Annotated in this window: 55 protein-coding genes; 34 read left to right on the top strand and 21 right to left on the bottom strand. The window is 68.9% G+C overall.

Annotation, left to right across the window (positions count from 1 at the left end; all coding sequences use genetic code 11):
• Window positions 1-37: 37 nt before the first annotated feature.
• Window positions 38-790: a maleylpyruvate isomerase family mycothiol-dependent enzyme gene (locus ACIRG5_RS15235; protein WP_402905033.1), complete on the bottom strand. Its 753-nt coding sequence runs from the start codon at window positions 788-790 to the stop codon at window positions 38-40.
• 224 nt (window positions 791-1014) lie between these two features.
• Here ACIRG5_RS15235 and uvrA point away from each other — a divergent pair, with 224 nt between their 5' ends.
• The 3 genes from uvrA to ACIRG5_RS15220 all read left to right on the top strand — a co-directional run bounded on the left by uvrA (window position 1015) and on the right by ACIRG5_RS15220 (window position 4684).
• Window positions 1015-3894, top strand: coding sequence for an excinuclease ABC subunit UvrA (uvrA, locus tag ACIRG5_RS15230; protein WP_402905031.1), 2880 nt, complete (start codon window positions 1015-1017; stop codon window positions 3892-3894).
• Complete coding sequence (locus tag ACIRG5_RS15225) at window positions 3894-4076, top strand: hypothetical protein (RefSeq protein WP_402905029.1); 183 nt, start codon at window positions 3894-3896, stop codon at window positions 4074-4076. The genes uvrA and ACIRG5_RS15225 overlap by 1 nt, the downstream gene beginning before the upstream one ends.
• A 143-nt stretch (window positions 4077-4219) precedes the next feature.
• Window positions 4220-4684: an SRPBCC family protein gene (locus ACIRG5_RS15220; protein ID WP_402905027.1), complete on the top strand. Its 465-nt coding sequence runs from the start codon at window positions 4220-4222 to the stop codon at window positions 4682-4684.
• Here ACIRG5_RS15220 and ACIRG5_RS15215 read toward each other — a convergent pair.
• From ACIRG5_RS15215 to ACIRG5_RS15200, 4 genes are read right to left on the bottom strand one after another with little or no spacing between them, the layout of a single operon-like run.
• Complete coding sequence (locus ACIRG5_RS15215; protein WP_402905025.1) at window positions 4681-5868, bottom strand: hypothetical protein; 1188 nt, start codon at window positions 5866-5868, stop codon at window positions 4681-4683. The genes ACIRG5_RS15220 and ACIRG5_RS15215 overlap by 4 nt on opposite strands.
• Window positions 5869-5877: 9 nt before the next feature.
• The gene (locus ACIRG5_RS15210) at window positions 5878-7068 is read right to left on the bottom strand and encodes a hypothetical protein (protein WP_402905023.1); all 1191 of its coding nucleotides are present in this window, start codon (window positions 7066-7068) and stop codon (window positions 5878-5880) included.
• Window positions 7065-8315, bottom strand: a complete 1251-nt coding sequence (locus tag ACIRG5_RS15205) for a VWA domain-containing protein (protein ID WP_402905021.1) — start codon at window positions 8313-8315, stop codon at window positions 7065-7067. The genes ACIRG5_RS15210 and ACIRG5_RS15205 overlap by 4 nt, the downstream gene beginning before the upstream one ends.
• Window positions 8316-8349: 34 nt before the next feature.
• Window positions 8350-8946: a TetR/AcrR family transcriptional regulator gene (locus ACIRG5_RS15200; RefSeq protein WP_402905019.1), complete on the bottom strand. Its 597-nt coding sequence runs from the start codon at window positions 8944-8946 to the stop codon at window positions 8350-8352.
• 75 nt (window positions 8947-9021) lie between these two features.
• Here ACIRG5_RS15200 and ACIRG5_RS15195 point away from each other — a divergent pair, with 75 nt between their 5' ends.
• Both ACIRG5_RS15195 and ACIRG5_RS15190 read left to right on the top strand, forming a co-directional pair.
• Window positions 9022-10182 (top strand): FAD-dependent oxidoreductase, encoded by a 1161-nt coding sequence (locus ACIRG5_RS15195; RefSeq protein ID WP_402905017.1) that lies wholly within the window; start codon window positions 9022-9024, stop codon window positions 10180-10182.
• Between the two features lie 69 nt (window positions 10183-10251).
• Window positions 10252-11418, top strand: a complete 1167-nt coding sequence (locus ACIRG5_RS15190) for a hypothetical protein (protein WP_402905015.1) — start codon at window positions 10252-10254, stop codon at window positions 11416-11418.
• Window positions 11419-11466: 48 nt separating this feature from the next.
• On the opposite strand, the gene ACIRG5_RS15185 is transcribed toward ACIRG5_RS15190, so the two are convergent.
• From ACIRG5_RS15185 to ACIRG5_RS15165, 5 genes are all read right to left on the bottom strand, one after another.
• Window positions 11467-13557 (bottom strand): alpha-galactosidase, encoded by a 2091-nt coding sequence (locus tag ACIRG5_RS15185; protein WP_402905013.1) that lies wholly within the window; start codon window positions 13555-13557, stop codon window positions 11467-11469.
• A gap of 181 nt (window positions 13558-13738) precedes the next feature.
• On the bottom strand, window positions 13739-14062 hold the full coding sequence (locus tag ACIRG5_RS15180; protein WP_402905011.1) for a hypothetical protein: 324 nt from the start codon (window positions 14060-14062) through the stop codon (window positions 13739-13741).
• Between the two features lie 4 nt (window positions 14063-14066).
• On the bottom strand, window positions 14067-15470 hold the full coding sequence (locus ACIRG5_RS15175) for a GntP family permease (protein WP_402905010.1): 1404 nt from the start codon (window positions 15468-15470) through the stop codon (window positions 14067-14069).
• Complete coding sequence (locus ACIRG5_RS15170; RefSeq protein WP_402905008.1) at window positions 15467-17065, bottom strand: amidohydrolase family protein; 1599 nt, start codon at window positions 17063-17065, stop codon at window positions 15467-15469. Before ACIRG5_RS15170 ends, ACIRG5_RS15175 begins: the two co-directional genes overlap by 4 nt.
• An 11-nt stretch (window positions 17066-17076) precedes the next feature.
• On the bottom strand, window positions 17077-18357 hold the full coding sequence (locus tag ACIRG5_RS15165; protein ID WP_402905006.1) for an amino acid deaminase: 1281 nt from the start codon (window positions 18355-18357) through the stop codon (window positions 17077-17079).
• 97 nt (window positions 18358-18454) lie between these two features.
• Here ACIRG5_RS15165 and ACIRG5_RS15160 point away from each other — a divergent pair, with 97 nt between their 5' ends.
• The 7 genes from ACIRG5_RS15160 (at window position 18455) to ACIRG5_RS15130 (ending at window position 22755) form a co-directional block, all read left to right on the top strand.
• Window positions 18455-19420: a sugar kinase gene (locus ACIRG5_RS15160; RefSeq protein ID WP_402905004.1), complete on the top strand. Its 966-nt coding sequence runs from the start codon at window positions 18455-18457 to the stop codon at window positions 19418-19420.
• Complete coding sequence (locus ACIRG5_RS15155) at window positions 19421-20167, top strand: IclR family transcriptional regulator (RefSeq protein ID WP_402905002.1); 747 nt, start codon at window positions 19421-19423, stop codon at window positions 20165-20167.
• A gap of 11 nt (window positions 20168-20178) precedes the next feature.
• Entirely contained in the window at window positions 20179-20559 is a 381-nt protein-coding gene (locus tag ACIRG5_RS15150; RefSeq protein WP_402905000.1) for a RidA family protein, read from the top strand.
• Window positions 20560-20625: 66 nt separating this feature from the next.
• On the top strand, window positions 20626-21039 hold the full coding sequence (locus tag ACIRG5_RS15145; RefSeq protein ID WP_402904998.1) for a hypothetical protein: 414 nt from the start codon (window positions 20626-20628) through the stop codon (window positions 21037-21039).
• 68 nt (window positions 21040-21107) lie between these two features.
• Window positions 21108-21698 (top strand): hypothetical protein, encoded by a 591-nt coding sequence (locus tag ACIRG5_RS15140; RefSeq protein ID WP_402904996.1) that lies wholly within the window; start codon window positions 21108-21110, stop codon window positions 21696-21698.
• Window positions 21695-22351 carry a hypothetical protein gene (locus ACIRG5_RS15135; protein WP_402904994.1) on the top strand — a complete coding sequence of 219 codons (657 nt, stop codon included), beginning with the start codon at window positions 21695-21697 and terminating at the stop codon, window positions 22349-22351. Before ACIRG5_RS15140 ends, ACIRG5_RS15135 begins: the two co-directional genes overlap by 4 nt.
• Complete coding sequence (locus ACIRG5_RS15130; protein WP_402904992.1) at window positions 22348-22755, top strand: hypothetical protein; 408 nt, start codon at window positions 22348-22350, stop codon at window positions 22753-22755. The genes ACIRG5_RS15135 and ACIRG5_RS15130 overlap by 4 nt, the downstream gene beginning before the upstream one ends.
• Here the strand turns inward: ACIRG5_RS15130 and ACIRG5_RS15125 are convergent.
• On the bottom strand, window positions 22736-23077 hold the full coding sequence (locus tag ACIRG5_RS15125) for a DUF1844 domain-containing protein (protein WP_093596535.1): 342 nt from the start codon (window positions 23075-23077) through the stop codon (window positions 22736-22738). The two genes, ACIRG5_RS15130 and ACIRG5_RS15125, sit on opposite strands and share 20 nt — an antisense overlap.
• 298 nt (window positions 23078-23375) lie before the next feature.
• On the opposite strand from ACIRG5_RS15125, the gene infC reads away from it, so the two are divergent.
• The 4 genes from infC to ACIRG5_RS15105 all read left to right on the top strand — a co-directional run bounded on the left by infC (window position 23376) and on the right by ACIRG5_RS15105 (window position 25539).
• Entirely contained in the window at window positions 23376-23987 is a 612-nt protein-coding gene (gene infC, locus ACIRG5_RS15120; protein WP_093596532.1) for a translation initiation factor IF-3, read from the top strand.
• Window positions 23988-24036: 49 nt separating this feature from the next.
• On the top strand, window positions 24037-24231 hold the full coding sequence (gene rpmI / locus ACIRG5_RS15115; protein WP_258948200.1) for a 50S ribosomal protein L35: 195 nt from the start codon (window positions 24037-24039) through the stop codon (window positions 24229-24231).
• Between the two features lie 79 nt (window positions 24232-24310).
• Entirely contained in the window at window positions 24311-24700 is a 390-nt protein-coding gene (gene rplT / locus ACIRG5_RS15110; protein ID WP_319976984.1) for a 50S ribosomal protein L20, read from the top strand.
• Window positions 24697-25539: a TrmH family RNA methyltransferase gene (locus ACIRG5_RS15105; RefSeq protein WP_402906164.1), complete on the top strand. Its 843-nt coding sequence runs from the start codon at window positions 24697-24699 to the stop codon at window positions 25537-25539. Before rplT ends, ACIRG5_RS15105 begins: the two co-directional genes overlap by 4 nt.
• Here ACIRG5_RS15105 and ACIRG5_RS15100 read toward each other — a convergent pair.
• The gene (locus tag ACIRG5_RS15100; RefSeq protein ID WP_402904988.1) at window positions 25527-26687 is read right to left on the bottom strand and encodes a cytochrome P450; all 1161 of its coding nucleotides are present in this window, start codon (window positions 26685-26687) and stop codon (window positions 25527-25529) included. The genes ACIRG5_RS15105 and ACIRG5_RS15100 overlap by 13 nt on opposite strands.
• 57 nt (window positions 26688-26744) lie before the next feature.
• Between ACIRG5_RS15100 and ACIRG5_RS15095 the strand changes: the two genes are divergently transcribed.
• On the top strand, window positions 26745-27632 hold the full coding sequence (locus ACIRG5_RS15095) for a S41 family peptidase (protein ID WP_402904986.1): 888 nt from the start codon (window positions 26745-26747) through the stop codon (window positions 27630-27632).
• On the opposite strand, the gene ACIRG5_RS15090 is transcribed toward ACIRG5_RS15095, so the two are convergent.
• On the bottom strand, window positions 27629-30331 hold the full coding sequence (locus ACIRG5_RS15090) for a hypothetical protein (protein WP_402904984.1): 2703 nt from the start codon (window positions 30329-30331) through the stop codon (window positions 27629-27631). The two genes, ACIRG5_RS15095 and ACIRG5_RS15090, sit on opposite strands and share 4 nt — an antisense overlap.
• 2 nt (window positions 30332-30333) lie before the next feature.
• The gene (locus ACIRG5_RS15085; RefSeq protein WP_402904982.1) at window positions 30334-32091 is read right to left on the bottom strand and encodes an HSP90 family protein; all 1758 of its coding nucleotides are present in this window, start codon (window positions 32089-32091) and stop codon (window positions 30334-30336) included.
• A 145-nt stretch (window positions 32092-32236) separates the two neighbouring features.
• Between ACIRG5_RS15085 and pheS the strand changes: the two genes are divergently transcribed.
• The 3 genes from pheS to ACIRG5_RS15070 all read left to right on the top strand — a co-directional run bounded on the left by pheS (window position 32237) and on the right by ACIRG5_RS15070 (window position 36653).
• The gene (gene pheS / locus ACIRG5_RS15080) at window positions 32237-33304 is read left to right on the top strand and encodes a phenylalanine--tRNA ligase subunit alpha (RefSeq protein ID WP_402904981.1); all 1068 of its coding nucleotides are present in this window, start codon (window positions 32237-32239) and stop codon (window positions 33302-33304) included.
• 4 nt (window positions 33305-33308) lie between these two features.
• Entirely contained in the window at window positions 33309-35786 is a 2478-nt protein-coding gene (pheT, locus tag ACIRG5_RS15075) for a phenylalanine--tRNA ligase subunit beta (protein ID WP_402904979.1), read from the top strand.
• Window positions 35787-36155: 369 nt separating this feature from the next.
• Window positions 36156-36653, top strand: a complete 498-nt coding sequence (locus ACIRG5_RS15070) for a hypothetical protein (RefSeq protein ID WP_402904977.1) — start codon at window positions 36156-36158, stop codon at window positions 36651-36653.
• A gap of 243 nt (window positions 36654-36896) precedes the next feature.
• On the opposite strand, the gene ACIRG5_RS15065 is transcribed toward ACIRG5_RS15070, so the two are convergent.
• Window positions 36897-37565, bottom strand: a complete 669-nt coding sequence (locus tag ACIRG5_RS15065) for a DNA alkylation repair protein (RefSeq protein ID WP_402904975.1) — start codon at window positions 37563-37565, stop codon at window positions 36897-36899.
• 146 nt (window positions 37566-37711) lie between these two features.
• Here ACIRG5_RS15065 and ACIRG5_RS15060 point away from each other — a divergent pair, with 146 nt between their 5' ends.
• Window positions 37712-38707, top strand: a complete 996-nt coding sequence (locus tag ACIRG5_RS15060) for a hypothetical protein (protein ID WP_402904973.1) — start codon at window positions 37712-37714, stop codon at window positions 38705-38707.
• Here the strand turns inward: ACIRG5_RS15060 and ACIRG5_RS15055 are convergent.
• A complete protein-coding gene (locus tag ACIRG5_RS15055; RefSeq protein WP_402904971.1) occupies window positions 38682-39710 on the bottom strand; it encodes a 2-oxoglutarate and iron-dependent oxygenase domain-containing protein in 1029 nt (342 codons plus the stop codon). The genes ACIRG5_RS15060 and ACIRG5_RS15055 overlap by 26 nt on opposite strands.
• Before the next feature lie 83 nt (window positions 39711-39793).
• Between ACIRG5_RS15055 and sthA the strand changes: the two genes are divergently transcribed.
• Entirely contained in the window at window positions 39794-41209 is a 1416-nt protein-coding gene (sthA, locus tag ACIRG5_RS15050) for a Si-specific NAD(P)(+) transhydrogenase (protein WP_401032769.1), read from the top strand.
• Here sthA and ACIRG5_RS15045 read toward each other — a convergent pair whose 3' ends face one another.
• The 3 genes from ACIRG5_RS15045 to ACIRG5_RS15035 are packed head-to-tail and all read right to left on the bottom strand — an operon-like array spanning window position 41210 to window position 44827.
• Window positions 41210-41851, bottom strand: coding sequence for a response regulator (locus ACIRG5_RS15045; RefSeq protein ID WP_402904969.1), 642 nt, complete (start codon window positions 41849-41851; stop codon window positions 41210-41212).
• 10 nt (window positions 41852-41861) lie between these two features.
• On the bottom strand, window positions 41862-43334 hold the full coding sequence (locus tag ACIRG5_RS15040; protein ID WP_402904967.1) for a sensor histidine kinase: 1473 nt from the start codon (window positions 43332-43334) through the stop codon (window positions 41862-41864).
• Entirely contained in the window at window positions 43331-44827 is a 1497-nt protein-coding gene (locus tag ACIRG5_RS15035) for a sensor histidine kinase (protein WP_402904965.1), read from the bottom strand. The genes ACIRG5_RS15040 and ACIRG5_RS15035 overlap by 4 nt, the downstream gene beginning before the upstream one ends.
• Before the next feature lie 117 nt (window positions 44828-44944).
• Here ACIRG5_RS15035 and argC point away from each other — a divergent pair, with 117 nt between their 5' ends.
• Genes argC through ACIRG5_RS14990 form a run of 9 tightly spaced genes read left to right on the top strand, consistent with a single transcriptional unit; the run spans window position 44945 to window position 52813 of the window.
• Window positions 44945-45958, top strand: coding sequence for an N-acetyl-gamma-glutamyl-phosphate reductase (gene argC, locus ACIRG5_RS15030; RefSeq protein WP_402904963.1), 1014 nt, complete (start codon window positions 44945-44947; stop codon window positions 45956-45958).
• A complete protein-coding gene (argJ, locus tag ACIRG5_RS15025) occupies window positions 45955-47127 on the top strand; it encodes a bifunctional glutamate N-acetyltransferase/amino-acid acetyltransferase ArgJ (RefSeq protein ID WP_402904961.1) in 1173 nt (390 codons plus the stop codon). The genes argC and argJ overlap by 4 nt, the downstream gene beginning before the upstream one ends.
• Window positions 47124-47993, top strand: a complete 870-nt coding sequence (gene argB / locus ACIRG5_RS15020) for an acetylglutamate kinase (RefSeq protein WP_402904960.1) — start codon at window positions 47124-47126, stop codon at window positions 47991-47993. Before argJ ends, argB begins: the two co-directional genes overlap by 4 nt.
• A 20-nt stretch (window positions 47994-48013) precedes the next feature.
• Window positions 48014-49147 carry an acetylornithine transaminase gene (locus ACIRG5_RS15015; RefSeq protein WP_402906162.1) on the top strand — a complete coding sequence of 378 codons (1134 nt, stop codon included), beginning with the start codon at window positions 48014-48016 and terminating at the stop codon, window positions 49145-49147.
• On the top strand, window positions 49144-50076 hold the full coding sequence (argF, locus tag ACIRG5_RS15010) for an ornithine carbamoyltransferase (RefSeq protein ID WP_402904958.1): 933 nt from the start codon (window positions 49144-49146) through the stop codon (window positions 50074-50076). The genes ACIRG5_RS15015 and argF overlap by 4 nt, the downstream gene beginning before the upstream one ends.
• Window positions 50073-50558 (top strand): arginine repressor, encoded by a 486-nt coding sequence (locus ACIRG5_RS15005; protein WP_319976965.1) that lies wholly within the window; start codon window positions 50073-50075, stop codon window positions 50556-50558. The genes argF and ACIRG5_RS15005 overlap by 4 nt, the downstream gene beginning before the upstream one ends.
• Window positions 50551-50817, top strand: a complete 267-nt coding sequence (locus ACIRG5_RS15000) for an argininosuccinate synthase (RefSeq protein ID WP_402904957.1) — start codon at window positions 50551-50553, stop codon at window positions 50815-50817. Before ACIRG5_RS15005 ends, ACIRG5_RS15000 begins: the two co-directional genes overlap by 8 nt.
• A 12-nt stretch (window positions 50818-50829) precedes the next feature.
• Window positions 50830-52221: an argininosuccinate lyase gene (gene argH, locus ACIRG5_RS14995; RefSeq protein WP_402904955.1), complete on the top strand. Its 1392-nt coding sequence runs from the start codon at window positions 50830-50832 to the stop codon at window positions 52219-52221.
• A complete protein-coding gene (locus ACIRG5_RS14990) occupies window positions 52211-52813 on the top strand; it encodes a DNA-3-methyladenine glycosylase (RefSeq protein ID WP_319976963.1) in 603 nt (200 codons plus the stop codon). Before argH ends, ACIRG5_RS14990 begins: the two co-directional genes overlap by 11 nt.
• Here the strand turns inward: ACIRG5_RS14990 and ACIRG5_RS14985 are convergent.
• Window positions 52805-53848, bottom strand: coding sequence for a toll/interleukin-1 receptor domain-containing protein (locus tag ACIRG5_RS14985; protein WP_402904953.1), 1044 nt, complete (start codon window positions 53846-53848; stop codon window positions 52805-52807). The genes ACIRG5_RS14990 and ACIRG5_RS14985 overlap by 9 nt on opposite strands.
• Before the next feature lie 42 nt (window positions 53849-53890).
• Between ACIRG5_RS14985 and ACIRG5_RS14980 the strand changes: the two genes are divergently transcribed.
• On the top strand, window positions 53891-54022 hold the full coding sequence (locus ACIRG5_RS14980; RefSeq protein WP_402904951.1) for a hypothetical protein: 132 nt from the start codon (window positions 53891-53893) through the stop codon (window positions 54020-54022).
• Here ACIRG5_RS14980 and ACIRG5_RS14975 read toward each other — a convergent pair.
• Window positions 54006-54449 carry a hypothetical protein gene (locus ACIRG5_RS14975; RefSeq protein ID WP_402904950.1) on the bottom strand — a complete coding sequence of 148 codons (444 nt, stop codon included), beginning with the start codon at window positions 54447-54449 and terminating at the stop codon, window positions 54006-54008. The genes ACIRG5_RS14980 and ACIRG5_RS14975 overlap by 17 nt on opposite strands.
• Before the next feature lie 82 nt (window positions 54450-54531).
• Between ACIRG5_RS14975 and ACIRG5_RS14970 the strand changes: the two genes are divergently transcribed.
• The gene (locus tag ACIRG5_RS14970; protein ID WP_402904948.1) at window positions 54532-54828 is read left to right on the top strand and encodes a hypothetical protein; all 297 of its coding nucleotides are present in this window, start codon (window positions 54532-54534) and stop codon (window positions 54826-54828) included.
• 15 nt (window positions 54829-54843) lie between these two features.
• Window positions 54844-56118, top strand: coding sequence for a tyrosine--tRNA ligase (gene tyrS / locus ACIRG5_RS14965; RefSeq protein ID WP_402904946.1), 1275 nt, complete (start codon window positions 54844-54846; stop codon window positions 56116-56118).
• Window positions 56119-56709: the final 591 nt, after the last annotated feature.

Raw genomic sequence — 56709 nt, 5'->3', positions numbered from 1 at the left:
CGAAGTTCGTCGAACGCCCCGCCTACAAGCTGCTCACTCAGATCCAGTCGGGCAGTTCCGGCAGCTCACCGCGCAGGTCGGTGCCGTCGGTCCTGCCGGTCAGCCACCCCAGGACGGCGCTCGCCGACCCGCTCACCGAGTTGCGGCTCGCCGGGCCGTTGACCGCCCAGTTGCGTTGACTCCCGTCAGGCAGGGTCACCTCTACGGCGAACGAGTCGACCCTGCCTTCGAACTGCCGCACGGCGTCGTCGAGGAACTCCTCGACGAAGTCGGCGGGCAGGTCGTCGAACCCGACGCCCGCGTCGAGGTCGATGAGGTGGATCCAGATCTCCCGCAGCCGGAACAACGGCACCGCGGACGCCGGGATCGCCTGCCCCTTGGGGGCGGTGACCTCCGAACGCCACGCGTGAGCGGGGAACTCGCGGCACGCGGCCTCGAACCGCTGGCACGCGGAGTCGAGATCGGCCTTGATCACCTGGAGGATGCGGCGCGAACCCTCTTCGATGTCCGCGTCACGGTCCGTGCGCGACGCGTAGGCCTGGTGCTCGACCCCCGTCTTGGCCCACGTGAGCAGATTCACCAGCGCGTCGGCGTTGCGCGCGAGGTGGGTGATGACGTGTCCGCGGGTCCATCCTGGAAGCAGGCTCTGGCCGCGCACGGCGGTCTCGTCCAGCTCCTCGACGACCTCGTACAGCACGTCCGTCGCCTCGCGCACGGCGGTGATGTGCCGGTCTGGCACCCCTCGCGGCGCAGGTACGGACGTGTGCTGCGTGGACGGCGTGTAGGTCATGTGCTGCCTCTCCCCGACGTTGAGGCTCTGATCGAAGTGACCAGCCTATGAGTAAAGCCTGCTCAGGGGAATGCGACAGCGGGCAGAACCGTTTTTGTCAGGGGTGCGACCTAGCATGGTCGGCGGGTCGGTCGCAGCCTCCGAAACGATGCTAGTACTCTTCGAACGCTTGTTCGGGAGAGTGTGGCGTGAGTGACCCGCCAATCGCAGCCGAAGGGACCCCAGTGGCAGACCGTCTTGTTGTTCGCGGCGCCCGCGAGCACAACCTGCGCGGCGTGGATATCGACCTGCCGCGGGACAGCCTGATCGTCTTCACGGGGCTGTCCGGCTCCGGCAAGTCGAGCCTGGCTTTCGACACGATCTTCGCCGAGGGCCAGCGCCGTTACGTCGAGTCGCTCTCGGCGTACGCGCGCCAGTTCCTCGGGCAGATGGACAAGCCCGACGTCGACTTCATCGAGGGCCTCTCGCCCGCGGTCTCGATCGACCAGAAGTCCACGAGCCGCAACCCGCGCTCGACCGTCGGCACGATCACCGAGGTCTACGACTACCTGCGCCTGCTCTACGCCCGCGCCGGCAAGCCGCACTGCCCGCAGTGCGGCGAGCCGATCGGCAAGCAGACGCCGCAGGAGATCGTCGACCAGGTGCTCGCGATGGAGCAGGGCACCAAGTTCCAGGTGCTCGCGCCGGTCATCCGCGGCCGCAAGGGCGAGTACGTCGACCTGTTCCAGAACCTGCAGACGCAGGGCTACTCGCGCGCGAAGGTCGACGGTGTCGTCTACGCGCTCGCCGAGGTGCCCAAGCTCAAGAAGCAGGAGAAGCACCACATCGCGGTCGTCATCGACCGCCTCAGCGTCAAGGCCTCGTCCAAGCAGCGCCTCACCGACTCGGTGGAGACGGCGCTGCGGCTCGCCGACGGCCTGGTCGAGCTGGAGTTCGTCGACCTCCCGGAGACCGATCCGAAGCGGATCAGGGGCTTCTCCGAGAACCTGGCCTGCCCCAACGGCCACCCGCTCGCGATCGAGGACCTGGAGCCGCGGTCGTTCTCCTTCAACTCGCCGTACGGCGCGTGCACGGTCTGCACGGGCATCGGCGTGCGCAAGGAGGTCGACCCGGAGCTCGTGGTCCCGGACGACGAGCTGAGCCTGGAAGACGGTGCCATCGCGCCGTGGGCAGGCGGGCAGACCGCGGAGTACTTCATCCGGCTGCTGCAGTCGCTCGGCGAGACCATCGGCTTCCGGATGGACCAGCAGTGGCGGCTGCTGCCCGCCAAGGCGCAGAAGGCGATCCTGCACGGCATCGACGAGCAGGTGCACGTCCGCTACAAGAACCGCTACGGCCGTGAGCGTTCCTACTACGCCAACTACGAGGGCGTCATCCCGTTCCTCGAACGGCGCCAGGAGCAGACCGAGTCCGACTACATGCGGGAGAAGTACGAGGGCTACATGCGCGAGGTCCCGTGCCCCGCGTGTGCCGGCACCCGGCTGAAGCCCGAGATCCTCGCCGTCACGCTGCACCACGGCAAAAAGGGCGACAGGTCCATCGCCGAGGTCTGCGCGATGAGCGTCTCGGAGTGCTCCGACTTCCTCGACGGCCTCAAGCTCGGCAAGCGCGAGTCGATGATCGCGGGCGCGGTGCTCAAGGAGATCCAGGCCCGCCTGCACTTCCTGCTCGACGTCGGCCTCGACTACCTCTCGCTCGACCGCGCGTCCGGCACCCTGTCCGGCGGCGAGGCGCAGCGCATCCGGCTCGCCACGCAGATCGGGTCCGGCCTGGTCGGCGTGCTGTACGTGCTGGACGAGCCGTCGATCGGCCTGCACCAGCGCGACAACCACCGGCTGATCGAGACGCTGACGAGGCTGCGCAACCTCGGCAACACGCTGATCGTCGTCGAGCACGACGAGGACACCATCCGTTCTTCCGACTGGGTGGTCGACATCGGCCCCGGCGCCGGCGAGCACGGCGGCAAGGTCGTGCACAGCGGCCCGTACAAGAAGCTGCTCACGAACAAGGAGTCGATCACCGGCGCCTACCTGTCGGGCCGCAAGTCGATCCCGATGCCCGCCAAGCGCCGCAAGATCGACAAGAAGCGCCAGCTCACGGTCGTCGGCGCGCGCGAGCACAACCTGCGCGGCATCGACGTGTCGTTCCCGCTCGGCACGCTCACCGCGGTCACGGGCGTGTCCGGTTCGGGCAAGTCGACGCTGGTCAACGACATCCTGGCCACGGTGCTCGCGAACAAGCTCAACGGCGCCCGCCAGGTGCCCGGCCGGCACACCAGGATCAACGGCCTGAACGAGGTCGACAAGCTGGTGCGCGTCGACCAGTCGCCGATCGGCCGCACCCCGCGGTCGAACCCGGCCACCTACACCGGCGTGTTCGACCACGTCCGCAAGCTGTTCGCGGCGACCACGGAGGCGAAGGTCCGCGGCTACCAGCCGGGCCGCTTCTCGTTCAACGTCAAGGGCGGCCGCTGCGAGGCGTGCGCGGGCGACGGCACCATCAAGATCGAGATGAACTTCCTCCCGGACGTCTACGTGCCCTGCGAGGTCTGCAAGGGCGCGCGGTACAACCGCGAGACGCTGGAAGTGCACTACAAGGGCAAGACGATCTCCGAAGTCCTCGACATGCCGATCGAGGAGGCCGCGACGTTCTTCGAGCCGATCAACGCCATCCACCGCCACCTGAAGACGCTGGTCGAGGTGGGTCTGGGCTACGTGCGGCTGGGCCAGCCGGCGCCGACGCTGTCCGGTGGTGAGGCGCAGCGCGTGAAGCTCGCGTCGGAGCTGCAGAAGCGCTCGACGGGCAAGACGGTCTACATCCTCGACGAGCCCACGACGGGCCTGCACTTCGAGGACATCCGCAAGCTGCTGGGCGTGATCAACGGCCTGGTGGACAAGGGGAACAGCGTCATCGTCATCGAGCACAACCTCGACGTCATCAAGACGTCCGACTGGATCGTCGACATGGGTCCCGAAGGGGGCTCCGGCGGCGGTATGGTCGTAGCAGAGGGCACACCCGAGCAGGTCTCGCAGGTCGAGAAGAGCTACACGGGGCAGTTCTTGCTGCAGGTGCTCGAGAACGAGGAGGTGTCAGCAGCAGGGTGATGATTCCACTCGATGCGCTGGCCCACCGCGAGCGCGCTCTTCAGGCGTCGCGCGGGGAGCCCTTGGCGTACCCCTTCAGCCTCGTAGAGGCGCTCGACTCGTCGGAGCAGGCACTCCGGCGCGTCGCGGCTGTCAGCTGGTTGCGGACCCTGGAACGGCTTCCTCATCTAGTCGACAAGTGAACCCGGCCGGCCTGGTGGGGCGCTCAAGTCTCACTAGAGCCGTATGCCACGCCGCAGGGAATTCACGCGGGGGGATTCTCGGTGCGGTGTGAGTTTCGCCGAGGATCTGTCACTCGGACGTGGTATCCGGGATGATGGCGGCCGTGTCACTCAACCGCTATCGCTTCCGCAGCGTGTGGCACGTCGACGCGCCCCCGGATGTCGTGTACGAGGTGCTGTCCGACATCGCGAACTACCCGCTGTGGTGGGCCGAGATCCGGAAAGCCACGAAGATCGACGACGAGACCGGCGAACTCAGGTGCCGTTCGTTCCTGCCGTTCGACCTCGTCGTGCAGGTCAGGCACAGCATCCGGAACCAGCAGGCCGGGCTTCTCCGTGCCACGTTGTCCGGTGATCTCGAAGGCTATGCGAGTTGGGAGATCACCGGTCGGGACGGCGGCACCGATCTCATGTTCGACCAGGAAGTGGTGGTCAACAAGCCACTGCTGCGGCGCCTGGTGCTCATCGCGAAGCCGTTCTTCCGCGGCAACCACGACCTGATGATGCGCGGCGGCTTCAAGGGCCTGAAGCAGGTCCTCGAAGCCAAGGCCGCCAGCCGCGACTCCTAACCGGCGCCGATCTCGACCTGCGCGCCGTTGTCCGTGCGAGTGCACTGCAGTGGAGGACCGAGAACCTGCCGTGAGCAGGCCCACTCGCCGGAGATCCAGCCCAGGTTCTCCCCGTCCGTCTGACCGGCGTCGACCGCGGCCTGATAGCGGTCGGCCACCTCGATGGCGGCGGCGCAGCCCACCCTCCCCGACACGTCGGCCACCCTCGCCTGGCCTTCGCGGCAGACGACCGGGTCGGGCACGCAGCCCGCACCCCACTGCTTCCACACCTCCAGGGGCACGTCGCCGCAGGACATCTCGTAGTCGGCGTCCACGAAGTGCCACGCCTGGTCCCGGAACTCGAACAGGACGGGAAACGAGATCCCGGGGATTGCTGGGGCGATCTTCGCCTGAGCGAGCACGTAGCGGTCCTGCCGGCAGTCGAACTCGATCAGGAGCGCGGGCCGTTGCTGATCGTCCTTCACCGGGTGCAGCGGCTGGAGCACCTCCAGGGTCACCGTCTCGCAGGCCTTGAGCGTCTTCACCTCCTGCGCCACCAGGTCCGCGGGGACCGAGATCTCCTTCATCGTGGTGACCAGTTCGCCGGAGGTCTTGGTGAGGCGCGGGCTCTGCGCGTCGGACGCGGCGGCGATCTCGTTGAGGACCTTGACCTGTTCCGGGGTGAGGCGGTGGCCGACGAACCGGAAGTCGATCTTCACGCCGGCCTTGTCCGTGTGCTGCTTGATGATCGTGCGGACCTCGTCGGCGTTCTTGCCGCAGGCGTCGGCGCCACCGCGGGCGATGACCACGACGCGGTTGGTGGCAGAGCCGCGGAACGGGTAGGTGCGCGCGAAGTCGTCGATCGCGGCGAGGATGCCGCTCAGCAGAGTCGCTTTGCCGCCGGGTGTGATGGCGCGGGCCGAATCACCGATCTTGGCGGCCTGTCCGGTGGCCGGCGTGACCAGTTCGGCGGTGTCGGGGGAGTCGCAGGTGCCGCCGAAGCGGCGCAGTGCCAGCGAGTCGTCGGCGGACATGTTGGACGCGGCGGCTCCGACGGCGTTCGCCACTTCGCCGAAGTCAGGTGACTCGGACGCGTCGACGAGGAACGTGGTGCGGTGGTCCGGCGTCAGCAGCACGACGATGCCGCCGAAGGTCAGCCCCAGCACCGCCACGACCGCGATCCCGGCCAGCAGCCAGCGTTTCATCTCGTCACCTCACCGCTGGTAGTCGCCGATCTGCACGGTCTTCTTGTCCGTCGTCCGCGCGCACTTCAACGGCATCTGGGCGTGCGAGTAGCCGTCCTCGTAGGGCCAGGAGCAGGACCACTCGCCGGAATCCCAGAACAGGCCTTGACCCTGTGCCTGCTGTGCACTGATCGCGACCCGGTAGCGGTCCGCGATGTCGATGGCCGCGGGACACCCGACCCCGTCGAGGTCCGTCACCTTCTGTTCGCCGTCACGGCAGACGACGGGCTCGAACTCGCACGGCATCTCCCACTGCTTCCAGACCTCCTGCGGAACCGAGCCACAGGGCAGCGACGTGCCCGAGCTCTGGTACTTCCACGTTTCGCCTTGAAGCTCGAAGAGCACCAGGAGGTCGTCGACCACGGCGGCGGTGGTGTTCGCCTTCGCGAGAACGAACTTGTCCTGCTGGCACTTGGCGTCGAAGTAGCGCACGTCGGCTCCCAGCGGGTGCGCTGCCGCGAGCGTTTCAGGGGTCACGCCGTCGCACGGCGCTGTCTTCACCTCTTTGGCGACGAGGTCCGCGGGGACCGAGATCTCCTTCATCGTGGTGACGAGCTCGTCGGAAGTCTTGGTGAGAAGGGGTTTCCGCGCATCGGTGGCGGCCGCGATCTCGTTCAGGACCTTGACCTGGTCGGCGGTGAGCCGGTGGCCGACGAACCGGAAGTCGATCTTCACGCCCGCCCGTGCGGTGTGCTCGCCGATGATCGTGCGGACCTCGTCGGCGCTCTTGCCGCAGGCGTCGGCGCCGCCACGCGCGATGACGACGACCCGGTTGGTGACGGAGCCGCGGAACGGATAGGTGCGCGCGAAGTCGTCGATCGCCGCGAGCACGCCGCTCAGCAGGGTCGCGCTGCCGCTGGGCTTGATCGCGCGCGCCGCGCCGGCGATCTCGGTGGCCTGCCCGGTGCCGGGCGTGACCAGTTCCGAGGTGTCCGGAGAAGCGCAGGTGCCGCCGAAACGGCGCAGTGCCAGCGAATCGTCGGCGGACATGTTGGACGCGGCGGCTCCGACGGCGTCCGCCACCTCGCCGAAGTCCGGCGACTCGGACGCGTCGACGAGGAACGTGGTGCGATGGTCGGGAGTCAGGGTCATCCACGCCCCGCCGGTCACCAGCCCCAGCACCAGGACCACGGCACCTGCCGCCAGCGGCCAGCGTTTCATCCCGTTCCCCCTGGGCCCTTCGCGCGCAGCGAAGTGAGCTCGTCCGTCATGTTCCCCGCCTCGGCGTTGTACGCGTCGGCAGCCTTGGAGTAGACGGCGAGCGGTTCCGTCAGGTTCCGTCCCGAACGAGCCGAGCCGAGCAACTGCTCCGCGGCCTCGATCACCGAGGCTTGCAACGTGCGCAGCCTTACCGCCATGTCCCGCAACCGCACCGCTTCCGCCGAGCTGGTGCGGCCGTCGAGGTCCTTGATCTCGAAGTCGACGACGGCGTCCCTGGCCTCGGTCATCGCGGCGTCCGCGAGGTCGAACCGGCCGCTCTTGATCGCCTCGGTCGCCGAGTTGAGCTTGTCCACGGTCGGGTTCAGCACGTTGACGACCGACTGCGACGACCGCAGCACCGGCTCGATGGTGGTGAACCACGAGAGCACGCGCTTCAGCTCCTCCGGCGAGTCCGTGAACGCCGGCTCCTGCTGTTTGAGCTGTGCGGCCAGCTTCGTCAGCTCGTCGCCGCTGTCGCTGACCTGGTAGCCGATGAACCGGAACTCGATCGACAGACCGGCCGCGGCGACCCGGTCCCGGATCTGGGACTGGACGAACTCGTCGTCGGGATCGCACGCGTCCTTGCCGTGCCTGGTCACGACGATGATCCGGTTGATCTGCTTGGCGTTCAGCGAGAACGGGGTGGTGAAGTCGCTGACCGCCTCGACGATTCCGCGCTGCAGCGTGGCTTTCGTGCCCTGCCGCACCGACTGCGCGGCCTGGGCGATCTCCTGGCGGTTGCCGGTGCCGAACCCGACGAGCTGCGTGGTGTTCTCGTCCGAACCGCACTCGCCGCCGAAGCTGCGCAACGACTGGGAGTCGCGTTCGCCCGAGTTGCCGATCACGGTCGTCAGCGCACCGGTGACGCTCGCCAGATCACCCTCGGCGGCGTCGATCAGGAACGTGGTCTTGTAGACGGGCGCGAACATCGGCACGACCCACCGCACCACCGCGAACGAGCTGCCCGCGATCAGCAGGCCGGCGAGCAGGACGATCAGCAGCCGCCGCACGGTCTTCGGCAGTTCCCAGAACGTGTTCCACTGCCGCGCGTTGTCGCCGACGATGATGCCCTTGGCCTTGCCCAGGTGCACCGTGTACTTGGGATCCGCGTCCGGCTCGTCGAGCTCCTCGTGGGCCTTCTGGATCGCCTCGGAGGCCGTCTTCGACAACTCGTTCGTCGCGTCGACGGACAGCCTGATCTCGTCCATGGAAAAACGGTAGCGAGTTCGGGCGCGAAAGAAGTCAGGTTCGGCCGGACAGGTGCCGCACCAGCGCGGCGAGCTGCTGCGCGTACTTCGCGGCGAACTCGGGCGTGGCCGGGTCCTCGCCGGTGATCTGGCCCGCGCTCTGCCGCAGGGTCAGCGGCGCGGAGGCGGCCGCCATCAGGGCCAGCAGCAGGAACGCGGGGTCGACGTCCGCGGGCAGTTCGCCGGCGGCCTGGCGTTCCCGCATCCCTTCCACCTGACCGCGGAAGAACTCCTCGTCGGTCGGTGGGCTGTCGCCTGCCAGGTTCGCCCACGCCCACATGCGGCCGTGGTCGGTGAGCGTGGTCATCACGAAGCCCGCCACCACCTCGTCCAGCGCCTGGCTCCGGCCGGCCAGTTCGGCGGCGGAGCCGTGCCAGCTCGTGGCGAGCTCCTTGTAGATGCCTTCCTTGCCGCCGAAGTAGTACGAGATCAGCTGCTTGTTCACGCCCGCCCGCGCCGCGATGTCCGTGGTGCGCGTGGCCGCGTAGCCCTTCGCGCCGAACTCCGCCGCGGCCGCTTCCAGGAGCAGGGCCCGCGTGCGTTCCGGGTCGCGTTTGCGCTCCGAGGCGCTGGGAGAGCGGCGTTGATCCACGACGACACGGTAGCCGACTGCCCAGTTTCAACCAATGAGTTGACTTAATCAACCAAGCGGTTGAAACTCGGTGGCATGAGAATCGCAGTGATCGGTGGGGGAATCGGCGGGCTGTGCCTGGCGCACGGGTTGCGCAAGGCCGGGATGGACGTGGCGGTGTACGAGCGCGATCTCTCGCGCACGGACCGCCTGCAGGGGTACCGGGTGCACATCAACCCGGACGGTGCCGCCGCGCTGCGGGAGTGCTTACCCGCGGCGAACTGGGAGCGGTTCGAACGGAGTGCGGGCGCTAGCGAGAACGGGTTCGGCTTCCTGACCGAACAGCTCAAGCCGCTGCTCGTGCTCGACCCGGACGAGGAGAAGCACTACTCGGCCAGCCGGATCACGCTCCGGCAGGTGCTGCTCGACGGCCTGGACGTGCGGTTCGGCAAGCGGTTCGAGCGCTACGAACAGGGTGACGACATCACGCTGCGCTTCGAGGACGGCACGACCGCGAGCTGTGACGTGCTGGTCGGCGCGGACGGCATCCGGTCACGGGTGCGCGAGCAGTGCCTGCCGCACGCGGGCACGGAGAAGATCGGGATCACGGCCATCGCGGGGAAGCTGTACCTCGACGACAACGACTGGGTGCCGCGGCGGCTGGTCGTCAGGGCCAACTCGATCATCCCGACGAGCAGGGCCGGCATGTTCCTGGTCGTGCACGACGGGCTGGGTGTGACCGACAACGAGGACGATCCGTTGTTCGACAACGTGCGTCCCTACCTGATGTGGGCCTACGCGGCCGCCGACCTGACCGTCCACGATGGACAGGACTTGGGACGCGAGGTGCTCGGCCGGATCTCGCGGTGGAGCCCCGAGCTGAACCGGATCGTCGCGGCCTCGCCCGCGGAGACGATCAGCGAGTGGCGCCTCCGGTCGTCCAGGCCGATCGAACGCTGGCAGCCGACGAACGTCACGTTGCTCGGCGATGCCATCCACGCGATGACGCCGATGAGAGGCGTCGGAGCGAACATCGCGCTCAAGGACGCACAACTGCTCGCGCGGTGCCTCGCCGAGGGCGGGGACGCGATCGCCCGGTACGAGAAGGAGATGTACGACTACGGCTTCGCGGCCGTGCGCGACTCGCTCAAGGCCGCCCGTCAGTTCGCCGATGGTGGCCCGGTCGCGCGGACCATCTTCAAGACCGTGCTCAGGACCGCGAGCGCCGTGCCCGCGTTGAAGCGCGCGATGTTCTGAAAATCAGTTTGAACCGTTCTGGCTCGCTCTGCGTGTGAGGGGCGTTGGGTGGCACTAGCCAGGAGGTTCATGATGATCCGCAAGAGCGTTGCGGTCGTCGCGTTGGGGTTGATCTCGCTGACCGCCTGCGCGGGGACGCCGGAGAGCAAACCGGTGGCGCAGCAGCAGCAAGAAGCCGTGGTGGCGTTGAACGTCGCCGAGAACGCGGACCTCGGCCCGGTGGTCACGGACGTCGAGGGCTTCACCCTCTACCGGTTCGACGGCGACAGGCCGGGGGAGTCCACTTGCGACGGTGAGTGCGCCGCCGCGTGGCCGCCGGCGACCGTCGCGGACGAGAACTTCGGTGTGACCGGCGTCGAGAGGAACCTGGTCAGCAGCATCGTCCGCAAGGACGGCAGCCGCCAGATCACCGTCGACGGCATGCCGCAGTACCGGTTCGCCAAGGACGCCAAACCCGGTGAGACGAAGGGGCAGGGCCTGCAGGGCAAGTGGTTCGCCACCGGCAAGGACGGCGCCCGCACCCAGCTCGCCGCACGAACGGGTGTCATCGCCGGGCTGGGAGCGGTGCTGACCAACAACGCCGGCCTCACGCTCTACCGGTTCGACGGCGACACGGCCCAGCCTTCTGCGTCCACTTGCGACGGTGGCTGTGCCGAGAGCTGGCCGCCGGTGCTGGTGGAGGGCGAGACGCCGCGGGTGAAGGGCGTCGACCCGAAGCTGCTCGGCACGGTCACCCGCAAGGACGGCAAGAAGCAGCTCACGGTCGCGAACTGGCCGCAGTACACGTTCAAGAACGACAGCTTGCCCGGTGAGGCCAAGGGCGTCACGGTGCCGAAGTGGTTCGCCACGGCCACCGACGGCAAGAAGGCCCAGCAGAACAAGGCGATCGCGTTGACCAGCGCGACCGTCGGGGACCTCGGCGTCGTCGCCACCGACAAGGACGGCATGACGCTCTACCGGTTCGACAACGACTCCGCGGAACCGCCGACGAGCACCTGCTCCGGCGACTGCGCGGTGCAATGGCCGCCCGCCTTCGTCAGCGAGGGCTTCCAGGTGCAGGGCGTGGACGCCGCACTCGTGGGGACGATCGAGCGGGACGGGAAGAAACAGCTCACCATCGCGGGGTGGCCGCAGTACCTGTTCGCAGGGGACAAGGTCTGCGGTGATGCCAACGGGCAGGGCGTTGGCGGGAAGTGGTGGGCGACCAAGGCCGACGGAAGTCGCGCCGGCCGGTAAAAGGGGAGAGAAGGAGCCCCGGCGGGAAGCATCCCGCCGGGGCTCTTTTCACTTGAGGCGCACCAGAAGTGCCTGCTCCGGTTCGAGCACCGGCAGCTGGATCCCGACCTCCGACAGCACGGAACCGGGCAGTTCCACGGAATTCCAGTCCGCGGGCAGCCTCTGGATCAGCCTGGGCCGTCCCGCCGGAGCGTCGAACGACACCCGGTACGTCCGCTCCGGGTCGAGTCCGGGCAGCCGCACCCGCCGGGGCTTGTTCTGCACCGAGGTCGCGAGCTGCACGTACCCGAACAGGGCCTCGGACTGGTCGGCGGCAACGATTCCGTGCACCCAGGCGGAGGGGTCCGGGTGGTCGGAGTGCACCGTGACACCGGTGTGCACCAACGCCCGCACGTCCTTGTAGTACTCGATCGCGGCCTGCAGCCCGGCCCGTTCCTCGTCGGTGGCCGAGTTGATGTCCCACTCGATCCCGAAGTGCCCGAACAGCGCCGTGGCCACCCGGAACGACAGGTCGTGCACGCGTCCGGTCGTGTGCGACTTCGTGGGACCGACGTGCGCGCCCATCAGCTCCGGCGGCAGGAACACGCCGGTCCACCGCTGGATCAGCTGACGTTCCAGGGCGTCGTTGCAGTCCGACGTCCACACGCGGTCGGTGTGCGCGAGCACGCCGAGGTCGATCCGCCCGCCGCCGGACGAGCAGCTCTCGATCTCCACGTGCGGGTGCCGGAGCCGCAGTTCTTCGAGGAGCCGGTAGTACGCGGCGGTCTGCTCGTGCACGCGCGAGCCGATCAGGTCGCGGTTGTGGTCCCACTTCACGAACGCGATGTCGTTGTCCGACAACACCGACGACACGCGGTCGAGGATGTACGCGTACGCCTCGGGGTGCGCGATGTTCAGCACCTGCTGGTTGCGCGACGGCGGCGGCAGCACGCCGGGACGCGGCCCGAGCACCCAGTCCGGGTGGGCCCGGTAGAGGTCCGAGTCCGTGTTGATCATCTCCGGCTCGAACCAGAGGCCGAACTCCATGCCGAGCGCGCGGACGTGCTTGATCAACGGGGTCAGCCCGTCCGGCCACACGGTCTCGTCGACGTACCAGTCGCCCAGCCCGGCGGAGTCGTCGCGGCGGTGGCGGAACCAGCCGTCGTCCAGCACGAACCGCTCGACCCCGATGGCGGCGGCCGTGTCGGCCAACGACGTCAGCCGCGCGAGGTCGTGGTCGAAGTAGACGGCCTCCCAAGTGTTGAGCACGACCGGACGCGGACGCAGATTCCGTTCCCGCAACTGGCGGTGGAACGCGGCGCTGATGCCGTCGATGCCCGCGCTCGAGTACGCCGCGTAGAGCCACGGCGACTCGTACTCCTGGCCCGGCGCCAGCGTGATCTCACCCGGCAGCAGCAGTTCGCCGCCACCCAGGACGGGCAGGCCGTCGACGAGGTTCTCCGCGTACGTCACGTGGTTGCCGCTCCACGCCACGTGCAGCGCCCACACTTCGCCGTCGCGGAACGAGAACCCCGGCGTACCGGCCAGCAACCCGATGGTCGCGTCGTGCCCGGTGCGGCCGCGACGGTTCTCGCGCACCCACGAGCCGTAGTTGAACGCCTGCCGCTGCGGCGCACGTTCACGAGCCCAGCGGCCGGTGAAGTCGAGCAGTTCAGTGGCGTGCGAGGGAACGGGGAGCGCGGTTTCCAGGCCCTCCAACGAATACGGCGTCGTGCCGTCGTTGCGGACGACGTGCCGGAGCCGCAGCATGCCGGACGCCAGCAGCTCGACGGTGCCGCTCACGGTCAGCTCGGCGGCCTCGTCCGACGCGACGTAGCGGAAGATCGAGCCGTCCTCGCCGGAGAACGACGTCACCGTCAGCGCGGGCGCGAAGTGTTCGCCACCGCGATGGCCGCGCAGTCCGGGACGGCCGACGTAGCCGGCACCGGCGTCGGGCAGGAGCGCGAGCGGCACCGGGTCGTCCGGCGCGTTGTTCGGGTTGGTCCACGACACGGCGTCGACCAGGCCGCGTAGCGCGGTCTGGTCGAGGTCTCCGAGCGTTCGCCCCCAGTGCGTCACGACCGGCAGGCTCGCGCCCGTGAGGGTGATGACGACGCTGGAGGTGTCGTCGTGCAGGTGCACGACCTCCGTGTTGCTCATGCGGGCCCCGTCCACATCAAACACAAATGAACATTGAGCCGATCCTCAGATGCGGACCCGGTGTTGTCAAGCGTTGGGGAATGTTGAGTTGTGTCCGTTTAGCTCGTGCACTTCGCAGCCTGGAGATCGCTCAGAGTCGGACCCTCCGGCTCCCAAGTCACGGCGTCGAGGCTCGCCAGTCTCAGCGGTGCGTCGATGCTCTCGGCGGGGAACTTCTGCGCGTTGTCGAGGTAGTCCCGCAGACGTCACGCAGCTTGGTCAGGGAGGCGATCACGGCCGGACGGTCCGCTTCCGTCGGTCGCTGTCCTGGGGTGAACTTCGGCGCCGTCGAGACCACGGCGCTCACGAAGCGGATCGGCTTGTCGGCCGCGCAGACCTGGTCGACCCACGCCTGCACCGCTGCCGGGTCCGGCGCGGCCGAAGAGGGTGGAGACGCGGACGGCGGTGGCGAGGAGCACCCCGCCACCGCCGCGACCACGAACAGGCAGATCAGGTTCCGGAGCACCCGATCAGACAACCAGACTGAGCAACCCCGCGACCACGAAACCGGTCACCGACAGGACGGTCTCGAGGACCGTCCACGACTGCAGCGTCTCCTTGACCGACAGGCCGAAGTACCGCGACACGATCCAGAACCCGCCGTCGTTGACGTGCGAGGCGATGATCGAACCGGACGCGATGGCCATGACGACCAGGGCGAGCTGCGGCTGCGAGTAGTTCAGGTCCGCCACCACCGGCGCGACGATGCCCGCGGTCGTCACGATCGCGACCGTCGCCGAACCCTGTGCGATGCGGATGACGCAGCTGATCACGTACGCCAGCGCGATCACCGGCAGGCCGATGCCCGACAGCTCGTTCGCCAGCGTCTTGCCGATGCCCGTCGCGGCCAGCACGGCGCCGAAGAAACCACCGGCGCCGACCACGAGCAGGATCATCGCGACCGGCTTCAGGGACGCGGCGGACAGCTCCGCGACCTTCTCCCGCGTCATGCCGCGCCGGAAACCCAGCAGCCAGAACGCGAGCAGCACCGAGATCGTCAACGCCACCGCGGGCGTGCCGAAGAACGTCGCCACCGAGTACAGGCGCGATCCCTTGGTCAGCAGGATCGAGCCGAACGTGCCGGCGAGGATCAGCACCAGTGGCAGGCCGATGATCGAGAGCACCAGTCCGAGCGACGGCGGGTCACGATCGTCGTCGCCGTTCTCCGCTCGCGCCAGCTCGGCCGCGGCCAGCATCTCCTCCGGCACCGGCACGTTGAGGCGCTTGCCGATCCAGTACGAGTACAGGACACCGCCGACGAACCACGACGGGATCGCCACCGCGAGACCCATGATGATGATCCAGCCGAGCGACACCTTCAGCAGACCGGCCGCCGCCACCGGTCCGGGGTGGGGCGGCATGAACGCGTGCATGACCGAAAGGCCGGCCAGCAACGGCATGGCGAACAGCACGATCGACTTGCCGCTGCGCTTGGCCGCCACGTAGACCAGCGGTGCGAGCACGAAGATACCGATGTCGAAGAAGACCGGCACACCGAAGATCAGGCCCGCGAGACCGATCGCGACCGGCGCCTTCTTCTCGCCGAACGCGTTCATCAGCTTGTCCATCAGGACCTGCGCGCCGCCGGACGCCTCGAGGATCGCGCCGAGCAGCGTGCCGAGACCGATGATCGCGGCGATGTGCCCGAGGATGGAGCCGAAGCCCTTCTCCAGCAACGAGTCCGAGGCCTTCTGCGCCGACCCGACCAGCGTCTCCACCGGCACGCCGGCCAGGAGGGCGACCAGCAGTGCGACGACGATCAGCGCGATGAACGGCTCGACCTTGAACTTGATGATCAGTAGCAGCAGCACCGCGATGCTGACTACCGCGAGGGTCAGCAGACCCGGTGTCGAGTGTTGCAACCAGTTGATCACGGGCGGCTCCTGAGTGAATGGCCTGGCAATGAGCCGGTGGCGGTTCCTTCGTCGATCACCGTCACCCCGTTGCAGAACACGTACGGGATGCCGGCGGCCTGCTGCCGAGGCTGGTCGAACGTCGCCGTGTCGGCGATCCTCGATGCGTCGAACAGCACGAGGTCGGCCGCGTAGCCCTCGCGGACCAGACCCCGGTCGGTGAGCCGCAAACGCTTGGCGGCCCGGCCGGTGAGGTGCTCGACGCACTCCTCCAGACTCAGCACGCCCAGTTCGCGGACATAGCGCGCGAAATAGCGGGGGAACGTGCCCCACGCGCGTGGGTGCGGCCGGTCACCTACGAGCAGCCCGTCGCTGCCGCCGGTGTGCGCCGGATGCTTCATGATCGCCTGCACGTTCTCCTCGTGGCCCACGTGCATGAGGCACGAGGTACCCATCCGTTCGTCGACCAACACGTCGAAGTACAGGTCGGCGGGAGCGCGTCCGAGCCGCAGCGCCGAGCTGTACACACTGGCGCCGACCAGGTGCGCGTTGCGCTCGTCGCGGACGCCGTTGATCTCGATGGAGTCCCAGTCGACCGGCACGCCGTGGCAGCCGTCCGAGCCGGTCTCCTCGATCTCCTCGCGGATGCGCTCCCGGGTGTCCACATCGGACAACCTTGCCAGCGCGCTGTCCGGCCCGCCTTCCGTCGCCCACGACGGGAGGAGCGCGCTCAGGTACGTCGCGCCCGGCAGGTACGGGTAGGTGTCCAGTGAGATGTCGGCGCCGCCGGCGATCGCGTCGTCCAGCAGCGCCAGCAGTTCGGGCGCCTTGCCCTTGTTCACCGGGAAGTTCATCGTGGCGTGCGCGAGGTGCAACGGGCAGCCGGAACGCTTCGAGACGTCCACCATCTCGGCGTACGCCTCCAACGCACCCGCGCCGTAGCTGCGGTGGTGCGGGCTGTAGAAGCCGCCGTAGTTCCCGACGACCTCGCACAGCTGCACGAGTTCGGAGGTGTCCGCGTACATGCCGGGCGTGTAGGTGAGCCCGGACGACATGCCGAAAGCGCCCTCCACCAACGACTCCGCCAGCTTGTTCTTCATGACGAGCATCTCGGCGTCGGTCGCGGGCCTGTCCTCCCAGCCCACGGCCAGCATCCGCAGCGTCCCCTGCGGCACCAGGTAGGCGGCGTTGACCGCGATGCCCTGGTCGAGCCGGTCGAGGTACTGGCCGACCGAGCGCCAGTTCCAGTCGAAGCCCGGCGGGTCGTCGTTCCACCCGGCGAGCTGACCGCGCAACGTCGCGAGCACCTCGTCGTTCACCGGCGCGTACGACAGCCCGTCCTGGCCGAGCACCTCGGTCGTGACGCCCTGCGAGACCTTCGCCAGGTGGTCGGGTTCGGCGAGGATCCGCAGGTCCGAGTGCGAGTGCATGTCGATGAACCCCGGCGCGAGCACCAGCCCGTCTGCATCAATTGATCGTGTGGCCGAGATGCTGTGACCATCATTTTGGCGACCGATGGACGAGATGACGCCGTCCTTGATCCCCACGTCCGCCCGGTAGGCGGGCGCGCCCGTGCCGTCGGCGATCAACGGTCCGCGCAGAACGACGTCGTCCATCCCGGCACTCCTCAGAAGTAGGTACGGATCAGGTCGACCACGGTCGTGCCCTGCACGACCGGGATGAGCTGCCACTTGTCGAACACCGTGCAGGGATGCGAGAGACCGAGCCCGATCCAGTCGCCGACGCGGACCGTGGACTCCGGCCCCAGCGACAGGAACGCGTGCTGGTCGTTGAGGGCGGTGACGCGGGCCTGCGTCAGCGGGGCGATCGCGCCGTCACCGCGCCGCACGAGCTGGGGCTCCGGCAGGCCCTCGTCGAACGACGCGTCGCGCTTGCCGATCGTCAGCAACGCCAGGTCGCGCTGCGGCCGTGACGTCACCTGGGCCCACGCGCGCAGGGCGCTCTTGAACGGCTCGACGCCCTCGATGCGGGAGAACGGCGAGATCCCGCGGTAGAAGCCGTCGTCGTGCGTGATGTACGCGCCGCTGCGCAGCACCGGGGTCACCGGCACCGGCCACGGCTTGGCCAGCGTCGCCGCCACCTGGTCGAAGTACGCGCTGCCGCCGGCGGTGACGATGACCGAGTCCAGCTCGTCGAACAGCCCGGCGTCGGCCAGCCGCAGCACCAGCGTGCGCAGGTCGTCGAGATAGCCGTCCACAACGGACTGCGACGACTCGGAGGCGTCGTGCGCCAGCGCGCCCTCGTAGCCACCCGCGCCGACCAGTCGCAGCACCGGGCTCTGGTCCACCGCCCGCGCGACGGCCAGTGCCGTCTCCAGGTCCCGCGCGCCCGTTCGTCCTCCGGGAGCGCCGAGCTCGACGATCACGTCGACGGGCCGTCCCGGCTGGAGCTCCTGCAGGGTCTCGCTCATCAGCGCGACGCCGGCCTCGGAGTCGGCCCAGCAGCTGAACTCGAAGTCCGGGTCGCCGTCGAGCTCGCCGACCAGCCAGCGCAACGCCGCCGGGTCGAGCAGCTGGTTCGCCAGCAGGATCCGGCTCACCCCGAACGCCCGGTAGACCCGCAGCTGCGACGCGTTGGCCGCGGTGATGCCCCAGACGCCGTGCTCGATCTGCCGCTGGAACAGCTGCGGCGCCATCGTCGTCTTGCCGTGCGGCGCCAGCTTCACGCCGTGGTTGTCACACCACTTGGACATCGTCGTCAGGTTGTGCGTCAACGCGTCCGCGTCCAGCACGACGAGCGGTCCGACGAACTCGTCGGCGAACAGGTCGAGCCGCCGGTCGGCCACCTCACCGATCGTCGAACCGAACGTGCTCGACGGCAGGCCCTTGAAGCGCCAGCTGACCTGTTCCGACCTGATGTCCGCGACGGCCGAAAGGTCCATCTCCATCAGATGTTGCATATTTTGCAACTCCCATTGCGCGATGTGATGCTGAGTTGTGTAGCATTCGTACTCGCCGCCGTCAACGAACACCTCTGGAGCACGCATGCGGTTCGAACACGTCGGCGGTGTCGTGTGTCTCGGCGAGACCATGGTGATGATGGTTCCGGCTGAACCCGGTCCTGTGCATCTGGTGCGCACCTGGCACCGGGCCGTCGGTGGCGCCGAGTCCAACGTCGCCATGCACCTGACCCGCCTCGGCGTGCGGTCCTTGTGGGTCAGCGCGGTCGGCGACGACTCGTTCGGGCTCGCGGTGCTCGACACGGTGAAGGGCTTCGGCGTCGACGTGTCCGGCGTGCGGATCGACCCGTCCCGCCCGACCGGCCTCTACGTCAAGGAGGCCTCGCCGCACGGCAGCCCGGTGCGCTACTACCGGCGCGGTTCGGCGGCGTCGGGCATGGGGCTGGAGATGATCGACCGGCTCGGCCTCGGCGAGGTGAAGCTGGTGCACCTCAGCGGGATCACGCCCGCCCTGTCCGACTCGTGCCTCGAGCTGATGCGCGAACTGCTGCGGCGGCCGCGGCAAGGGTTCCGCATCTCGTTCGACCTGAACTGGCGTCCGGCGTTGTGGACCGACCGCGACCCGCGCGTGCTGCGGGAGCTCGCGGACATGGCGGACGTCGTGCTGGCCGGCTCCGACGAGGCGGAACTGGTCTGGGGCACCGGTGATCCCGCGCGGTTGCGGCAGTTGCTGCCCGGCCCGAGGTCGCTGGTGGTCAAGCAGGGTGCCGACGGCGCGACGCTGCTGGAAGGCGGCTCGTCGTACTTCGAACCGGCGCTGAAGGTCGAGGTCGTGGAGCCGGTCGGCGCGGGCGACGCGTTCGCGGCGGGCTTCCTCGCGGCCACCCTGGCGGGGGAGAGTCCGTCGGTCCGGCTGCGTGCCGGGCACCTGCAGGCGGCGTCCGCTTTGCTCACCGCCGAGGACGTCGGCGATCCTTTGCCGGACGACGTGACAGATCCGCTGCTGCACGCCGATTCGCAGACGTGGGCGTCCGCCCGCCTGGAGGTGTAGATGAGCCAGAGCCTCGACCGCGCGCTCACGCTGGTGAACCAGCTCGCGTCCGGTCCGAAGACGCTGGACGAGCTGTCCGGCGTGATCGGCGTGCACAAGTCGACGACGCTGCGGTTGCTGCGCACGCTGGAGTCGCACCGGTTCGTGCAGCGCGACGGCGTGCACCACTACCGCCTCGGCACCGCACTCTTCGACCTCGCGAACCTGGCTCTGGAGGAACGCGACGTCCGCCGCGCCTCCGAGGCCGCGTTGCGCGACCTGAACTCCCGCCTCGGGCACACCGTCCACCTCGCGTCCTACGAGGACGGTGAGGTGATCTACATCGACAAGTACGAGTCCCGGCACCAGATGCGGATGTACTCGCGCATCGGCCGCCGCGCGCCGTTGCACTGCACGGCCGTGGCGAAGATCCTGCTGGCCGACCTGCCCGCTCCGGCGTTGCAGAAGGTGCTGGCGGGCATGGAGTTCCCGCGCCTGACGGCGAACACCATCATCGGCCCGGCCGCGTACCTGGCCGAGCTGGAACGCGTGCGCGCCAACGGGTACGCCGTCGACAACTCCGAGCACGAGGACTTCATCCACTGCATCGCCGCCCCGATCAGGGGTGCGCGCGGTGAGGTGCTCGCGGCCGTGTCGATGTCCGTGCCGAAGGTGCTGCTCGACTTCGACGGCCTGCTGGCCCACCTGCCAGACCTGCTCGCCACCGCCGAAGCCGCATCGGCCGAATGCGGTTTTGTTTCCAGATAAGGGGAATTCCGTTGTCCAAGGTTGAGATCAAGACCGCTGACGCTCCGCAGCCGGTGGCCCGTTTCTCGCAGGGTGTGCGCAAGGGCAACATCCTGCAGGTGGCCGGCCAGGTCGCGTTCGACCCGAAGTCGGGCGAGATCGTCGGCACCACGGTCGCCGAGCAGACGCGCCAGACGTTCGCGAACCTGCACGCCGTGCTCGCCGCCGGTGGCGCGTCCATCGACGACGTGGTGATGATCCGCGTCTACCTGACCGACACCGCGCACTTCGCGGAGCTGAACGAGGTCTACGGCGAGTTCGTGACGGATCCGGCGCCCGCCCGCACCACCGTCTACGTCGGGCTGCCCGCCGGACTGCTGGTGGAGATCGACGCGCTGGCTGTCCTCGACTGATCCACTGTGCTACCGGTCAGGCACCCTCCGGCCGGAGGGTGCCTGACTCGTTCTCCGGGACCGGGAGTGGAAGCTGACGCGAAGATGACCTACTACCCGGATCTCTCGCCGTACGAGTACTTCAAGTCCGACGAGAAGATGCTCAACGTCGGCTGGCTCGACGCCGGCCACGACTTCCCGCGTGGTCCGCTGGCACCCGAGTTCGTCGACGCGCTGCTCGAACTCAACGAGGACGTCCAGAACCAGACGCGCGGATTGCATTGGTGCGTCTTCTGCAAGGGGGCGTTCGAAGACGTGCCGAACCCGCACCGATCGTCGGGTGGCGCCGCGGTGGGCTCGGCCGAGATCCACGCGGTGGGCGCCGACGGTGTGCGGTACTCCGCCCCCACATTGGTGATCCACTACGTGACCGAGCACGAGTACCAGCCGCCCGAGGCGTTCGTGGCGGCCGTGTTGTACACCGCGGACGTGAAGTTGTAGCCGCACTGCGGGGTCCTGCCGCTCACAGGCGGTTAAGGCCCCGCAGTGCGTTGTGGCAGCATCCGCTTATGAAGTGGTACGCGGACAGACCGGTCAGGTTCACGCGTCAACTGATCGCCGACCTCCTCGCCGTCGGCTGGGTCGGGCTCTGGATCTGGGTGGCGACCACCGTTCACGACTGGGTGCTCGAACTGAGGGCGCCGGGAGATGGACTGGTCAGCGCGGGCGGCAGCATCCGGGACGCCTTCACCAACGCCGCCAGCAAGGCCAGGGGTGTGCCCTTCGTGGGCGAGGACCTGGCGGGGGCGCTGGGCAACGGCAGCAAGGCCGGCGAGACGCTCACCAACGCGGGCAACGCGCAGATCGGCGTGGTCCAGGACTCCGCGTTCTGGCTCGCGACGGCACTGGTCGTCGTGCCGGTGCTGTTCCTGCTCATCACGTGGCTGCCCATCAGGCTTCGGTACGCCCGCAAGGCCGCCAACACCGCGAGCCTGCGGGGGATGCCGGACCTGCTGGCCCTGAGAGCGCTCACATCGTTGTCGCCGCGGGAGCTCGGCAAGTTCGACGGTGATCCCGCGGTGGCCTGGCGGACCGGGGACACGGACGTCATCGACGAGCTGGCACGACGTCAGCTCGCCTCGGTGGGGGTGCGGGCATGATCGCGCTGGCGGTGATCGCCGCCGTGGTGGCGATGTGCGCGGTGGCCGTGTCGTTGTGGCAGGCCCGCGAAGCGAAGCACGCCCAGGACGCCGCGAAGAAGTCCCACGAGGCAGCCACCAGGGCCCAGGAGGAGGCGCAGGCCGCGCGCAAGGCCGTCGAGCAGGCCACGGCGAGCGCTTTCCAGGCCAAGAACGTGGCGGAGGAGGCGAAGAAGGCCGCGGCGAAGGCCGAGGAGGCCGTCGGGAAGGCGGCGGAAGCGGCTACGGCGTCGCGGATGCTGGCCGACGAGGCGCAGGTCATCGCCCAGCAGATGACCGCACAGGTCAACGGACTCGTCGAGGTCATCGCCGCCCGCGGCAGCCGCAGCGGCATGCCGACGTTCGCCATCACGCCCGGCGCGCCCGACGAGTTCCGGCTCAGCTACTTCGGCGGGCCCGCCGTCATCGAGCAGCTCACGGTGTCCGTCGTGCCGGGCAGCCGGGTGCTCGGGCTCTCCCAGTACGACGACGAGCCGCCGGTCGAGCACCTCGAGGTGGGGCCGCTCCACAACGGCTCCGCCATCACCTTCCGGGCCGCCACCGGGCAACGGGCCAGCGCGGTGTTCCAGGTCAGGGCGGAGCCGTGGGAGCCGATCGTGGTGCGCGCCGAGTGATCAGCCAGGCGGCCGAGCTCGAAGGGCCGTGCGAGAACTGCGGTGCGCCGCGCACGGGTTGGGCGGTGCAACTCGTCCAGGACGGCGAGCTCCGGTGGGAGGAGGACTGGCAGTGCACCGGGTGCCAGGTCGCCTCGTGCGACCGGGGGCGGGGCGCGCCCGCGTGGATCCGCGACGAGATCCTGGCCCGGCACGGGGCCTGGTGCCTGACGCTCACCGACGAGGCCGTCGGAGGTGGAGCGCTGCTGAAGGCGTTCCGCGACGCGCTCGGGTTCTCCGTCGGGGAGGCCCAGGAGGCGGCGCGGGCGATGAGAGAGTCCGGCTACGAGGGCACCTACGTGGAGATGACGCTCGTAGCCGGCCTGCTGAACCTGGCTCCGCCGGTCAGTACACGGGACCCGTGAACTTCTCGCCGGGACCCTGGCCCGGTTCGTCCGGCACGGCCGAGGCCTCGCGGAACGCGCGCTGCACCGACTGCAGGCCGTCCTTGAGCGGGGCGGCGTGCGGGCCGAGGTACTCGGAGGTGGCCGTGATCAGGCCGGCGAGGCCGGTGATCAGGCGGCGGGCCTCGTCGAGGTCGCGGCGCGGGGAGTTGTCGGGGTCCGGGTCGGCGAGGCCCAGGCGCTCCGCGGAGGCGGACAGCAGCATCACCGCGGCCCGGCTGATCACCTCGATGCTGGGGACATCGCCCAGGTCACGGATGCTGTCTTCAAGCGGATCGGTCACACCCCATTCAAGCAAGCCCCCGTGCGGGGGCGACGTCACAGGGCCGCGATTGGGGGGTTGACAAGAGCGTCTGCTAGTATTTCGGACGCGACCAGCTCTCGTTAGTGCGAGAGCGGCAAGTGGAGCCCCGCTCCCACCCGCGTTCACCGCTTCTTGAGGTGGCCGGGTCCGGTCCTCCAGGCTACTGGCACACGGGTGCTCGAAGTTCTGGGGTGAGATCGGTCGGAAGCGGGCCCCTTCACCGGGAGACGGTGACGGGGCTCTTGTTTTTGGCGCAACCGAGTCTCAAAGGACGTGAATGACAAGTCCCTCGAACCGCGGTGCACCCGTCAGCACCGAGCCGCGCATCAACGACCGCATTCGGGTGCCGGAAGTTCGTCTGGTCGGGCCGAATGGTGAGCAGGTCGGGATCGTTCGCATCGAGGACGCGCTCCGACTCGCGCAGGAAGCGGATCTCGACCTCGTCGAGGTCGCCGCTCAGGCTCGCCCGCCGGTCTGCAAGCTCATGGACTACGGCAAGTTCAAGTACGAGACGGCGCAGAAGGCTCGCGAATCTCGTCGGAACCAGCAGCTGACGGTCATCAAGGAGCAGAAGCTCCGCCCGAAGATCGACCCGCACGACTACCTGACGAAGAAGGGCCACGTGGCCCGCTTCCTCTCGCACGGGAACAAGGTCAAGGTGACCATCATGTTCCGCGGTCGCGAGCAGTCGCGCCCCGAGCTCGGCTACAGGCTTTTGCAGAAGCTGGCGGAGGACGTCGCGGAGTTGGGCTTCGTCGAGTCGAACCCGAAGCAGGACGGCCGCAACATGATCATGGTGTTGGCGCCGCACAAGAACATCAAGCCGCGCGTGGTCAAGCAGGACGACGACGCACCCGAGGCGGATGACACCGCCTCGGAAGAGGCGTAGGACGCACGCCCGCCCCCGACCCGGTGGGTAGCACGAGACGAGGACGGAAATGCCGAAGAACAAGACGCACAGCGGGACCTCGAAGCGCTTCAAGGTCACGGGCAGCGGCAAGATCCTGCGGGAGAAGGCCGGCAAGCGCCACATCCTGGAGAAGAAGTCCAGCAAGGTGACGCGTCGCATGAGCGGCACCGCGGTCGTGTCCGATCACGACGCCCCGCGCATCAAGAAGCTGCTCGGTCTCTGACCCGCTTCGACACCCCCTAGCTAATTCGGGAAACCGGCCCCCGACGCCGGTTTCCCCATGAGATCGACAGGATGTACCCGTGGCACGCGTCAAGCGGGCTGTAAACGCCCAGAAGAAGCGTCGTACCGTTCTCGAACTGGCCAGCGGTTACCGCGGCCAGCGCTCGAGGCTGTACCGCAAGGCCAAGGAGCAGGTGCTCCACTCGCTCAACTACGCGTACCGCGACCGCCGTGCGCGCAAGGGCGACTTCCGCAAGCTGTGGATCCAGCGCATCAACGCTGCTTCCCGTGCGAACGGCATGACCTACAACCGCCTCATCCAGGGCCTGCGCCTGGGCGGTGTCGAGGTCGACCGCAAGATCCTCGCGGACCTCGCCGTCCACGACGCCACCGCCTTCACGGCGCTCGTCGAGATCGCCCGCAAGGCGCTCCCGGCCGACGTGAACGCTCCGGCCGGGAGCCAGGCCTGAGCGACAACGCTCGCGCGCACCACCGACCCGAGGCAGATCCGTTCACCGAACGGACGCCTCGGGTCGTTGCTGCTCGCCACCTGACCCGCCGCCAGGGCCGCGACAAGACAGGTCGTTTCCTCGTCGAGGGCGCCCAGGCCGTGCGCGAGGCACTCGCCTGGCGCAACGGCGAGGTGCACGAACTCTTCGTCACGGCGACGGCCGCGCAGCGCAACGCCGAACTGCTCCAGACCGCCTCGGAGCAGGGCATCCGGATCAGCGAGGTGACCGACAAGGCCGCCGACTCGTTGTCGGAAACCGTGACGCCCCAGGGCATCGTCGCGGTCTGCGACGCCGTCCCGCAGCCTCTCGACCAGGTGCTGCGGGGAACTCCGCGCCTTGTCGCCGTGCTCTACGGCGTCTCCGATCCCGGCAACGCGGGCACCGTCACGCGCGTGGCGGACGCGGCCGGAGCGGACGCGGTGATCTTCGCGGGCGACACGGTCGACCCGCACAACGGCAAGTGCGTGCGCGCCTCCACCGGCTCGCTCTTCCACCTGCCGATCGCCCGGTCCCGCGACGCGGACGAGGTCTTCGCCGCGTGCCGCCAGGCCGGCCTGAGGCTCGTGGCCGCCGACGGCTACGCGGAACAGGACCTGGTCGAGGCCTCCGCGCAGGGCGAACTCGGCCGGCCGACCGCGTGGGTGTTCGGCAGCGAGGCCCACGGCCTGCCCGACGACGTGGTCGCGAAGCTGGACACGTCGCTGAAGGTGCCGCTGTACGGCGCCGCCGAGAGCCTGAACCTCGCGACGGCGGCCGCTGTCTGCCTCTACGCCTCCGCCAGGGATCAGCGCAGCTGAACGGGGAGTGACTCGATGCCCCTGGTCATCCTCCCGCCGATCCACTGTGGACGGAAGTCGGCCGCGAACCGGTAGTCCGGCAGCAGGCTGAGCACCTCCTCGGCGACGACCCGCATCTCCAGCAGCGCGAGGTGCTCGCCCACGCACCGATGCACGCCGTACCCGAACGCCAGGTGCGGGTTCCGGTCGCGTTCGCAGCGGAACTCGGCGGGCTCGGAGAACACCGCCGGGTCGTGGTTGGCCGCGTTCAGCACGAGCAGGACCTTCTCGCCGCCGGACACCACCTCCGTGTCCCGCAGCGCCGTCCGCGCGATCCCCACCACCGGTGCCTCGATCCGCAGGCACTCGTCGATCATCCGCGACAGCAGCGCGGGCTCGCCGAGAAGGCGTTCTCGCAACCCGTCCACGGTCGCGAGGAAGTAGAGCATCGAGCTCAGGCCGTGCACGGTCGTCTCGTGCCCGGCGATGATCAGGATGGTGAACATGTTGATCTGCTCGTCGGGCGTCAGCGGCCGCCCGTCCACGGTCCCGTCCGCGATGGCGAGCGCCACCGTGTCCGCGCCGGCCGCCCGCTGCTGCTCCAGCTGACCGGCGATGTACTCCTGGAACTCCCGATACGCCCGATCGCCGGACTCGCGATCGCCGGTGCGGGCCGCGACGAACATGACCTCCAGCCAGCGCACGAACTTCAGGCCGTCGTCGGGTGGCATGCCGAGGATCAAGGCGATGGCGGCCGGCGGCAGGTAGTGCGCGAGGTCCGTCACGAGGTCGCCCTCGCCGCGCGCGAGCATGTCCTCGATCCGTTGCCGGACCAGCGTGCGCAACGTGTCGTCGTACTTCGCCACGGAGGTGCGGGTGAAATGCCGCTGCAGGATCCTGCGGTACGTGGTGTGCAGCGGAAGGTCGTAGTCGATCGGGGGCTTGCCGGTCATCGTGAGCCGCGGGATGGCGATGCCATGTGCTGAGCTGTACGAGCCGTGGTCGCCCAGGATCTGCTTGATCAGGTCGTAGGTGAGAGCTGCGGTGAACCCGCCGTGCTTCGAGGAGTGCGTCACCGGGCACTGCGTGCGCAGGTTCGCGAGCACCTCGTTCAACGGGTTGGACGAGCAGCGGATCGATGTGGTCGAACTGCCAGTCAGGGTGCACACCCCTTACCACGCCCGAAATTCGCTGGCGGTTCGGCGAGCGTCTCGTATCGTGTCTCAGTGCGCGAATCAGAGATCGAGATCCTGTGCTCCCAGCTCGCCTCCTACTACGTCTTTCCGGACACCGCCAACGAGATCGCGAAGGTCCTGCGCGCTCATCTGGACGAGGGCGCTTACTCCGATGTGGACGATGACGAGGAGTTCGCGGCCAAGGTGACCGCGGATCTGCAGAGCGTCAACGGCGACAAGCATCTCCGCCTGCTCCACAGCGCCGAGGAGGTTCCCGAGACCGGCCAGGAGTCGGCCTGGGACCCGGTGGCCTACAAGAAGGAAGCCGAGCAGGACGCGTTCGGCATCCACAAGGTCGAGCGGCTCGAAGGCAACGTCGGCCTGCTCGAGATCCGCCTGCTGCACGACGCCGAGATCGCCACCCCGGCCTACGTCGCGGCGATGAACCTCATCGCGCACACCGACGCGTTGATCATCGACCTGCGCGAGAACCGCGGCGGCGACCCGCACACCGTCCAGCTGATCTGCAGCTACCTGTTCGACGAACCCGTGCACCTCAACGACATCTACAACCGCCCGGAAGACGCGACCTACCAGTTCCGGACGCTCCCGCACGTGCCCGGTCCGAAGTTCGGCGGCACGAAGCCGGTCTACGTCCTCACCAGCGCCCGCACGTTCTCCGGCGGCGAGGAACTGAGCTACGACCTCCAGCAGACCGAGCGCGCCACCCTCATCGGCGAGACCACCAAGGGCGGCGCCCACCCCGGCGACCGCTATCGGGTCGGCCCGCACCTCAAGTCGTCCATCCCCAACGGCCGCGCCATCAACCCGGTCTCCGGCACCAACTGGGAGGGCGTCGGCGTCGTCCCGCACATCAGCGTGCCGGCGGAAGAGGCGTTCGAGGTCGCCTACGAGAAGGCGACCTCGAACAACAGCTAGTCCAACCGAGCCGTCAACTCGCGCACGAGCGGATCGGTACCGGACGGCTTGTTCTGACGCCGCAACGCCTCCGACAGCACCGAGAGCACGGTGGAGACCTGGTTGTCGTCGGGCAGCAGCGATGCCGCTCGGCGCGCCTCGGCCTCCGCGCCCTCGGCGTCGTCGGCGTTGAGGAGCACGTGCGCCGCCTTCAGCACGACGAACACTCGCCAGCCCTCGTCGCCCAGCGACACCACGAGCGCCTCGGCGTCGCGGTACTGCTTCATCGCCAGCGCGAACTCACCGGCCTGGCCGTGCACCCACGCGCGGATCGCGGCGATCTCCGCCTGCCTGCGGGTGACCTCGGTCGGGTCGTCCAGCAACGGCAGCAGCGCCTCGGCCTCGTCCACGGCCGCACGCGTCTCGGTGATCTCCTCGTCGGGCAGGTTCGACGCCAGCTCGACCAGCGAGCCGATCGCCTCCGAGAGGTTGCCCTCCTGCTGCCACAGCGCGGCACCGGCGCGCCAGGACGCCGTCGCCTCGTCGTGCTTGTCCAGCCGGCCCTGCACCGAGGCGAGCGCGTCGAGCAGGAACGCCCGCCGTCCCGTCTCCTCGGGCGGCAGCAGATCCGCGGCCTCCCGCAGGTAGCGCTCGGCCGCCGGGAGCTCGCCCAGCTTGCGGCACACCTGCCCGAGCCGGAACACCACCTGCAGCCGCAGGTCCTCCTGGCCGTCCTGCAACAGCCGCAACGACTCCTCGAGAACCTCGGCGGCCTCGACGAACCGGTCCGTCTGCACGTACCCGCCGCTCAGCGCGAAGCAGAAGTGCGCGGTGTGGCCGGGGGAGAGGTGCACGCGCGAGATCGCCACGGCCTCGCGGAGATCGCCCAGGCAGGCACCTTCCTGGTCCAGCTCCTGGATCGCCGCGACCTGGTACCAGCGCGCCTCCGCCGATTCCGGCAGCGGGAACGCGGACACGAACGCACGCGCCGTCGCCACCGCCTCCGTGACCTTGCGCAGCACGGTCTCCAGCCGCAGCTGCAGCCGGTAGCCCTCGAACCGCGCGTTCAACGGCAGCTCGCCCGCCATGGCCGCCAGCACGTCCGCATAGGCGCCTTCGACGTCCTGCTGCCGTGCCTTGTGCTCCGCGGACTCGATCACGACTCGCCCGCGCAGCTCCGGAACGTCCAAAGAGGACGCCAGCGCGATCATCTCGTCGGCCCGCTCGTGCGCGTGCGCGTCGTCGTGCAGCTCGGCCAGCGACAGCGCCGCGACCGTCCGCGTGTAGTCCGTCGTCGCCTCGGCCAGGCACCGTTGCGCGAGCTCCAGCCCGCCTTCCAGGCCCATCGCGAGCCGCGCCTGGTACCGCAGCGCGAGGTCCGCGGGCAGCGCCGTCAGCATCTCGTCGAACGCCGCCGGGTCGAACGGCACCAGCCCGGTCGTCATCCGCCGGATGCCCGCGTGCGCCGCGAGATCGGGCGGCAGCAACGAGTCCATGTCCGCGGGCAGCGAGTCGAGCATCCGCCGCGCCTTCACGAAGTCGCCCTGCTCGTACAGCAGCACCATCGACTCGGCGATCTCCACGGGGTCGCCGAACACGACGGACTCCTCGGCCGGAGCGGCCACCGGTGCGGCCGGCACCGCGAGCTCGACCACCGGGTAGTCCTTCTGCTCCAACGCCTGCGTGACCCGGTCGAGCCACGCCGGCGTGCCGTTGCGCTCGTCGAACTGCTTCGCGAGCTGGATCGCGCGCTTCGACAGCCGGTCGAGCAGCTCGGCGGCCGTCCGGGTGCCGACCGCGGGGACCTCGAACACCGTGTCGGCCGGAAGACGCCGCAGCAGAACGGAAGCGCACTCCGCGAACGACATCTCGTCGGCCGGCAGCTGCACGCCCGTCACCTTGTGCAGCGACCTGCGCAGGATCTCCTCGCCGCGCGACAGGTTGCCCGTCAACGCGCAGAACCGGATGTGTTCGTGCACGTACGAGGTGATCTCGTCGTCCTTGATCAACCGGTACGCCGTGGTGTGCGCGTGCGCGGCCTTCTCGACCTCGCCGGTCTCCAGCAACGGCCACAGCAGCGCGGACAGGATGCCCTGCGGCTGCGTGGCACAGCCGGTGTTGCCCGACAGGCCTTCCCAGCCGTGCGCGGCGGCCTCCTGGTGACGGCCCAGCCGTGCCAGCATCCAGACCTGCTCCTCGATCACGCAGGCCTCGCAGTCCGCCATCGGCCCGCGTTCCGTGGCGAGATAACGCCCCAGCTGCTCGGCGAGGCCGACCATGTCACCGATGTGGTACGCGTACTCGGCACGGGCGCCGTGCACCGGCTGCACCGAGAAACCGAGCTTGGAGTAGCGGTCCGCGAGCTGCCCGATCACGGCCTGCAGCTGCTCCAGCGAGAACTTCGGGTCCCGGCGCAGGCCCGTCGCGATCCACTTGTGCGCCCAGTTCAGCGAGTGGACCTCGTACTCGTTGAACGCCTCGGGATCCTTCTCCTCCGCGGCCCGCACCCACGCGAACGGCGCGAGCATCAGGTCGTAGCGCGAGAGGTAGTAGGCCGAGTCGATCAGCGCGGTCCGGCACGACACCCCGAGCGGCAGGTGCCCGAGCGCGTCGGACATGCGCGCGGCCCGTTCCAGCGCCTCGTGCTTCGGCATGCCCGTGGGCATGTTGTACGCCTCCAGGAACGCCCTCTCCGCGTCTTCAGCGGTGAAGTCGGCCATGTTCACTTACCCCCAACGGCGCGGTCCAGCAGTTCCAGGAACGAGCGGTTCAGCGCCGCCGTGTCCTTCGGTCGCATCGCTCGCCGAGCCTGCAGAACGGCGTGCACGTAAAGAGATTCGAGCGTCAGCTCCACCAGCGACGGGTCGTTCAACCGCGCGAGCCGTTGCACCAGCGGGTTGCGGCAGTTGAGCACCAGCTGCTCGGGACGTGACGAACTGGAGCCGGCGGTCAGCTGCCCGAGCAGCTCCGCCCACAACGGGTCCGTCACCTCCTCCGCGGTCTGCTCGGTGTCGAGCTTGCGCTGCTGCTCGGCGTTGCTGATCAGCAACGCCGGCAACGAGACCGGGTCGAAGTCGCGGATCACCGCGTCGCAGTCGTGCCGATCCAGCGCCGCCGCGCCCTCCGCCAGCCGCAGTCGCAGCGCCGTCTCGATCTCCGGTTCCGGATCGGCCAGCGCCGCCAGCAGTTCCGACGGAGCCACCCGGCGCGCGACGGCCGGGCCGTCCAGCGCGCTGAGCCGGTTCAGCAGCTCCATGTCGTAGGCGTAGCCGGCGTTCACGAGCCCCAGGCCCTGCGCGGCCGCGACCGGCGCCAGCTGGTGGAACTCGTCGACGTCCGGGATGTAGAGGATCGCGCCGTGCTTGCGCTTGAACTGCCGCAACGGGATCGCGCCCTCGGTGGTCTCGAACGGCAGCCAGCGCTCGACCAGCCGCAGCATCTCGTCGTCCGAGCGCGCCAGCGACTTGATGCCCAGGTGGTGCGCGGCCAGCAGCTCACCGGCCCGGCGCGGTTCGATCGCGTCCAGCCTGATCAGCCAGTCGCGGATCTGCTCGCCCAGCTCCTCGCGCACCGCCAGCAGCATCTCGTCCTGGTAGAGCGACTCGCGCGACGCCGTCGGCCGGATCGCGGACGCGTCGACCACGCACCGCACGAAGTACGCCCAGTCGGGCAGCAGGCCCTCGACGTTGTCGCCGACCAGCATCCGCTTCAGATACACCCGGTGCGTCTGGCGCGTCCCGGGATGGACCCCGGACGGCAGCACGAACGCGACGCCGGTCAGTCCCGCCGCCTCGACCTCGATCGGGATCGCCTCGAACGGCGTGAACCCCAGAACCTGCTCGCAGTACGCGGAGAGATCGGCGTCCTCGTCGTCCCACGGCCGTTCGCCGCGGGTGACCTGGGCACCGTCCAGCGTCACGGTGGCCGGCAGCAGATCGCCGTAGTCGCTCACCAACGGCCGCACGACGTCGGCTTCGAGCCAGTGCTCGTTGCCACGTGAGGCAGTCAGCTTCACCGTCGTACCGACCGGCACACCGTCCGCGGTGTCCACTTCGGACACGGTGTAGTTGCCCGACGAGTCCGCCTCCCACCGCACGGCCGGACCGCCGCGGGAGGACCGCGTGACGACCGTCACGGACGAGGCGACGAGGAAGCACGACAGCATGCCGACGCCGAACTGGCCGAGGAACCCCTCGCGGGCGAACCCCAGGTCGTCCCGCTTCGAGGTGCGGCCGAGCGTGGACAACAGCTCGTGGACCTCGGCCTCGGTGAGCCCCACGCCGGTGTCGGTGATCGTCAGCGTGGAACCGCAGGTGATCGTGACGTCGGCGGGGCAGGACGGGTCGAGCTCGCGCCGTGCCGTGATCGCGTCGACGGCGTTCTGCAGCAGTTCGCGCACGTAGACGCGCGGGCTGCTGTACAGGTGGTGGCTGAGCAGGTCGATGATGCCGCGCAGGTCGACGCGGAAGGTGTGCGACATGATGCCGCCCATCCTAGGGACGACGTGAGGGCGATGCCGCTCTTTAACGGAACGTCCCGGAGCGGTCAACAGCGCACCCACTAGGATCGGCCTGTTGATTACCTGTTGTCCGCTGTGGGTCAAAACTGGGAGCTGTCCACAAACCATGTCCGGAGCCAACGACCCGTACGACCCGAAGCAGGTCGCGGCGCTGTCGGCCGAGAACCTCGACGCGGCCGTGCAGAAGGCGCGCGAGGCGTTCGCCGGTGCTGCCGACCTCGAGGCACTGGCCGCGGTCAAGCCCGGCCACCTCGGTGACCGGTCGCCCGTGCTGCTGGCCCGCCGCGAGATCGGCGCCCTGCCCCCCAAGGCCAAGGCCGAGGCCGGCAAGAGGGTGAACGAGGCGCAGTCCGCGATCAAAACCGCGTTCGACGAGCGCTTCGCCGTGCTCCAGGTCGAGCGCGACGAGCGGGTGCTGCGCGAGGAGTCCGTCGACGTCACGCTGCCCTGGGACCGCTTCCCGCGTGGCGCGCGCCACCCTATCACCACGCTCGCCGAGCGCATCGGTGACGTCTTCGTGGCCATGGGCTACGAGATCGCCGAGGGCCCCGAGCTCGAGACCGAGTGGTTCAACTTCGACGCGCTGAACTTCGGCAAGGACCACCCGGCCCGCTCGATGCAGGACACGTTCTACATCGCGCCGGGTGACTCGCAGCTGGTCCTGCGCACGCACACCTCTCCCGTGCAGGCCCGCACGCTGCTCGACCGCGAGCTCCCGGTGTACGTCGTGTGCCCCGGCCGCACGTTCCGCACCGACGAGCTCGACGCGACGCACACCCCGGTGTTCCACCAGGTCGAAGGCCTCGCGGTCGACAAGGGCCTGACGATGGGCCACCTCAAGGGCACGCTCGACGCGTTCGCGCGCGCCATGTTCGGCGAGGACTCGAAGACCCGTCTGCGCCCGAGCTTCTTCCCCTTCACCGAGCCGTCGGCCGAGGTCGACGTGTGGTTCCCGGAGAAGAAGGGCGGCGCGGGCTGGGTCGAGTGGGGCGGCTGCGGCATGGTCAACCCCAACGTCCTGCGCGCCACCGGCGTCGACCCGGACGTCTACTCGGGCTTCGCGTTCGGCATGGGCCTGGAACGCACGCTGCAGTTCCGCAACGGCCTGCCCGACATGCGCGACATGGTCGAAGGCGATGTCCGCTTCACCCAGCCATTCGGAACGGAGGCCTGATCCGGTGCGAGTCCCGGTCAGCTGGCTGGTCGAACACCTCGGTTTCGACGAAGTCCCCACGCCCGACGAGCTCGCCGAGGCGTTCACCCGCATCGGCATCGAGGTCGAGGAGGTGAGCCCGCTCGGTCCCGTGACCGGCCCGATCGTCGCCGGTCGCGTCGTCGCCATCGAGGAGCTCACCGAGTTCAAGAAGCCGATCCGCTACTGCCAGGTCGAGGTCGGCCCCGAGCAGGTCAACAACATCATCTGCGGCGCCACGAACTTCGTCGAGGGCGACTCGGTCGTCGTCGCGCTGCCCGGCGCCGTGCTGCCGGGTGGCTTCTCGATCGCCGAGCGCAAGACGTACGGCCGCGTGTCCCAGGGCATGATCTGCGCCTCCGACGAGCTCGGCATCGGCGACGACCACTCCGGCATCCTCGTGCTGCCCACCGGCACCGCACAGCCCGGCGACGACGCGCTGGAGCTGCTCGGCCTGAACGACACGGTCATCGAACTGGCTCCGACCCCGGACCGCGGCTACGCGTTCTCGGTCCGCGGCCTGGCCCGCGAGATCGCCTGCGCGCTCGACGTGCCGTTCGGCGACCCCGGCCTGATCGAGGTCCCCGAGCCCGAGGGCGAGGCGTGGCCGGTCCACATCGAGGACCGTCCCGGCTGCTCGCGGTTCGTGGCGCGCCGGGTCACCGGTGTCGACCCGACCGCGCCCACGCCGTGGTGGATGCGCCGCCGCCTGATGCTCGCGGGCATGCGGTCCATCTCGCTGCCGGTCGACGTCACGAACTACGTGATGCTCGAACTGGGCCAGCCTCTGCACGCGTTCGACGCCGCTTCGCTGTCCGGCGCGCTGACGGTCCGTCGCGCGCTGGCGGGGGAGAAGCTCACGACGCTGGACGACCAGGTCCGCGCGCTGGACGTCGACGACATCGTGATCGCCGACGACTCGGGCGTGATCTCGCTCGCCGGCGTCATGGGCGGCGCGTCCACCGAGGTGGGCGACAGCTCCTCGGACATCCTGCTCGAGGCCGCGAACTGGGACCCGGCGTCCATCGCGCGCACGGTCCGCCGGCACAAGCTGCCGTCCGAGGCCGCGAAGCGCTTCGAGCGCACCGTCGACCCCGCGCTGGCACCGGTGGCGCTGGAGCGGGCCGCGAAGCTGCTCAACCACTACGCCGAGGGCCAGATCAAGCCCGGCCGCACCGACGTGGGCGCGCCCGCGCTGCCCGAGCCGGTGTCGATGCCGATCGACCTGCCGGACCGCATCGCCGGTGTCCGCTACGCCCGTGGCGTCACGGCCCGTCGTCTCGGCCAGATCGGCTGCCAGGTCTCCGTGACCACCTCGGACGACGGCCAGACGATCGTCACGGCCGTGCCGCCGACGTGGCGCTCCGACCTCGTGCAGCCCGCCGACCTGGTGGAGGAGGTGCTGCGGCTGGAGGGCTACGACACGATTCCCTCCGTGCTGCCGCCCGCCCCCGCCGGCCGCGGCCTGACCGAGCAGCAGCGCCGTCGCCGCACGGTGTGGCGCACCCTGGCCGAGGACGGTTTCGTCGAGGTCAAGCCGTTCCCGTTCATCGACCCGTCGGTGTTCGACGCGTTCGGTCTGGCCGCCGACGACATCCGGCGCAACACGGTCGGCGTGCTGAACCCGTTGGAGGCGGACAAGAACGTCCTCGCGACGACACTGCTGCCGGGCCTCCTGGAGACCCTCCAGCGCAACCTGGCCCGTGGTGCGAAGGACGTCTCGCTCTACAACATCGCCCAGGTGACGCTGCCGCGCGCACAGCAGGTGCCGGTGCCCGCGCTCGGCGTGGACCGCAGGCCGACCGAGGCCGAGGTGGCCTCGCTGCTGGCCGCGCTGCCGCACCAGCCGCTGCACGTCGCCGGTGTCCTCACGGGCCACCGCGAGCTGGCCGGGTGGTGGGGCAAGGGCCGCGTCGCCGAGTGGTCGGACGCCGTCGAGGCCGCCCGTCGCGCCGCCCAGGCGTACGGGGTCACCCTGCGCGTCGTGGCGTCGGACCTGCTGCCGTGGCACCCCGGCCGCTGCGCCGAGTTGCGCGTCGGCGACTGGCCCGTCGGTCACGCCGGTGAGCTGCACCCGAAGGTGATCGAGGCGCTGGGCCTGCCCAAGCGCACGGTGGCGTTCGAGCTCGACCTGGACGCGCTGCCGCTGGACGACCACCGTCCGGCCCCGATGGTGTCGCCGTACCCGCCGGTGCTGCTGGACGTCGCGCTGGTCGTGGACGCTTCTGTGCCGGTGCAGTCGGTGTCCGAGGTGCTCCGCGCGTCCGCGGGCGACCTGCTCGAGGACATCCGCCTGTTCGACGTGTACACGGGTGAGCAGCTGGGCGAGGGCAAGAAGTCGCTCGCGTACTCGCTGCGCTTCCGGGCGTCGGACCGCACGCTGACCGTCGAGGAGGCGACCGCGGCCCGCGATGCCGCCGTCACCGCCGCCGGCGAACGTCTGGGTGCGGCTCTGCGCGCCTGATCGGCCACGATGGACGAGGGCCCGGGGTTCCGCACGAATCCCGGGCCTTTCCACGTCACCAGGACACACCGATGAATTGCCGGTGAAAGTTCGCTCGTTCGGCTGAATGCCACTTTTCGGGATTTGGGATCAAACCAGCAGGTGGTAGCCCTGCGTAGCTGTCAAGGTGCCAAAGGTCCTGCATTACAAAGGGAAATTGGCAACCTTCTGACGCTTGCGCGGTACGTGAAGGTTCTCCAAGATTGGCGACGCGGCCCGCCAGGGCCGAGGGGCGAAGCGATGAACCACCGGGCGAGTCTGGTCGCCGGTCCGGTGGGGAGCTAGAGGCGAACCCACCGCCTGGGAGCAACAACTCTGGAGAGTTGCGCCATGCGTAGTCTGGGTCCGCGCCTTGAGATCGCCGTGTCCTTGACGATCCTCATGCTCGGCGCGGCGGTCGTGGCGGCCATGCACCTCACCTGGCCAGACCCCGAGACGCCCGCGATGGCCTACTCCGTGAGCAGCGGCGAGTCGGGCATGCAGCAGCTCAAGCCGTTCGAGATCAACGACATCTCCGGCGCGGCCGTGGAGCTCAAGCCGGGTGCCGTGGGCGAGCGCAAGGTGCGGCTGTCCAACCCGAACCCCGTCGGCATCATCGTCGAGAGCCTGTCGGCCGTGCCCGGTCAGCCGCTCGACGCCACCCAGCAGCGCGTGGAAGGCTGCCCGGCCGGTGTGCTGACCGTCGTCCCGCTCACCGATGTCGTGGACATCCCCGCTGGTGGCGCGGTCGAGGTCACGATGAAGGTCGAGGTCGCCCAGGACGTGCCGGCGGAGTGCGCCGAGCTCGTCTTCCCGCTCACCTACTCAGGTCGCGCGAAACACGGCTAGCCAGCCGTTCGCGCGCCGAGGGCCAGGCGCCTGGTAGAGCGTCGCAGCTATCTCTCTTGGCTGTCACCTGCACGGTTGGCGGTAGCTGGCGTGATCAGCAAACGATTGCGTCGGCAGTTTTCTACCGCCAACTCGGCGGTGACGTGCGTGAGAGCGCGACCCTCCGGGCTTTCGCTAACGAGCGACCAGGCCGCCCAGTCCTCTGCCCGGCTCAACGGAGTGCAACCAAGCCGCGACGCTCTACTAGAGGTGTTTCAGAGCCTCGCGCCGTGACAACGGCGACAGCCCCGGCCGCGCCTCGACGAACGCGCGCACCCAGCCCGGTTCGGTCTTCGCGAACTCGCGGAGCGCCCAGCCGATCCCCTTGCGCAGGAAGAAGTCGGGGTCGTCCGCGTTCGCGTCGACGCACGCCGTCAGCAGGTCGACGTCGGTCGCGCCCTTGAAGCCGAGCTGGCAGATCACCGAAGTCCGCCTCCGCCACCTGTCCGCGTCGACGGACCACTTCAGCATCAACGGCCGCACGATGTCCGGTGTCGAGCGCAGCAACGGCCCGACGCGCTTCGACGCGATCTCGTCCACGTAGTCCCACCACGCGCCGGTCACGATCATCTCGTCGAACCACGGCATCAGGTCGACGGACTGGAACCGGCGATCCCCGCTCAGCGAGAGCGCGACATAGCGTTCCTCGCGATAAGTGGCCTCACGCCACAACGTCTGGATCGCGTCGAGCCACTCGTCCCGGCCGGGCAACTGGGGCAGCGACTTCAGCAGCGCCACTCGTCCCGGTTTCTGGACACCGAGGAACGGCATGTCGGACTTCATGTACGCCTGCATCTCGGGCGCCTTCACCGGATCCGCGAGCTCCTCGAGTCCCGCTCGAACCGCGTCGATCAAGGAAACCTTAAGTGTCACGCCCAAACGTTATAGGCATTAGGAGTAGCCCTGTTGAGATTTATGGCCCCATCGGTACCGAAAGTGCTAACGAACCCGCAAAACATCACTTGACCGGGGGCTTCTGTGAACAGAATGGGTGCCTGGCCCCTATACAGTTCGCGTTCATGCGCGTGCTCATGGTTGTGGCGGCGCTCGTGCTCGGCAGCATGGGTGCTACCAAAGCGGACACGGTGGATTACCTGGATCTGCCGCTGGTGAACGGAAACGGCGAACAGCGGGGTGGAGTGCACCCCGATCTGCCGTCCGACCGTGCCGCGCTGGAGCAGGCGCTGACCGGATACCGGGCCAGGGGCATCGCGCCCACGCGGTTCAAGGCGTTGCTGTGGCACTACTGGATCGTCCGCGCCGCCGAGGACGCGGGCGTCAACCTGTCCGAGTGGGACCCTCAACGCACCGCCGACTCCAACCGCGCGGTGATCTTCGCCGTCTACGACTTCTACGCGAAGCTCTACCTGACCCACCCGGACACGTTGCGGTGGATGGGTTTCGCGAACATCGGCGCCCCCGCGTTCGCCGCCGGCATGCTCGATCTCGGCACGGTCCCGGAACTGCGCTGGTTCTCGTCGATGCTGATGTCGATGCAGAAGCACATCTTCATGGACCTGGGCGCGATGCACGCCGCCTATCTGCACGGCGGAATCGAGGCCGTGCAGGAGATGCGCGACGCGGGCGTCATCGACCCGGACACCACCGCGGCGTGGGCGGATCCGGCACAGGCGGTTCTGGAGTTCTCGTCCCGCGAACAGAACCTGGTGATCGCCGACCAGTTCGACCGCATGCGGTCCCGGCTGTTACCGCCCGGCGAGATGGTCACGTACGCGATCACGGTCGCCGGGCCGATGCCGGTGCCGGGCGGGAAGACCCCGGCGCGGTACCGGCCGTTGTTCGGCGGTCCGCTGCCCGCGTTCAACTACGCGGACCGGGTGGCGCGCTGGGACTTCCTGAGCAACGACACGGTTCCCGCCTACGAGCGCCTGAGCGCGGACGCCGTGCGCAGGATCGTGCAGCGGCCGTTCGCGGATCGTGTCGCCGATTACCGCGCCAGGGTCCGGTTGCTCGACCTGGTGCTGCCGTTCAGGAGCAACTCCGGAGTTCGCTGAGCACCTTCAGCCGGTCCTCCTCGATGATCCGGCGCGTGGTGACGCGATCGGGGTAGCAGCGCATGAACATCGAGGTGAAGTGCGTGCCGTAGTGGATGGTGTCGCCGTCCGGGTCGTCCAGCGGGCGCATGACGGCATCGAAGTTCGGCTCGTGGAAGTAAGCCATCGTGAACCGCTCGCGGGTGTTGAGCAGGACCTTGTGCGGCGTGGACAGCAGTTTGCCGCCGGTGAGGAACTGCAGGACGTCACCGGGGAACACGGTGACGACGCGTTCGACCGGTGCGACGAAGTTCCAGCCGTGGGCGTCCTGGAAGCTGCCCGCCGCCGACTCGTCCGCGAGCCAGTTGCGCGGCCGGTCCTCGCCCTCGATCGGCGGGCGGACGAAGAGGCCGCCGACGTCGTCCTGCGCGGCCAGCACGAGCATCCCGTAGTCGGTGTGCGCGCCGATGCCGCGGTCGGTCTCGGACCTGGTGGGGAAGCGCAGCACCCGCATGTGGTGCCAGCCGTCGACGGTGAGCCTGGTGAACGTGTCGATGTCGAGCCCGAAGCCCAGTGCGGTGAGCTGAAGGACGCGTTCGCCGGCACCGCCGAGCATCGTCATGAACTCCCGCATGGCGTCGCGGTAGCGCTCGTCCGGCCACGGAACCGGTCCGTGGCACGGCCATTTGCCCACGACGCGGGAGTCGTCGAGCGGAACGTCCTTGCAGATCGTGAAGATCTCCGAATAGTCCGCGATGCCGTCGGTGACCTCCTCTCCGGACGCGATGTAACCGGAATAGGTCAGGTCGCTCACAAACCGTGACTTTTCTTCGAGCGTCAATCCGTGGAAGAACCGTCTGCTGGCGGCCATTGCCGCCGCTGTGGTCCGGTCCTGAGACGCGTCGGTCGCGATCTGCAGGATCCCGTCGGCTTGCCATGCCGCGATGAGCCGGCGGCCGAGCTCGGCGTCGTCGTCCGAACCGGTGACGGTCTCGGGAAGACGGAAGGTGCGAAGTCCTGTCATGGACTCACGCACGACACAATTCATCGCAAGGTTCATATTTCTTTCGGGGGTGGAATCGAATCCGTCTTAGTAGGCTGACGACCATGACGCCGTACGACTACGACCTGATCGTCATCGGCTCTGGCCCTGGTGGCCAGAAGGCGGCGATCGCGGGTGCGAAACTGGGCAAGCGCGTAGCGATCATCGACAAGCAGGAGATGGTCGGCGGTGTCTGCGCGAACACGGGAACCATCCCGTCGAAGACGCTGCGCGAAGCCGTCATGTTCCTGACGGGCATGAGCCAGCGCGAGTTGTACGGCGCGAGCTACCGCGTCAAACAGGACATCACCATCAACGACCTGATGGCTCGCACGCAGCACGTGATCGGCCGTGAGGTGCAGGTCGTGCGCGCGCAACTGCACCGCAACGGCATCGATCTGCTGAACGGCTTCGGCCGGTTCGTGGACGAGCACACCGTGACGGTGGACGGGGCCCACCGCGGCGACCACACCACGATCACCGGCGAGTTCATCGTCATCGCGACCGGCACGACACCGGCCCGCCCGTCCGTCGTGGACTTCGACGAGGAGCGGATCCTCGACTCCGACGAGGTCTTCGCGCTCACCGAGATCCCGTCGTCGCTGGTCGTGGTCGGCGCGGGCGTGATCGGCATCGAGTACGCGTCGATGTTCGCGGCCCTCGGCACCCGCGTCACGGTCGTGGAGCAGCGCGAGAAGATGCTCGACTTCTGCGACCCGGAGATCGTCGAGTCGCTGAAGTTCCACCTGCGCGACCAGGCCGTGACGTTCCGCTTCGGCGAGAAGGTCGTGAACGTCGAGGTGTCGCAGGGCGGCACCATCACGACGCTGGCGTCCGGCAAGCGCATCCCGGCCTCCGCCGTCATGTACTCCGCTGGCCGGCAGGGCACCACCGAGAAACTGGAACTCGCCGCCGCCGGGCTGGAAGCGGACAACCGCGGCCGGCTGAGCGTCGACGAGCACTACCGCACGCCCGTCGAGCACATCTACGCCGTCGGTGACGTGATCGGCTTCCCGGCGCTGGCCGCGACGTCGATGGACCAGGGCCGCCTGGCCGCCTACCACGCGTTCGGCGAGCCGGTGCACGACCTGACGGCGTTGCAGCCCATCGGCATCTACACGATCCCGGAGATCTCGTACTGCGGCGCGACGGAGACCGAGCTCACCTCGTCCGCCGTGCCGTACGAGGTGGGCATCTCCCGCTACCGCGAGCTCGCGCGCGGCCAGATCATCGGCGACGCGTACGGCATGCTGAAGCTGCTGGTGTCCACTGTGGACCGCAAGATCCTCGGCGTGCACGTGTTCGGCACCGGCGCGACCGACCTCGTGCACATCGGCCAGGCCGTGATGGGCTGCGGTGGCACGGTCGACTACCTGGTCGACACGGTCTTCAACTACCCGACGCTGTCCGAGGCCTACAAGATCGCGGCCCTGGACGCCACGAACAAGATCCGCGCGCTGGACCGCTTCACGACCCGGTGATCACGACCGGGTGAGGCCGGCGTCGTGGGCCACGATGGCGGCCTGCACGCGGTTGGCGCACTCCAGCTTGGGCAGGATCCGGCTGATGTGCGCCTTCACCGTGCCGGTCGCCATGAAGAGCTGCTCGCCGATCTCGGTGTTGGACAGTCCCTCGCCCACGAGCCTGAGCACGTTGCGCTCGGTGTCGGTGAGCGCGTCGATCTTGCGGCGCGCGTCCGATCCGTCGTTCGGCGCGAGCAGGTGCTTCTCGATCAGGCGCTTGGTGATCTGCGGGGCGAGGATCGGTTCGCCCCGCGCGGCCTTGCGGACCGCGTTGATCAGCTCCTGCGGCGGGGTGTCCTTGAGCAGGAACCCGGTCGCGCCGACCTTGAGGGCCTGGGCCACGTAGGAGTCCTCGCCGAACGTCGTGAGCATGACGACGCTGACCCTCGACGCGATCTGCTCGGCGGCCTTGAGGCCGTCGCCGCCGGGCATGCGGATGTCGAGCAACGCGACGTCGACCGTGTGCTTGAGGGTCAGCTCGACGGCCTGCCTGCCGTCGCTCGCCTCGGCCACCACGGTGATCTCCGGGTCGTTCTCCAGGATCAGCCGGATGCCGGCCCGCATGAGCGTTTCGTCGTCGGCGATGAGAACTCGGATCACGCCCAGCAGCCTACGGGCGCTCCTGGACCTTCGAGGACAGCTTGCCGTCCCGGAAGCACAGCTTGTACTGCAGGTCCGGGTTGTGCGACGTCCGGAACCGCGAGCAGCCGTCCACACCGAGTTGCCCGACGCCGAACTGGTCGTAGATGTCCTCCTCCCCGGTGGCGCCCACCTTCAGCGAGTCGAAGTACGGCGCGTTCATCTGCGTCGGGTTGAGCAACGCGAAGAGCAGCAGCACGAGCAACGCGCCCGCGATCGGCAGCAACGCCAGCAACCCGAGGCAGCCGCCACCCAGCACCCGCGGCACGGTCAGGACCTCGGCGGCGAGCGGCGGAGGTACCTCGGCGACCTCGGAACTGGCCTGGTCGGCCTGGGCCGGCGGGTGCAGCGGGACGTCCGCCGCCACCCGGAAACCGCCCTCGACCGGCGGGCCCGCGCTGAACGAGCCGCCGAGCAGCCCGACGCGTTCCTCCAGTCCGATCAGGCCGCGCCGGGTGCCTTTGCCGGGAGTCGCGGGCGACGGGCCGTTCAGCACCTGGATGCGGGCCCGGCCTCCCTGGACCGCGACCTGCACCCGCGTCCGGGCGGACGGCGCGTGCTTGGCGACGTTGGTCAGGGCCTCGCGGACCACCCGGTGCACGGCGCGGCGGGTGCGGGAGTCGGCGCCGTGCAGGTCCTCGCCGGACCAGTCGAGGGACGCGGCGAGCCCGGACGTCTCGACCAGCGCGGCGATGTCGGAACGGGTGCCGGTGTCCTCGTCGAGCGACTCGGGTTCGGGGTTCGTCCGCAGCACGCCGAGGATCTCGCGCAGTTCGGCCATCGCGAGCGACGACGTGGTGCGGATCAGCTCGGCCTGTTCGTGCAGTTGAGGGGCCTTGCGGGCGGTCGTGAGCTCCAACGCCCCCGCGTGGATGGAGATCAGGCTGAGCCGGTGCCCGAGCATGTCGTGCATCTCGCCGGCGATGTGCGCGCGTTCCTCGGAACGGGCCGACGCGGCGGTCAGCGCACGGGCGCGTTCGAGGTACTCGTTGCGTTCCTGCAGCAGCCGGACCATCGGCCTGCGGCGGCCGAGCAGCATGCCGGAGACGGCGGGGAAGAGCACGAAGAACACCGAACCGATGACCGCACCGGCCACCGCCTCCCAGAACGGCATGCTCCGGGAGCTCTCCTGGACCAGGGTGAACGCGGACTGCAGCAGCACCATGATCCCGAGCAACGCCCACAGGCGCTTCACGGGCGTGACGCGGCGGCACGCGGTGAAGACCACGAACGTCGTGATGGCCTGCGCCCACAGGTTGTTCACCGCGAAGAGCGGCCCGGTGAGCAGCAACGCCCACTCGGGTTTGCGCGGTGCGAGCCACACGAGGGCCGCGATCCACAGCGCGGTCGCGACGGTCAGCGCGGGGTGGGGGACCGGTGCCAGCGGGGCGACCAGCGGCACCAGGCCCACCAGGAAGGCGAGAGACGGCCAGACGAACCTCATCGGGCCAGCTCCTTCTTCGAGTTCAGCAGACCCGACTGCCGGTCGAAGCACAGTTCGAAGTCACGGCTGGGGGAGTCCTGCACGTGGTAGCGGAAGCACCCGCCGTTGTCCGAGAGCACGCCGAAGCCGTACGTCTCGGTGATCTCCTGCTTGTGCGTGACCGACGGCTGGAACGCGTCGAACTCCTGCCGGGTGATCTCGCCGCGGCTGAAGATCGCGACGACGAGCAGCACGAACACCGTGCCGAGCGCCGGGACGAGCGAGAGCGTGGCCAGACATCCGCCGCCGACCACGCGCGGCACGGTCAGGATCTCGGCGGTGATCGGCGGCGGCGCCTCCACCACGGCACCCGACGCACCGGTCTCTTCCTGCACGACCGGGTGCAACGGCAGGTTGGCGGTCACCCGGAACCCGGCGCCGGTCGGCACCTCGGCGAGGAACGATCCGCCGATCAGCGCGACGCGTTCCTCCAGGCCGATGAGCCCGCGCCGGGTCCCGGCACCCCTGGGCGCGGCGCTGGGACCGTTGACGACCTCGACCCGCACCCGGTCGGCGACGTCCACGGACACCCGCGTGCGAGCGGACGGCGCGTGCTTGTGCACGTTCGTGAGTGCTTCACGCACGACCCGATGCACAGCCCTGCGAAGGCGTGCGTCGGCATCGGCCAGATCAGCGCCTGACCAGTCGAGGTGCACGGAGAGGCCTGCTGCCGCGGACGCCGCCACGAGCCGTTCGACGTCCGCGCGCGTACCGGCGTCCTCGTCGTGTTCGGAGGAGGTGCCGAGCACGCCGAGGATCTCGCGCAGTTCCTCCATCGCGACCGCGGACGTCCTGCGGATCAGCTCGACCTGTTCGCGCAGTTCAGGGGCCTGTTCGGCGGCGGACTGCTCCAACGCGCCCGCGTGGGCGGTCAGCTGCCGGAGCCGGTGGCTGAGCATGTCGTGCATCTCGCTCGCGATGTGTGCGCGCGTGGCCGACCTCGCGGTGCTCGCGGTCAACGCGCGCGCGTGTTCCAAGTAGTCGTTGCGCTCCATCAGCACCTGCGTCAACGGCTTGCGCCGTCCGATGAGCGCTCCGGACACGGCGGGGAAGACCAGCAGGAAGATGACCGAGAACAGGGTGCCGAGCACGTACTCCGTCAGGCTGTCCCCGGCACGCCACGAGTGCAGGCCACCGAACGCCGCCTGCAACACGGCCGTGACGCCCACCAGCGCCCACAGCTGTCCCTGCGAACGGACCGACCGGGCAGAGCGGAAGACGACGAGCGACGTCGGGGCGATGGCGAGCAGGTTGTTGACGCCGTTGAGGGGAGCGGTGAGGACGATCGCCCACCGCGGCCAGCGCGCGCTGATCGGCACCAGCGCGGCCGCCCACAGCGCGGACGCCACGACCAGCCACCAGTGGACCGGCCTGCCGAGCGGCGCGAACAGCGTCACCAGCGCCAACAGGAGGGCACCCGCAGCCCACAACCCGTCGCGCACCTTCACGTTCACGCGGATCATCATCGTCGACCGCGTTCAGCGCCCCACAGCGCCAGGTGGCCCCGATCGGGTGGCCAGGTGGCCACGCTCATGTTGAGTGAGTTTGCATGACCGTGCATAATCATGCGCATGACAGTGAGGATCGCGGTCGCGGGCGCCAGCGGGTACGCGGGTGGCGAGCTGCTCCGCCTGCTACTCGGCCATCCGGACATCGAGATCGGCGCGCTGACGGCCGGCAGCAGCGCCGGCGACAGGCTGTTCCAGCACCAGCCGCACCTCCTGCCGCTCGCGGACCGACAGCTACAAGACACCACAGTCGAGACCCTCAAGGGCCACGACGTGGTCTTCCTCGCACTGCCCCACGGTCACTCAGCCGCGCTGGCCGAGCAACTCGGCGACGACACGGTCGTGATCGACTGCGGCGCCGACCACCGGCTGACCAGCGCCGACGACTGGAAGCGGTGGTACGGCGGCGAGCACGCGGGCACCTGGCCGTACGGACTTCCCGAGCTTCCCAACCAGCGGGACGCGCTCGTGGGCGCACGCCGCGTGGCCGTTCCGGGTTGCTATCCGACGGTGTCCTCGCTGGCTCTGGCTCCGGCCGTGGACCTGATCGAGGACGAGGTCGTCATCGTCGCCGTGTCGGGCACGTCCGGCGCAGGCAAGTCGTTGAAGGCGAACCTGCTCGGCTCCGAGGTCATGGGCTCGGCCAGTGCGTACGGCGTCGGTGGCGCGCACCGGCACACGCCCGAGATCACCCAGAACCTCTCGGCGGCGGCCGGCCGGCCGATCAAGGTCAGCTTCACGCCCGTGCTCGCGCCGATGTCGCGGGGGATCCTGGCTACCTGTTCCGCGCAGTTGAGGGAAGGCGCAAACGTTCGCGAGGCCTACGAGAAGGCGTACGCGGACGAGCCCTTCGTGCACCTCCTGCCCGAAGGTTTCTGGCCGACGACGAACGCCGTCCTCGGCTCGAACGCCGTGCAGTTGCAAGTCACCGTCGACGAAGACCTGGGCCGGCTCGTGGTCGTGGCCGCCGTCGACAACCTGGCCAAGGGCACCGCCGGTGCCGCTGTCCAGTGCATGAACCTCGCTCTCGGACTGCCGGAAACGACCGGCCTCTCGACCGTTGGAGTCGCTCCGTGAACCGCAACAAGGGCGTCACCGGACCCCAGGGCTTCCGGGCCGCCGGGATCGCCGCCGGAATCAAGGAATCCGGCGCTCTCGACCTCACGCTCGTCGTGAACGACGGGCCTTCCGACTCCGCCGCGGGTGTGTTCACCACGAACAAGGTGAAGGCCGCGCCGGTGTTGTGGTCGCAGCAGGTGGTCCAGTCCCGGCGCCTCACCGCGGTCGTGCTCAACTCCGGCGGCGCCAACGCGTGCACCGGCCCCGAGGGTTTCCAGGACACCCACGCCACCGCGGAGAAGGTCGCCGAGGTGCTCGGCACCGGCGCCGTCGACGTCGCGGTCTGCTCGACCGGCCTGATCGGTGAGCGTCTTCCGATGGACAAGATCCTGACCGGCGTCGAGAACGTCGCGAAGGAGCTGGACTCCTCCGTCGAGGCCGGGCTCAACGCCGCCACCGGCGTGATGACCACGGACAGCCGCCCGAAGCAGTCGTGGAAGGCCTCCGAACAGGGCTGGTCCGTCGGCGGGTTCGTGAAGGGCGCGGGCATGCTCGCGCCGAACATGGCCACGATGCTGTCGGTCATCACCACCGACGCCAAGATCTCCGGCGACTCGCTCGACAAGGCGCTGCGCCTGGCCACTTCGAGGACGTTCGACCGGCTCGACGTCGACGGCGGCACGTCCACCAACGACACCGTGCTGGTTCTGGCCTCCGGTGCTTCGGGTGTCGAGCCTGCCTTCGAGGACTTCACCGCGTTGCTGACCGAGGTCGCGGGTGACCTGGTCAAGCAGCTGCAGGGCGACGCCGAGGGTGTGACGAAGGAAATCAGCATCACCGTCAGGCAGGCCGCCACCGAGGCCGAGGCCGTCCACATCGGACGGACGGTCGCCGAGGACAACCTGGTGAAGACCGCGCTCTTCGGAAGCGACCCGAACTGGGGCCGCATCGCGATGGCGCTGGGCCGCGCGGACGCGGAGATCGACCCGGACGTGCTGCAGATCCTGATCAACGGAGTGTCGCTCTACCGCAACGGGACCCGCGACCGCGACCGCAGCGAGGCCGACCTGTCGGGCCGTGACGTCGAGATCGTCATCGATCTCAACGTCGGTGACGCCGAAGCCACCGTGCTGACCACGGACCTGTCCCACGACTACGTCGAAGAGAACAGCGCTTACTCCTCATGAACGCACAAGAAAAAGCGGCGGTCCTCGTAGAAGCGCTGCCGTGGCTGGAGCGTTTCCGCGGCGCGCTCGTGGTCGTCAAGTACGGCGGCAACGCCATGATCGACGACGAGCTGAAGAAGGCGTTCGCCGAGGACATGGTGTTCCTGCGGCTGTGCGGCCTGCGTCCGGTCGTCGTGCACGGCGGCGGCCCGCAGATCAAGTCGATGCTCGACAAGCTCGGCATCCACAGCGAGTTCCGCGGCGGCCTGCGCGTCACGACGCCGGAGGCCATGGACGTCGTGCGGATGGTCCTGGTCGGCCAGGTCGGCCGTGAGCTCGTCGGCCTGATCAACCAGCACGGTCCTTACGCCGTCGGCATCTCCGGCGAGGACGCGCACCTGTTCACGGCCACGCGCCGTGGTGCTCTGGTGGACGGCGAAGAGGTCGACATCGGTCTCGTCGGCGACATCACCGAGGTCAACCCGGACGCGGTGCTCGACATCGTGCGTGCCGGCCGCATCCCGGTCGTGTCGTCGGTCGCGCCGGACATCCACGGCGTGCCGCACAACGTGAACGCGGACACGGCGGCAGGCGCTCTCGCGGTCGCTCTCGGCGCGGAGAAGCTCGTCGTGCTGACCGACGTCGAGGGCCTGTACGCGAACTGGCCGGACCGCTCGTCGCTGCTGAACGAGATCCGCGCGTCCGAGCTGGAGAAGATCCTGCCGGACCTGGAAAGCGGCATGGTGCCGAAGATGGAGGCCTGCCTGCGCGCGGTGCGCGGCGGCGTCCCGCAGGCGCACGTGATCGACGGCAGGCTGGCCCACAGCGTCCTGCTCGAAGTCTTCACCACTGAAGGTGTCGGAACCATGGTCTTGGGGGACAAGTGACCACGCGGTGGCAACAGTCCATGATGGACAACTACGGCACACCTTCGCTGCAGCTGGAACGCGGTGAGGGCGCGCACGTCTGGGACGCCGACGGAAACCGTTACGTCGACCTGCTGACCGGCCTCGCGGTCAACGCTCTGGGCCACGCCCATCCGGCGATCGTCGAGGCGGTCTCGACGCAGATCGCGAAGCTCGGCCACACCGGCAACCTGTACGTGAACGAGCCCGCGCTGAAGCTCGCCGAACGCCTGCTGGACCTCGCGGGGGAGCCCGGCAAGGTCTTCTTCTGCAACTCCGGCGCCGAGGCCAACGAGGCGGCGCTGAAGATGGCGCGCCTCACCGGCCGCACGAAGATCGTCTCCACGCTCGGCGGGTTCCACGGCCGCACGATGGGCGCGCTGACGCTCACCGGCCAGGAGCCGAAGCGCGCGCCGTTCGAACCGCTCGTGCCCGGTGTCTCGCACGTCCCGTTCGGTGACGTGGCGGCACTCGAGGCCGCGATCGACGACGACACGGCTGCGTTCATCGTCGAGCCGATCCAGGGCGAGCAGGGCGTCATGGTGCCGCCCGCCGGTTACCTGCAGGAGGTCCGCCGGATCACCTCCGAGCACGGCGCGCTGTTCATCCTCGACGAGGTGCAGACCGGCATCGGCAGGCTCGGCACGTGGTTCGCGTTCCAGCAGGCCGGGATCGTGCCGGACGTCATGACGCTGGCCAAGGGCATCGGCGGCGGTCTGCCGCTGGGCGCGACGATCGGCTTCGGCGCGGCGGCGGAGTTGTTCAAGCCCGGCCACCACGGCACGACGTACGGCGGCAACCCGGTGTGCTGCGCCGCCGGGCTCGCGGTGCTCGACACGATCGCCTCGGAAGGCCTGCTGGAGCACGTCTCGTCCGTGGGCAAGGAGATCGCCGCGGGTGTGGAGGCGTTGCACCACCCGGCGATCTCCGGTGTCCGGGGAGCAGGCCTGCTGCTCGGCATCATGCTGCGCGAGAAGGTCTCGGCGAAGGTCGCGGCGGCCGCGCAGAAGGCCGGTTACCTGATCAACCCGATCCAGCCCGACGTGCTGAGGCTCGCTCCGCCCCTGGTTCTGGAAGAGTCCGACGCGCAGGCCTTCGTCGCCGCGCTCCCCACCTTCTTCGAGGAGACGCAGTGACTTTGCGACACTTCCTTCGCGACGACGACCTGTCCACTGCGGAGCAGACCGCGGTGCTCGACCTCGCGGACACCTACAAGGCGGACCGGTTCACCGCGAAGCCGCTGGCGGGCCCCAAGTCCGTCGCGGTGATCTTCGAGAAGAACTCCACCCGCACCCGGCTGTCGTTCGAGGTCGGCATCGCGCAGCTCGGCGGCAACCCGGTGATCATCGACGGCCGCTCGATGCAGCTGGGCCGCGAGGAGACCATCGAGGACACCTCGCGGATCCTGTCCGGCTACGTCGACGCCGTGGTGTGGCGGACGTTCGCCCAGGCACGCATGGAGGCGATGGCCTCCGTGTCGCGCATTCCCGTGGTGAACGCGCTGACCGACGAGTTCCACCCGTGCCAGGTGCTCGCGGACCTGCAGACGATCCGCCGCCGTTACGGCAAGCTGGCCGGTCTGACGCTCACGTACCTGGGCGACGGCGCCAACAACATGGCGCACTCGCTGCTGCTCGGCGGTGCCACGGCCGGTATGCACGTCCGCATCGGCGCACCGAAGGGATTCGTGCCGAACCCGCAGTTCCTGGAGGACGCCAAGAAGCGCGCCGCCGAGACCGGTGGTTCGGTCGCGTTGATCAGCGACCCGCGTGAGTCGGTCGACGGGTCGGACGTGCTGGTCACCGACACCTGGACGTCTATGGGGCAGGAGAACGACGGCAAGGACCGCGTCGGCCCGTTCCGCCCGTACCAGGTGAACGCTTCCTTGCTGGAAGCGACGGGCAAGCCCGACTCGACGGTGCTGCACTGCCTGCCCGCGCACCGCGGCTGGGAGATCACCGACGACGTGCTCGACGGCCCGCAGTCGCTGGTGTGGCAGGAGGCCGAGAACCGGCTGCACGCGCAGAAGGCGTTGCTCGTGTGGTTGCTGGAGCAGTCGTCATGACCCGCACCGCCCGTCAGGGCCGCATCGTCGAGATGGTGGCGCAGCGTGCCGTCCGCAGCCAGTCCGAGCTCGCGAAACTGCTGGCGGCGGAAGGCATCGACGTCACGCAGGCCACGTTGTCACGCGACCTCGACGAGCTGGGCGCGGTCAAGCTGCGCGGCCCTGACGGCGGTGCGCCGGTCTACGTGATCCCCGAGGACGGCAGCCCCGTGCGCGGCGTCCAGGGCGGGACCACACGCCTGGTCCGCGTGCTGGCCGAACTGCTGGTGTCGACCGACTTCTCCGGCAACCTCGCGGTGCTGCGCACTCCTCCCGGCGCCGCGCAGTTCCTGGCCTCCGCGCTGGACCGCGCGGCGTTGCACGAGGTCGTCGGCACGATCGCGGGTGACGACACGATCCTCGTCGTGGCCCGCGAGCCGATGACCGGCGCCGAGCTCTCCGACCGGATCACCGCGCTGGCCTCGGGTTCCGTCGATGAATGAGCCCGTGCACGCCGTTCTGACGTTCGACGCGGGTGTGCCGGTGGCGGTGGACGGCGAGACCGTCTCCGTCGCCGAGGCCGTCCGCGAGCTCAACTTCCGTGCCGGCGTCGTGCGGTCCAGCCTGGGCTCGGTCGCGGTGCGGGTCGCACGGATGGCTTTGCCGTCGGGTTCCGGCGAGGTCGACGTCGCGCTGTACCAGGGGCGCGTGGTCGGTCTCGTCGCCCGTTCGGAAGAATCGCTTTACGACTTCGCCAGCTGAAAGTTGCGTGTGATGAGTTCTTTGTGGGGTGGCCGGTTCGAGTCGGGACCGGCCGAGGCGATGGCACGGCTGTCGCTGTCGACGCACTTCGACTGGCGGCTCGCGCCGTACGACATCGCGGGCTCGCGCGCGCACGCCCGTGTGCTGCACGCGGCCGGTCTGTTGACGGACGAAGAGCTTGCCGGCATGCAGAAGGCGCTCGACGAGCTGCTCGCCGACGTCGAGTCCGGTGCCTTCACCCCGGTGCTGGAGGACGAGGACGTCCACACGGCCCTGGAGCGGGGCCTGATCGACCGCGCCGGCACCGAGCTGGGCGGCAAGCTGCGCGCCGGCCGTTCCCGCAACGACCAGGTGGCCACCCTGTTCCGCATGTGGCTGCGCGACGCGGCTCGTCGTGTCGCTGCCGGCGTGCTGGACGTGGTGGACGCGCTGGCTCAGCAGTCCGAGACGCACTTCGGCGCCGTCATGCCGGGCCGCACGCACCTGCAGTCCGCACAACCCGTGCTGCTCTCTCACCACCTGCTGGCACACGCGCACTCGCTGCTGCGCGACGTCGACCGCCTGCACGACTGGGACAAGCGCGCCGCGTTCTCCCCGTACGGCTCGGGCGCTCTCGCTGGGTCGTCTTTGGGGTTGGACCCGGCGAAGGTGGCCGCCGACCTGGGCTTCTACGCCCCCGTGGAGAACTCGATCGACGGCACCGCGTCCCGCGACTTCGCCGCCGAGATCGCGTTCGTGCTGGCCATGATCAGCGTGAACCTCTCCCGCGTGGCCGAGGAGATCATCATCTGGACCACCGCCGAGTTCCGCTTCGCGGTGCTCGACGACGCGTGGTCCACCGGCAGCTCGATCATGCCGCAGAAGAAGAACCCGGACGTCGCCGAACTCGCGCGCGGCAAGTCGGGCCGCCTGATCGGCAACCTGGCCGGGCTCCTGGCGACGCTGAAGGCCCAGCCTTTGGCGTACAACCGCGACCTGCAGGAGGACAAGGAACCGCTGTTCGACTCGGTCGAGCAGCTGGAGCTCCTGCTCCCGGCCTTCGCGGGCATGGTGGCGACGTTGAAGTTCGACGTCGCCCGGATGGCCTCGCTCGCTCCGGCTGGCTTCACCCTGGCCACCGACATCGCGGAATGGCTTGTGCGCCAAGGTGTTCCGTTCCGCGTGGCCCACGAGGCAGCCGGCGCGTGCGTCCGCGCGGCCGAGTCCCGCGGCGTCGGCCTGGAGGACCTGACCGACGACGAGTTCCTCGCGATCTCGCCGGCCCTGACCTCCGAGGTCCGTTCGGTGCTGACCGTCGAGGGTTCCATCGCGTCGCGTGACGCCCACGGCGGCACGGCCCCCGCACGCGTCCGCGAACAGCTGGACGCACTCGTGGCGAAGGCTGCTTCCGCACGTGAGTTCTAGGCTCCTGACCAGGGAGGAGCTGGCCATCGACCCGGTCGATGCCGCCCAGCTCCTCCTCGGGTCGTTCCTGGAGGCGGGCGGCGTGCGGGTGCGCATCGTCGAGGTGGAGGCCTACCGGGGCGGCGACGACCCGGCGTCCCACTGCTACCGCGGCAAGACCCCGCGCAACGAGGTCATGTTCGGCCCCGCAGGCTTCCTGTACGTCTACTTCGTCTACGGCATGCACTTCTGCGCCAACGTCGTGTCCTTGACCGACGGCGTCCCCGGTGCCGTCCTGTTGCGCGCGGGCGAGGTGGTCTCCGGTGAGGACATCGCGTTCTCCCGCCGCCCGGCCTCCCGTTCCGCCGCCGAACTGGCCAAGGGCCCCGCACGGCTGTGCAAGGTCCTCGGGCTCGACCGCACGCAGAACGGCCTCGACCTGACGTCCGCCGACTCGCCCGTGCGTCTCTACGCAGGCGAACCGGCTACTAAGGTGTTCGCCGGCCCACGCGTCGGTGTCGCTGTGGCGATGGACGTGCCGTGGCGGTTCTGGATCGACTCTCCGGCCGTGTCGACCTACAAGAGAGGCGGCAAACGCCGCCCGTCAGCGTGACAGCCTGTCCAGCGCGGCCTTGAACTCCAGCTCCAGGGCAGGCTCCACCTCGAACACCAGCGGCACCGTCATGTCGATCCGCTCCCCGGCCGTCAACCGCTCCACCAGCGTGTCCGCCACCTCGCGCAGATCCCGCGCGACCCCGTGCATCGCCTCCAGCTGCCGGTCGGCGAAGCGCGCCTGCACCCTCGCTGCGGCACGGGCCTGCTCGTTCGCGTAACTGGTCCCGTGGATGCCCCGCGCCCAGTCGAGGATCTCGTCGAACGTCCGCACGAACAGCTCGCCGAGGTGCACGATCTGGTCCGCGTCTCCCGCCTCGCCGGCCCTGCCGAACGCGGCCTCCTGGGTGTCCGCCGTGAAGACCGACTCCACCGCCACCTTGATGATCTCGCTCAGCAGCACGTTGCGGTTCCGGATCAGGTCGATCCCGTTGCCGTGCTCGACGGTCCCGTTGCGCGGCGAGTAGCGCAGGAAGTGTTCGCGGTACTTCTGCTGCAACTCAGCAAGGCCTTGCGCCACAACGGTCGCGTAGAGCAGGTATTCCCAGCCGCGCGGCTTCTCCCGCACCAGCGCGGCCACCGACTTGGGCGTGATGGGCGTTGTCGAGGTGAACTCGGCGCGGTGCTGCGCGAGCTTCTGCACGACGGACTGCGCGATCACCTCGGGTTCGTGCACGCGCAGGTCGAGGAACCCGATGCTGGGCAGCAGACCCGGCACCTCGGTGTCGTCGAGCTTGATCGGCAGCACGTAGTCGTTCTGCTGCTCCAACGCCCACGCCTGCGCGGTCCTGCGTTCGTGCCGTGCCCACTTGTGCTCGACGTAGTGCCGTGAGGCGAACATCAGCACGTAGCGAACCTTGTGCGTCAACGTCTCCGCAGTGTGCTCGATCAGGTCGAGGCCCCACCGCGTGACCAGCTGGTCCTCGTCGTAGTAGACCTTGACGCCGAGCTCCGCCAGGCGCCGCACGATCGGCTCGACCTGGGCGCGGTCCTGCTCGGCGAAGGAAGGGGCGACGTCGAACTCGTACTCGGCCACCGGGCCAAGGTACGGGCCCGTTCGACGTTCTGGGGGACGTACGTGGAGAAGCTGCCGGCCGAACTCCTCGCCGCAGCCACGCTCACCGGCGAACGCTCACCAGCCAAGGCTCTCGACCGGGCCGAAAGCCTTGGCGTGGAGCTGCCGCGCCGCGATGTCAGCGAACGGCCGTAGTCCTGCGGTACCAGGCGCGCCGATGTCCGGCCGGCAGCGCGACGCGGGTGATCAACGCGGTCAGCAGACCACCGATGACCAGCCACAGCAGCGCGGCCAGGCCCTCGTTGAGCAGCGTGGCCACGGACGCGTTCTCCGGCGTGAAGAGACCGTCCAGACCGAGGGTGATGCCGTCCGCCCACCCAGCGACGAACTGGAAGAACCCGTTGCCGGCGTTCGCACCCGCGATCACCAGGAAGATGTGCACCAACAGCACGATGGCGAACGTCCAGCACACGACGTCAATGACCGCACAGACGGTCCGCACCGTCCGCACCCTGCGGTAGTCGGCGTCGCGCTCGACGACCTGCTCCTCGACAACCGGCTCGTTCACGCGCGGCATGTACTCGGTCTGCCGGCGTAACTCCGCATCACGTGGATCCGTCATGTCGATGGACTTCCCGCCCGGGTAGCACGTCGAAACCCGTTTCCCCAGCTGATGCCCAGAAGTTGCCCAGGCCGTCGCGGCAGTGTCCGCCCCACGCCTGCGCCTCGGCCAAGCCGCCGAGGCTCGCGCCGACCACGAACGCGCACCGCGGCTCGCACGTGACGCGAACACCGGTCACGCCGAGGCCGGCCGGGTCGGGTTCCGCATCGTCGTGGCTCAGGCGCTCACCGTGTTGCTCGACGTCCACCTCACCAGTGGCGACCTGCCCCAGGCACTCGCGTGTGGCGACCGCGCACCGCCATGCTGCTCGATCACGCCCTCCAAGCCGCCGCCCGTGCGCTGCTCAGGTAGGCGCCTCGAATTCGGTTTGGGCAGGTAGGGGAGAATGAGTGCCGTGAGCGAGCACATCCTTGACGAACTGTCCTGGCGCGGCCTGATCGCGACGTCCACCGACCTCGACGCACTCCGGAAGGACCTGGACGCCGGCCCGCTCACCCTCTATTGCGGTTTCGACCCGACGGCGAAGTCGCTGCACGCCGGCAACATGGTCCCGTTGCTCATGCTGCGGCGCTTCCAAAAGGCGGGGCACCGGCCGATCGTGCTGGCGGGCGGCGCCACGGGCATGATCGGCGACCCGCGCGACACCGGTGAGCGCACGATGAACTCGCTGGACACCGTCGCCGAGTGGGCCGACCGCATCCGCGGCCAGCTGGAGCGGTTCGTGGACTTCGACGATTCGCCCACGGGTGCGATCGTCGAGAACAACCTCAACTGGACCGGCCAGGTCAGCGCGCTGGAGTTCCTGCGCGACGTCGGCAAGCACTTCTCGATCAACGTCATGCTGTCGCGAGAGACGGTGAAGCGACGCCTCGAGGGCGACGGCATGTCGTACACCGAGTTCAGCTACCTGCTCCTGCAGTCGAACGACTACCTGGAGCTCAACCGCAAGTACGGCACCGCGCTGCAGGTCGGCGGCTCTGACCAGTGGGGCAACATCGTCGGCGGGGTGGACCTGATCCGCAGGGTCGAGGGCAAGCACGTGCACGCCCTGACCGCGCCGCTGGTCACCGACGCGGAGGGCCGCAAGTTCGGCAAGTCCACCGGTGGCGGCAGCGTGTGGCTCGACCCGGAGATGACGTCGCCGTACGCCTGGTACCAGTACTTCGTGAACGTCGACGACGTCACGGTGCTGAACTACCTGCGCCTGTTCACGTTCCTCACCCGTGAGGAGCTGGACGAGCTGGAGAAGCAGACCGCGGAGGCGCCGCACCAGCGTGCCGCGCAGAAGCGGCTCGCGCAGGAGTTCACCGACCTGGTCCACGGCGAACGCGCGACGCAGCAGGTCATCCTCGCGTCGTCGGCGCTGTTCGGCCGGGGCGAGCTGCGTGACCTGGACGCGTCGGTGCTGGAGGCGGCACTGGCCGAGGCGCCCAAGGGACAGGTGCGGCTGGCGGACGAGCCCACGATCGTCGACCTGCTGATCGCGTCGGGCCTGGCGGACAGCCGGGGTGCCGCGCGGCGGACGGTCAACGAGGGCGGTGCCTACGTGAACAACGCGAAGGTGACCGACGAGGAGTGGAAGCCGGCGCCGTCGGACCTGCTCCACGGCAAGTGGCTGGTGCTCCGTCGCGGCAAGCGCAACAACGCGAGCGTGCAGGTAGAGCTCTGACCTGCGCGTTCTGGTCGTAGAAGGCCGCCGATCCCACCTGGGACCGGCGGCCTTCGATGTTTCTGGCTGTGATCGCGGTCACAGTGTGCCGGGATCGAGCCTGGGATAGCTTGTTCATGGGTCCTGTACGGGGCTGCTGACCTGCGGTTTCTTAACCGCAGGCGGCCGTGGTGCCCCCGATTTGACCCTGCGTTGGCGTGCGTGTAACTTTCTCCATGTCAGCGAGAAACGGGCCGGGAACACCGGAACGGAGCGCGACGCAGATCACGAACCAAGCTTCCACGGACTGTGGTAGAGTGGGTGATCTGGAAACGACGAAGACCCAGCCGGTAGCTCTTCTGAGCTCAGAGGCCAAGGGCGTCGGAAGTTTCAACCACAAAGCTTAAGTACGACACAGCCCCGGAAGCGACATCTCTCCGTGAGACTAGCTGCGGTGTGCGCGTGTTCTTTGAGAACTCAACAGCGTGCCGAAACACAGCCAGTAATATATGAATTACCTCCTCGTCGAGGTAGTTCCTTTGAGGCAAGACTAGATTGATGCCAGACATATTCCGTCTGGAGCGATCAAACACAATCCTTATTGGAGAGTTT

The sequence above is a fragment of the Lentzea sp. NPDC102401 genome, assembly GCF_044765805.1.
GTDB lineage: Bacteria > Actinomycetota > Actinomycetes > Mycobacteriales > Pseudonocardiaceae > Lentzea > Lentzea sokolovensis.
The sequence above is the reverse complement of the archived record's forward strand: the minus strand, read 5'-3'. Positions and strand labels throughout refer to the sequence as shown.

Bases quoted from the DNA above. Each gene is read 5' to 3' on its own strand.
- ACIRG5_RS15170 (WP_402905008.1), bottom strand. From the start codon at position 17,065: ATGGACGACGTCGTTCTGCGCGGACCGTTGATCGCCGACGGCACGGGC.
- ACIRG5_RS15070 (WP_402904977.1), top strand. From the start codon at position 36,156: ATGCGTAGTCTGGGTCCGCGCCTTGAGATCGCCGTGTCCTTGACGATC.
- pheS (WP_402904981.1), top strand. From the start codon at position 32,237: ATGTCCGGAGCCAACGACCCGTACGACCCGAAGCAGGTCGCGGCGCTG.
- ACIRG5_RS15055 (WP_402904971.1), bottom strand. From the start codon at position 39,710: ATGACAGGACTTCGCACCTTCCGTCTTCCCGAGACCGTCACCGGTTCG.
- ACIRG5_RS15135 (WP_402904994.1), top strand. From the start codon at position 21,695: ATGATCGCGCTGGCGGTGATCGCCGCCGTGGTGGCGATGTGCGCGGTG.
- ACIRG5_RS15040 (WP_402904967.1), bottom strand. From the start codon at position 43,334: ATGAGGTTCGTCTGGCCGTCTCTCGCCTTCCTGGTGGGCCTGGTGCCG.
- ACIRG5_RS15190 (WP_402905015.1), top strand. From the start codon at position 10,252: ATGATGATCCGCAAGAGCGTTGCGGTCGTCGCGTTGGGGTTGATCTCG.
- infC (WP_093596532.1), top strand. From the start codon at position 23,376: ATGACAAGTCCCTCGAACCGCGGTGCACCCGTCAGCACCGAGCCGCGC.
- ACIRG5_RS15215 (WP_402905025.1), bottom strand. From the start codon at position 5,868: ATGAAACGCTGGCTGCTGGCCGGGATCGCGGTCGTGGCGGTGCTGGGG.
- ACIRG5_RS15225 (WP_402905029.1), top strand. From the start codon at position 3,894: ATGATTCCACTCGATGCGCTGGCCCACCGCGAGCGCGCTCTTCAGGCG.
- ACIRG5_RS14975 (WP_402904950.1), bottom strand. From the start codon at position 54,449: ATGACGGATCCACGTGATGCGGAGTTACGCCGGCAGACCGAGTACATG.
- argH (WP_402904955.1), top strand. From the start codon at position 50,830: ATGAGTTCTTTGTGGGGTGGCCGGTTCGAGTCGGGACCGGCCGAGGCG.
- ACIRG5_RS15085 (WP_402904982.1), bottom strand. From the start codon at position 32,091: ATGTCGCACACCTTCCGCGTCGACCTGCGCGGCATCATCGACCTGCTC.
- ACIRG5_RS15195 (WP_402905017.1), top strand. From the start codon at position 9,022: ATGAGAATCGCAGTGATCGGTGGGGGAATCGGCGGGCTGTGCCTGGCG.
- ACIRG5_RS15165 (WP_402905006.1), bottom strand. From the start codon at position 18,357: ATGGAGATGGACCTTTCGGCCGTCGCGGACATCAGGTCGGAACAGGTC.
- ACIRG5_RS15000 (WP_402904957.1), top strand. From the start codon at position 50,551: ATGAATGAGCCCGTGCACGCCGTTCTGACGTTCGACGCGGGTGTGCCG.
- ACIRG5_RS15005 (WP_319976965.1), top strand. From the start codon at position 50,073: ATGACCCGCACCGCCCGTCAGGGCCGCATCGTCGAGATGGTGGCGCAG.
- ACIRG5_RS15140 (WP_402904996.1), top strand. From the start codon at position 21,108: ATGAAGTGGTACGCGGACAGACCGGTCAGGTTCACGCGTCAACTGATC.
- ACIRG5_RS15160 (WP_402905004.1), top strand. From the start codon at position 18,455: ATGCGGTTCGAACACGTCGGCGGTGTCGTGTGTCTCGGCGAGACCATG.
- ACIRG5_RS15210 (WP_402905023.1), bottom strand. From the start codon at position 7,068: ATGAAACGCTGGCCGCTGGCGGCAGGTGCCGTGGTCCTGGTGCTGGGG.
- ACIRG5_RS15090 (WP_402904984.1), bottom strand. From the start codon at position 30,331: ATGGCCGACTTCACCGCTGAAGACGCGGAGAGGGCGTTCCTGGAGGCG.
- ACIRG5_RS15235 (WP_402905033.1), bottom strand. From the start codon at position 790: ATGACCTACACGCCGTCCACGCAGCACACGTCCGTACCTGCGCCGCGA.
- argB (WP_402904960.1), top strand. From the start codon at position 47,124: ATGAACGCACAAGAAAAAGCGGCGGTCCTCGTAGAAGCGCTGCCGTGG.
- argC (WP_402904963.1), top strand. From the start codon at position 44,945: ATGACAGTGAGGATCGCGGTCGCGGGCGCCAGCGGGTACGCGGGTGGC.
- ACIRG5_RS15205 (WP_402905021.1), bottom strand. From the start codon at position 8,315: ATGGACGAGATCAGGCTGTCCGTCGACGCGACGAACGAGTTGTCGAAG.
- ACIRG5_RS15060 (WP_402904973.1), top strand. From the start codon at position 37,712: ATGCGCGTGCTCATGGTTGTGGCGGCGCTCGTGCTCGGCAGCATGGGT.
- ACIRG5_RS15185 (WP_402905013.1), bottom strand. From the start codon at position 13,557: ATGAGCAACACGGAGGTCGTGCACCTGCACGACGACACCTCCAGCGTC.
- rpmI (WP_258948200.1), top strand. From the start codon at position 24,037: ATGCCGAAGAACAAGACGCACAGCGGGACCTCGAAGCGCTTCAAGGTC.
- ACIRG5_RS15015 (WP_402906162.1), top strand. From the start codon at position 48,014: ATGATGGACAACTACGGCACACCTTCGCTGCAGCTGGAACGCGGTGAG.
- sthA (WP_401032769.1), top strand. From the start codon at position 39,794: ATGACGCCGTACGACTACGACCTGATCGTCATCGGCTCTGGCCCTGGT.
- ACIRG5_RS15155 (WP_402905002.1), top strand. From the start codon at position 19,421: ATGAGCCAGAGCCTCGACCGCGCGCTCACGCTGGTGAACCAGCTCGCG.